The sequence below is a fragment of the Pseudomonas sp. IT-P74 genome (assembly GCF_949768175.1).
GTDB lineage: Bacteria > Pseudomonadota > Gammaproteobacteria > Pseudomonadales > Pseudomonadaceae > Aquipseudomonas.
The window spans coordinates 230,056-287,296 of record NZ_CATKQD010000077.1 but is presented as its reverse complement, the minus strand read 5'-3'; the positions used below and the strand labels follow the sequence as shown (position 1 = coordinate 287,296).

General features: G+C 60.6%; 50 protein-coding genes (2 of these 50 running past the window's edge). 21 read left to right on the top strand and 29 right to left on the bottom strand.

The window, feature by feature from the left end; all coding sequences use genetic code 11:
• A protein-coding gene (gene pqqE, locus ACM6J5_RS25530) for a pyrroloquinoline quinone biosynthesis protein PqqE (RefSeq protein WP_414929567.1) crosses the window boundary here: on the top strand, positions 1-492 show its 3' end. It extends 681 nt beyond the left edge of the window; only the last 492 of its 1,173 coding nucleotides appear in the window; its start codon lies off the left edge, out of view; it ends in the stop codon at positions 490-492.
• A complete protein-coding gene (locus tag ACM6J5_RS25525; protein WP_414929566.1) occupies positions 458-2,284 on the top strand; it encodes a prolyl oligopeptidase family serine peptidase in 1,827 nt (608 codons plus the stop codon). The genes pqqE and ACM6J5_RS25525 overlap by 35 nt, the downstream gene beginning before the upstream one ends.
• Positions 2,285-2,410: 126 nt before the next feature.
• Here the strand turns inward: ACM6J5_RS25525 and ACM6J5_RS25520 are convergent, their stop codons facing one another.
• The 4 genes from ACM6J5_RS25520 to ACM6J5_RS25505 all read right to left on the bottom strand — a co-directional run bounded on the left by ACM6J5_RS25520 (position 2,411) and on the right by ACM6J5_RS25505 (position 4,856).
• Positions 2,411-2,569, bottom strand: coding sequence for a YqaE/Pmp3 family membrane protein (locus tag ACM6J5_RS25520; protein WP_003228885.1), 159 nt, complete (start codon positions 2,567-2,569; stop codon positions 2,411-2,413).
• Positions 2,570-2,651: 82 nt separating this feature from the next.
• Positions 2,652-2,972 (bottom strand): helix-turn-helix domain-containing protein, encoded by a 321-nt coding sequence (locus ACM6J5_RS25515; protein ID WP_414929565.1) that lies wholly within the window; start codon positions 2,970-2,972, stop codon positions 2,652-2,654.
• Positions 2,965-3,321 carry a type II toxin-antitoxin system RelE/ParE family toxin gene (locus tag ACM6J5_RS25510; RefSeq protein WP_414929599.1) on the bottom strand — a complete coding sequence of 119 codons (357 nt, stop codon included), beginning with the start codon at positions 3,319-3,321 and terminating at the stop codon, positions 2,965-2,967. Before ACM6J5_RS25510 ends, ACM6J5_RS25515 begins: the two co-directional genes overlap by 8 nt.
• A gap of 251 nt (positions 3,322-3,572) precedes the next feature.
• Positions 3,573-4,856, bottom strand: coding sequence for an aspartate aminotransferase family protein (locus tag ACM6J5_RS25505; RefSeq protein WP_414929564.1), 1,284 nt, complete (start codon positions 4,854-4,856; stop codon positions 3,573-3,575).
• Between the two features lie 169 nt (positions 4,857-5,025).
• Here ACM6J5_RS25505 and ACM6J5_RS25500 point away from each other — a divergent pair, with 169 nt between their 5' ends.
• Positions 5,026-5,955, top strand: a complete 930-nt coding sequence (locus ACM6J5_RS25500; RefSeq protein WP_095944830.1) for a LysR family transcriptional regulator — start codon at positions 5,026-5,028, stop codon at positions 5,953-5,955.
• A 227-nt stretch (positions 5,956-6,182) separates the two neighbouring features.
• On the opposite strand, the gene ACM6J5_RS25495 is transcribed toward ACM6J5_RS25500, so the two are convergent.
• From ACM6J5_RS25495 to ACM6J5_RS25480, 4 genes are all read right to left on the bottom strand, one after another.
• The gene (locus tag ACM6J5_RS25495) at positions 6,183-7,961 is read right to left on the bottom strand and encodes an acyl-CoA dehydrogenase C-terminal domain-containing protein (protein ID WP_414929563.1); all 1,779 of its coding nucleotides are present in this window, start codon (positions 7,959-7,961) and stop codon (positions 6,183-6,185) included.
• 174 nt (positions 7,962-8,135) lie between these two features.
• On the bottom strand, positions 8,136-9,932 hold the full coding sequence (locus ACM6J5_RS25490) for an acyl-CoA dehydrogenase C-terminal domain-containing protein (RefSeq protein ID WP_095944828.1): 1,797 nt from the start codon (positions 9,930-9,932) through the stop codon (positions 8,136-8,138).
• Between the two features lie 85 nt (positions 9,933-10,017).
• The gene (locus ACM6J5_RS25485; RefSeq protein ID WP_095944827.1) at positions 10,018-11,310 is read right to left on the bottom strand and encodes a GGDEF domain-containing protein; all 1,293 of its coding nucleotides are present in this window, start codon (positions 11,308-11,310) and stop codon (positions 10,018-10,020) included.
• A 196-nt stretch (positions 11,311-11,506) separates the two neighbouring features.
• Positions 11,507-13,312, bottom strand: a complete 1,806-nt coding sequence (locus ACM6J5_RS25480; RefSeq protein WP_095944826.1) for a phenylacyl-CoA dehydrogenase — start codon at positions 13,310-13,312, stop codon at positions 11,507-11,509.
• Between the two features lie 317 nt (positions 13,313-13,629).
• On the opposite strand from ACM6J5_RS25480, the gene ACM6J5_RS25475 reads away from it, so the two are divergent.
• Positions 13,630-14,874, top strand: coding sequence for a hypothetical protein (locus tag ACM6J5_RS25475; RefSeq protein WP_414929562.1), 1,245 nt, complete (start codon positions 13,630-13,632; stop codon positions 14,872-14,874).
• A gap of 61 nt (positions 14,875-14,935) precedes the next feature.
• On the opposite strand, the gene ACM6J5_RS25470 is transcribed toward ACM6J5_RS25475, so the two are convergent.
• The 6 genes from ACM6J5_RS25470 to bioB form a co-directional block, all read right to left on the bottom strand.
• Positions 14,936-15,232: a pyrroloquinoline quinone biosynthesis protein PqqE gene (locus ACM6J5_RS25470; RefSeq protein WP_414929561.1), complete on the bottom strand. Its 297-nt coding sequence runs from the start codon at positions 15,230-15,232 to the stop codon at positions 14,936-14,938.
• 123 nt (positions 15,233-15,355) lie between these two features.
• Positions 15,356-16,036, bottom strand: coding sequence for a dethiobiotin synthase (bioD, locus tag ACM6J5_RS25465; protein ID WP_095944823.1), 681 nt, complete (start codon positions 16,034-16,036; stop codon positions 15,356-15,358).
• The gene (gene bioC / locus ACM6J5_RS25460; RefSeq protein WP_414929560.1) at positions 16,033-16,845 is read right to left on the bottom strand and encodes a malonyl-ACP O-methyltransferase BioC; all 813 of its coding nucleotides are present in this window, start codon (positions 16,843-16,845) and stop codon (positions 16,033-16,035) included. The genes bioD and bioC overlap by 4 nt, the downstream gene beginning before the upstream one ends.
• Entirely contained in the window at positions 16,838-17,569 is a 732-nt protein-coding gene (locus ACM6J5_RS25455; protein WP_095944821.1) for an alpha/beta fold hydrolase, read from the bottom strand. Before ACM6J5_RS25455 ends, bioC begins: the two co-directional genes overlap by 8 nt.
• On the bottom strand, positions 17,562-18,740 hold the full coding sequence (gene bioF, locus ACM6J5_RS25450) for an 8-amino-7-oxononanoate synthase (protein ID WP_414929559.1): 1,179 nt from the start codon (positions 18,738-18,740) through the stop codon (positions 17,562-17,564). The genes ACM6J5_RS25455 and bioF overlap by 8 nt, the downstream gene beginning before the upstream one ends.
• Before the next feature lie 159 nt (positions 18,741-18,899).
• On the bottom strand, positions 18,900-19,955 hold the full coding sequence (gene bioB, locus ACM6J5_RS25445) for a biotin synthase BioB (protein WP_095944924.1): 1,056 nt from the start codon (positions 19,953-19,955) through the stop codon (positions 18,900-18,902).
• Positions 19,956-20,048: 93 nt separating this feature from the next.
• Here bioB and ACM6J5_RS25440 point away from each other — a divergent pair, with 93 nt between their 5' ends.
• The 5 genes from ACM6J5_RS25440 to rarD all read left to right on the top strand — a co-directional run bounded on the left by ACM6J5_RS25440 (position 20,049) and on the right by rarD (position 25,842).
• Entirely contained in the window at positions 20,049-20,789 is a 741-nt protein-coding gene (locus ACM6J5_RS25440; RefSeq protein WP_414929558.1) for a ComF family protein, read from the top strand.
• Between the two features lie 63 nt (positions 20,790-20,852).
• Positions 20,853-21,617, top strand: a complete 765-nt coding sequence (locus tag ACM6J5_RS25435) for a TOBE domain-containing protein (protein ID WP_414929557.1) — start codon at positions 20,853-20,855, stop codon at positions 21,615-21,617.
• Positions 21,618-21,684: 67 nt separating this feature from the next.
• The gene (locus ACM6J5_RS25430; protein ID WP_095944921.1) at positions 21,685-23,586 is read left to right on the top strand and encodes a PhoX family protein; all 1,902 of its coding nucleotides are present in this window, start codon (positions 21,685-21,687) and stop codon (positions 23,584-23,586) included.
• Between the two features lie 177 nt (positions 23,587-23,763).
• Positions 23,764-24,738, top strand: coding sequence for a serine/threonine protein kinase (locus ACM6J5_RS25425; protein WP_095944920.1), 975 nt, complete (start codon positions 23,764-23,766; stop codon positions 24,736-24,738).
• Between the two features lie 216 nt (positions 24,739-24,954).
• The gene (gene rarD, locus ACM6J5_RS25420) at positions 24,955-25,842 is read left to right on the top strand and encodes an EamA family transporter RarD (RefSeq protein WP_414929556.1); all 888 of its coding nucleotides are present in this window, start codon (positions 24,955-24,957) and stop codon (positions 25,840-25,842) included.
• Between the two features lie 215 nt (positions 25,843-26,057).
• Here the strand turns inward: rarD and ACM6J5_RS25415 are convergent, their stop codons facing one another.
• Positions 26,058-26,576, bottom strand: coding sequence for a glycine cleavage system protein R (locus ACM6J5_RS25415; protein ID WP_414929555.1), 519 nt, complete (start codon positions 26,574-26,576; stop codon positions 26,058-26,060).
• A 546-nt stretch (positions 26,577-27,122) separates the two neighbouring features.
• Between ACM6J5_RS25415 and ACM6J5_RS25410 the strand changes: the two genes are divergently transcribed.
• Positions 27,123-29,300 carry a malate synthase G gene (locus ACM6J5_RS25410; protein ID WP_095944917.1) on the top strand — a complete coding sequence of 726 codons (2,178 nt, stop codon included), beginning with the start codon at positions 27,123-27,125 and terminating at the stop codon, positions 29,298-29,300.
• A gap of 108 nt (positions 29,301-29,408) precedes the next feature.
• Here the strand turns inward: ACM6J5_RS25410 and ACM6J5_RS25405 are convergent, their stop codons facing one another.
• Positions 29,409-29,870 (bottom strand): response regulator, encoded by a 462-nt coding sequence (locus ACM6J5_RS25405; protein ID WP_414929554.1) that lies wholly within the window; start codon positions 29,868-29,870, stop codon positions 29,409-29,411.
• A gap of 253 nt (positions 29,871-30,123) precedes the next feature.
• Here ACM6J5_RS25405 and ACM6J5_RS25400 point away from each other — a divergent pair, with 253 nt between their 5' ends.
• From ACM6J5_RS25400 to ACM6J5_RS25365, 8 genes are all read left to right on the top strand, one after another.
• A complete protein-coding gene (locus ACM6J5_RS25400; protein WP_414929553.1) occupies positions 30,124-32,064 on the top strand; it encodes a DUF294 nucleotidyltransferase-like domain-containing protein in 1,941 nt (646 codons plus the stop codon).
• Positions 32,061-32,768 (top strand): PolC-type DNA polymerase III, encoded by a 708-nt coding sequence (locus ACM6J5_RS25395; RefSeq protein ID WP_095944914.1) that lies wholly within the window; start codon positions 32,061-32,063, stop codon positions 32,766-32,768. Before ACM6J5_RS25400 ends, ACM6J5_RS25395 begins: the two co-directional genes overlap by 4 nt.
• A gap of 226 nt (positions 32,769-32,994) precedes the next feature.
• On the top strand, positions 32,995-33,513 hold the full coding sequence (locus ACM6J5_RS25390; RefSeq protein ID WP_008048225.1) for an RNA polymerase sigma factor: 519 nt from the start codon (positions 32,995-32,997) through the stop codon (positions 33,511-33,513).
• Positions 33,510-34,484: a FecR domain-containing protein gene (locus ACM6J5_RS25385; RefSeq protein WP_414929552.1), complete on the top strand. Its 975-nt coding sequence runs from the start codon at positions 33,510-33,512 to the stop codon at positions 34,482-34,484. The genes ACM6J5_RS25390 and ACM6J5_RS25385 overlap by 4 nt, the downstream gene beginning before the upstream one ends.
• A gap of 239 nt (positions 34,485-34,723) precedes the next feature.
• Positions 34,724-37,159, top strand: coding sequence for a TonB-dependent siderophore receptor (locus ACM6J5_RS25380; protein WP_414929551.1), 2,436 nt, complete (start codon positions 34,724-34,726; stop codon positions 37,157-37,159).
• A gap of 72 nt (positions 37,160-37,231) precedes the next feature.
• The gene (locus ACM6J5_RS25375; RefSeq protein ID WP_095944927.1) at positions 37,232-38,362 is read left to right on the top strand and encodes a PepSY-associated TM helix domain-containing protein; all 1,131 of its coding nucleotides are present in this window, start codon (positions 37,232-37,234) and stop codon (positions 38,360-38,362) included.
• The gene (locus tag ACM6J5_RS25370) at positions 38,359-38,547 is read left to right on the top strand and encodes a hypothetical protein (RefSeq protein ID WP_095944911.1); all 189 of its coding nucleotides are present in this window, start codon (positions 38,359-38,361) and stop codon (positions 38,545-38,547) included. The genes ACM6J5_RS25375 and ACM6J5_RS25370 overlap by 4 nt, the downstream gene beginning before the upstream one ends.
• A gap of 158 nt (positions 38,548-38,705) precedes the next feature.
• A complete protein-coding gene (locus tag ACM6J5_RS25365; RefSeq protein ID WP_172435377.1) occupies positions 38,706-39,335 on the top strand; it encodes a glutathione S-transferase family protein in 630 nt (209 codons plus the stop codon).
• Between the two features lie 181 nt (positions 39,336-39,516).
• On the opposite strand, the gene creD is transcribed toward ACM6J5_RS25365, so the two are convergent.
• From creD to ACM6J5_RS25345, 4 genes are all read right to left on the bottom strand, one after another.
• Positions 39,517-40,887 (bottom strand): cell envelope integrity protein CreD, encoded by a 1,371-nt coding sequence (gene creD / locus ACM6J5_RS25360; protein ID WP_414929550.1) that lies wholly within the window; start codon positions 40,885-40,887, stop codon positions 39,517-39,519.
• Positions 40,888-40,981: 94 nt separating this feature from the next.
• Entirely contained in the window at positions 40,982-42,400 is a 1,419-nt protein-coding gene (creC, locus tag ACM6J5_RS25355; protein ID WP_095944907.1) for a two-component system sensor histidine kinase CreC, read from the bottom strand.
• Positions 42,400-43,080 carry a two-component system response regulator CreB gene (creB, locus tag ACM6J5_RS25350; protein ID WP_095944906.1) on the bottom strand — a complete coding sequence of 227 codons (681 nt, stop codon included), beginning with the start codon at positions 43,078-43,080 and terminating at the stop codon, positions 42,400-42,402. The genes creC and creB overlap by 1 nt, the downstream gene beginning before the upstream one ends.
• Positions 43,081-43,139: 59 nt before the next feature.
• Positions 43,140-43,646, bottom strand: a complete 507-nt coding sequence (locus tag ACM6J5_RS25345; protein WP_150672033.1) for an ATP-dependent zinc protease — start codon at positions 43,644-43,646, stop codon at positions 43,140-43,142.
• Between the two features lie 164 nt (positions 43,647-43,810).
• Here ACM6J5_RS25345 and ACM6J5_RS25340 point away from each other — a divergent pair, with 164 nt between their 5' ends.
• The gene (locus ACM6J5_RS25340; protein WP_414929549.1) at positions 43,811-44,698 is read left to right on the top strand and encodes an acyltransferase; all 888 of its coding nucleotides are present in this window, start codon (positions 43,811-43,813) and stop codon (positions 44,696-44,698) included.
• 1 nt (position 44,699) lies between these two features.
• On the opposite strand, the gene ACM6J5_RS25335 is transcribed toward ACM6J5_RS25340, so the two are convergent.
• The 9 genes from ACM6J5_RS25335 to ACM6J5_RS25295 form a co-directional block, all read right to left on the bottom strand.
• A complete protein-coding gene (locus ACM6J5_RS25335; RefSeq protein ID WP_414929548.1) occupies positions 44,700-45,254 on the bottom strand; it encodes a DUF2780 domain-containing protein in 555 nt (184 codons plus the stop codon).
• A 234-nt stretch (positions 45,255-45,488) separates the two neighbouring features.
• On the bottom strand, positions 45,489-46,688 hold the full coding sequence (fdhA, locus tag ACM6J5_RS25330) for a formaldehyde dehydrogenase, glutathione-independent (protein ID WP_056726583.1): 1,200 nt from the start codon (positions 46,686-46,688) through the stop codon (positions 45,489-45,491).
• A 175-nt stretch (positions 46,689-46,863) separates the two neighbouring features.
• A complete protein-coding gene (purU, locus tag ACM6J5_RS25325) occupies positions 46,864-47,721 on the bottom strand; it encodes a formyltetrahydrofolate deformylase (protein WP_007981374.1) in 858 nt (285 codons plus the stop codon).
• A 150-nt stretch (positions 47,722-47,871) separates the two neighbouring features.
• The gene (locus ACM6J5_RS25320) at positions 47,872-48,504 is read right to left on the bottom strand and encodes a sarcosine oxidase subunit gamma (RefSeq protein ID WP_095944903.1); all 633 of its coding nucleotides are present in this window, start codon (positions 48,502-48,504) and stop codon (positions 47,872-47,874) included.
• A 158-nt stretch (positions 48,505-48,662) separates the two neighbouring features.
• Entirely contained in the window at positions 48,663-51,680 is a 3,018-nt protein-coding gene (locus ACM6J5_RS25315) for a sarcosine oxidase subunit alpha (RefSeq protein WP_414929547.1), read from the bottom strand.
• Entirely contained in the window at positions 51,677-52,006 is a 330-nt protein-coding gene (locus ACM6J5_RS25310; RefSeq protein ID WP_046039383.1) for a sarcosine oxidase subunit delta, read from the bottom strand. Before ACM6J5_RS25310 ends, ACM6J5_RS25315 begins: the two co-directional genes overlap by 4 nt.
• 14 nt (positions 52,007-52,020) lie before the next feature.
• The gene (locus tag ACM6J5_RS25305) at positions 52,021-53,271 is read right to left on the bottom strand and encodes a sarcosine oxidase subunit beta (protein WP_007947735.1); all 1,251 of its coding nucleotides are present in this window, start codon (positions 53,269-53,271) and stop codon (positions 52,021-52,023) included.
• 23 nt (positions 53,272-53,294) lie between these two features.
• Entirely contained in the window at positions 53,295-54,548 is a 1,254-nt protein-coding gene (gene glyA, locus ACM6J5_RS25300; protein ID WP_046039380.1) for a serine hydroxymethyltransferase, read from the bottom strand.
• A gap of 284 nt (positions 54,549-54,832) precedes the next feature.
• On the bottom strand, positions 54,833-55,585 hold the full coding sequence (locus tag ACM6J5_RS25295) for a TraX family protein (protein ID WP_414929546.1): 753 nt from the start codon (positions 55,583-55,585) through the stop codon (positions 54,833-54,835).
• A 131-nt stretch (positions 55,586-55,716) separates the two neighbouring features.
• On the opposite strand from ACM6J5_RS25295, the gene ACM6J5_RS25290 reads away from it, so the two are divergent.
• Positions 55,717-56,757 (top strand): low specificity L-threonine aldolase, encoded by a 1,041-nt coding sequence (locus tag ACM6J5_RS25290; protein ID WP_095944899.1) that lies wholly within the window; start codon positions 55,717-55,719, stop codon positions 56,755-56,757.
• A gap of 200 nt (positions 56,758-56,957) precedes the next feature.
• Positions 56,958-57,241, top strand: the 5' portion of a protein-coding gene (locus tag ACM6J5_RS25285; protein ID WP_414929545.1) for an SDR family oxidoreductase. Its footprint extends 541 nt past the window's final position; the window shows 284 of its 825 coding nt (coding positions 1-284); it begins with the start codon at positions 56,958-56,960; its stop codon lies off the right edge, out of view.

Sequence of the window (57,241 nt, the reverse complement as noted above, 5' to 3'; positions counted from 1 at the left end):
AATGAATACCGAGCCAAACTGGAAGCCGAAGGGCATCCGTGCAAGCTGATTTTCGTCACGCCGGACTATTACGAAGAACGCCCGAAAGCCTGCATGAACGGCTGGGGCAGTATTTTTCTGACGGTCACGCCAGACGGAACCGCCCTGCCCTGTCACGGTGCCCGACAGATGCCGGTGCAGTTTCCCAACGTGCGCGATCACAGCATGCAGCACATCTGGTATGACTCGTTCGGCTTCAACCGCTTTCGTGGCTACGACTGGATGCCCGAGCCGTGCCGCTCCTGTGACGAGAAAGAAAAAGACTTCGGTGGCTGCCGCTGCCAGGCGTTCATGCTCACCGGTGATGCCAGCAACGCCGACCCGGTGTGCAGCAAGTCGCCACAACACGGCGTGATCCTCAAGGCCCGCGAAGAAGCCGAGAACGCCACTCAGACCATCGACCAACTGGCCTTTCGCAATGAACGAAACTCACGCCTCATCGCCAAAAGCTGAACCTTTCAGCGCTGCCAAAGCCGTGGCCGCCGGTATCGACTTTGCCGAACTGCAGGTCGGTCGGCAGGGCCTGTTCTGGAACGAGTACCGCCCCGAAGACGCGGCGTGCCGGATCTGGCATTGGCGCGACGATGCAGCGAAATGCCTGACGCCACCGGGGTTCAGCGTGCGCAGTCGGGTGTACGAATATGGCGGCGGCGCGTTTTGTCTGACGGATGACGGCATCGTTTTCGTCAACGAGGCCGACCAGCAGTTGTATCGACAATCCTTGCAAGGCGAAGCGCCCGAAAGGCTGACGTCCGGGGCATGCCGTTTTGGCGATCTGCAGTTCGCCAACGGCCAGGTGCTGGCGGTCGAGGAACATCGCGATCAACACCGACTGGTGGCGATCGATCTGTTCGATGGCGCACGTCACCTGCTGGTCGAAGGTGCTGATTTCTACGCCGCACCAACGCTGAGCCCTGATGCCCGGCGTCTGGCCTGGATCGAATGGAGTCGCCCGGATCAGCCATGGACAGCGACCCGCTTGATGGTTGCCGAACGCCTCGCCAACGGCGGCTTTGCCGAGGCTCGTTGTGTGGCGGGCGACGGCGTTCAAGAGTCAGTGCAACAACCGCGGTTTGATGCCAGCGGGTGCTTGTATTGCCTGACGGATCGCGCGGGTTACTGGCAGCCATGGAAAGAATCTGAAAAAGGCTTGAGCCCATTGCCAAGTGCGACCGCCGACCATGGCCCCGCGCCCTGGCAACTCGGCGGCAGCACCTGGTTGCCGCTGAGCGACGACAATTATCTGGCCAGTTGGACCGAAGGCGGGTTTGGCCGATTGGGCATAGGCGGCGATTCCAGCGCCGACTTCACCGGCGACTACAGCCGCTTCCGCCATCTCGCCGTGGATGAGCGGTTCATCTATTGCATCGCGGTATCGCCCGTCAGTTCAACCGCCGTGATCGCCATCGACCGCCAGAGCCGGCAAGTACAAGTGCTGGCCGGCGGCATCGCGCCGCTTGCTCCCGAACAGATCAGCCGCCCGCAAACCTTGCGCTACCCAAGCGGCTCAGGCGAAGCCCACGGCTTCTTCTACCCGGCGATGACCGGCGAGGCGAAACCACCATTGGTGGTGTTCGTCCATGGTGGCCCGACTTCGGCGTGTTACCCGATGTTAGATCCGCGTATCCAGTACTGGGCACAGCGGGGCTTCGCCGTGGCCGACCTCAACTATCGCGGCAGCAGCGGTTATGGCCGGGCCTATCGTCAGGCATTGCATATGAGCTGGGGTGATGTGGATGTCGAAGACGCTTGTGCGGTGGTCAGCCATCTCGCCGAGCGTGGTTTGATCGATGGCACTAAAGCGTTCATCCGCGGCGGCAGCGCCGGCGGCTACACCACCCTCTGCGCCTTGGCCTTTCACAACGTGTTCCGCGCCGGCGCCAGTCTGTATGGGGTCAGCGACCCGGTGGCGCTGGGCCGCGCGACCCACAAATTCGAAAGCGACTATCTGGATTGGCTGATCGGCGATCCGCAGCTGGATGCCGAACGTTACGCCGCCCGCACACCACTGTTGCATGCCGGCAACATCCGCGTGCCGATGATCTTCTTTCAAGGAGAACTGGATGCCGTGGTCGTCCCGCAACAGACCCGCGACATGGTCACGGCATTGCAGGACAACGGCATCCTGGTCGAAGCGCATTACTACGCCGATGAACGCCATGGCTTTCGCAAGGCCGGCAATCAGGCCCATGCGCTGGAACAGGAGTGGTTGTTTTATCGGCGGGTGATGGATTCAATGGACTGAAGCCCGCGCTCATTGCCGAAACGGTGGCGCCTCAATCGCGAGCAGGCTCGCTCCCACAGGATTTGTGCACGCCACAGAACCTGTGCGAGCCTGCTCGCGAATGCGATTTACCTGCCGACGCTCAACTCAGCGCTTGGCGATGATGTATACCGCATGCACGATCCCCGGAATGTAACCGCACAACGTCAGCAGAATATTCAGCCAGAACGCCCCGCCGAATCCTACTTGCAGAAACACACCCAGTGGCGGCAACAGGATGGCGATGATGATGCGAATAAAGTCCATGGGGCAGCTCCTGATTGGGGTGAATTCGTTCGAGCCTACAGCTAATCGACCTGTGCCGTTTGTCAGGGTTCAGCCCGATTCCTCAGGCCAGTATCTCCAGGCCGTGTTTGCGCACGACACTCAGCAACTTCAACGCCATGCCACTGGGGTGCTTATCCCCGGCTTCCCATTGCTTGACCGTGGAAGCGCTGGTGTTCAGGTAGCGTGCGAACACCGGTTGGCTGACATTGTTGCGCTCACGCAATGCCTTGATCTCTTGCGCGGGAATTGCATCCGGTACCGTTGCAAGACAAGACTCATCGAACTCACGCATGGTCGCCTTGCTGATTGCACCGATGGCGTACAAGGCACTGGCCGATTCGTGGATCGATTCCGATAGCTCACTTTTGAATTTTTTACTCATTTGGTATCTCCACAAACTCCTTTGCATCCAGCAAGCGCTGAATTTCCATTTCGGTCAGTCCACCATATGTCTTGGCCAACTCTCGCAAGTCGAGCAAATGCCTGGGACTGATATTGCTCTGATCTTTCTTTGCGTACAGGAACTGATAGACCCAATGAGCACCGCCCTTCGCCAGAATAATCGAGCGATGGCGGTTGGCATTCAAACGCTTCTTCCAGACCCCACCGCCCAAATTGTCAGCCTGACCATTGAGCATTTCGGTGAATGCCTCCCAGAGTTCGTCATCACCGATCCAGGCCTTGGCAGCCTGCATTGCGAAGCGCTTTGTCTTGAACAGCCTTGGTGACATCGGCATCCCTTCCATAAAACATACCACTCAGTGGTACAGAAATCAAAACCAACGCGACAGCAATACCGTTTCGCTGGCACCGGCACTCCCTGCCGATGCACGCTAGAAAGCCATTGATGTGCTAACCGCTCAAGCCGAAATTGCCTTTGGAAAAGACCAGCCACAAAAAAACGCCCCACGCCAAAAGTGTCGGGCGTGAGGCGTGCGTATTACCGCGAGACGGTTCTGGAATGTGTGCAGGGCGCGTCTGATCAGACGGCAATCCCTTTGCGGCACTGCAACTGCGCGGTGCGTACTCGGGAGAAGGCCCGCGTCAGGCGCAGGAGCATTTCATCGATGTTGGCGTTGCTGACATTGAGCGCAGGGGTAAAGCGCAGGCAGTCGGGTTGTGGGGCATTTAGCAGCAAGCCTTCGTACAGCGCGGCCTTGACCACCGCGTCAGCGGAGTCGTCCGACAGCGTCAGCCCCCAAAGCAGCCCTTGTCCGCGCAACTCGCCGTGACCGTAACGATGGGCCAAACGCCCCAAGCCTTCACGCAGGTGTTGCCCGGCTTGTGCGACGTGTTTGAGGAAAGCCTTGTCCTGCACGGTATCGAGCACCGAAAGTCCCGCCGCGGTCATCAACGCATTACCGTGATGAGTGCCTGTCACCTCGCCAATATCGAAACAGCAAGCCTTGCCCCGCGCCAGCAGCGCGGCCAATGGCACGCCGCCGCCCAAGCCTTTGCCGAGCACGACGATATCCGCCGTGACGGCGCAGGACTGTTCCGCGAGCAAGGTGCCACAACGGCCAATGCCGGTTTGCACTTCGTCAAGGATCAGCAAAATGCCGAGTTCACGGCACAAGCGTTCGACGCCCTTGAGGTAGTGCGCGGTGGCCGGGATCACGCCGGCTTCGCTCTGGATCGGCTCGAGCATGATCGCCACGGTCCGTTCATCCACGGCCGCATGCAGCGCTGGCAGGTCATTGAACGGAACACGACTGAAGCCTGGCAATTGCGGCTCGAATCGGTTGGTCAATGTCGAACTGTCCGACGCCGAAATCGTCGCCAGGCTCCGGCCGTGACAACCGTTGTTGGCCACAATGATTCTCGACGCACCGCCGCGATGCCGTTGACCCCATTTGCGCGCCAGTTTGATCGCCGCCTCACAGGCTTCGCTGCCGGTATTGAGCAGGCAGGCCTGATCACTGCCGGTGCTGGCACACAGATGTTCGGCGAGGCTGAGCATGCCGCGGTTATGCAGGTCGAAACCCGGATTGATCAGCAATTGAGCCTGCGCAGTGATTGCATTGACCAATACCGAAGGGCTGTGACCAAGGCTGTTGGCCCCGCCGCCCTGGGAAAAATCCAGGTACGCACGGTCATCGCTGTCCCACAACCATGAACCCTGGCCACGCACAAACACCTGTTTCGGCCGTTCGACACTGGGCATCAAGTACCCGCTGGAAAGGTTAACGCCTTGGGATGGCCGGGAGGCGTCCATGACCAGATCATCAAGACTGGGAGGACTGCGGCGCAGACTGAACAGACTCATCTGACAAAACCTCTGATGAGGTTTTTTGCCTTACCTATGTAAATACCATCGAAGCAAAGGGTATTCATCGCGCTCTGTGGCCCTGTAAGCCCTGTGAATGCAGTTAGACTAGGCTCAGGCGAGGCGTTCAGCCATTTCGATTTCCCAGCAATTTCGATAAGTAATACTTATGGATTTCAAGCAACTGCGTTATTTCGTCGCGGTCTATGAAGAAGGTCACGTGGGCCGGGCCGCCGAGCGCCTGTCCATCTCCCAGCCGGCGCTGTCCCAGCAAATCCGCCACCTCGAACAAAACCTCGATGTGCGCCTGTTCGAGCGCAGCAGCAAACGCCTGTTGCCGACCCTCGCGGCTCATACGCTGTACAACCACGCTCTGCCATTGCTCGATGGCCTGCAGCGGGCACGGGAAGCGCTCGGCAACTTCAAGGGTCAGGCGCTGCGCACCCTGGCCATCGGTGTATTGCAGACCGTGCACACCAGCCTCGTCCCGCAGATGCTCGAACGAGTGCGCAAGGCGCAGCCGCATCTGGTGGTGCAGATCTACGAACTGACCGGGCTGGAAATCGAGCGGCGACTGCTCAACGGTTCTCTGGATATCGGCATCGGCTACCTGCCGCCCCGCCAGCCTGGCTTGCATGGTGTGATGCTGTACGAAGATGAACTGACCCTGGTCATCCCCGCAGAGCATCCGCTGCGTGAATTCAAGAAAGTGTCCATGAGTCAGGCCGCCGAACTGCCGATGTTGCTGCTGGGCGAGGAATTTCAGATCAGGCAGATCTGGCAGGCACAGCTGACAAGCCTGGGACGTCGCCCACAGGTGCAAGCCGAAGTGAACAACATGGCCGGCATCCTCGACAGCCTGCCCCACACGCGCCTGGCAACGGTATTGCCCGGTCGCTCGCAAAAGACCCATGGCAACCACGAACTGCTGTGGAAACCCCTGAGCGAACCCCGAGTGCCGCTGAAAGTCGGTTTGGTGTGTCGGGATGTGCAGCGGCAGCAGGCCTCGCTGGCATTGCTGCGGACATTGCTGGAGGAAGTGATAAACGGCCCGGATGAACGCTTGAACAGCGCGCAGACTTTGGATGGGCTGGGCTAGCAACTTTTCTTTGGGCAAAAGAAAACCCCGCCGAAGCGGGGCTTTGCAGACTGTTTCCCTGACATCCATTTCACTCCGCCGTCCTGGCAGAATCCTACGTGTCCCTGTTGTTGCTTTGCGCTTCCTGCGCTACGTCCATGTAAAGTAGATTAGCTGTGGATCCAATTTGCATCTATGGGAGAACAGCAGCACGTTATGTAAGAGAATGCTTACAAAATGCTACTTCATCAGAATTGTCCCGCATCCAGCAGGAACAACGATTCGCTACCGGCCTTCACTGACGCGCTCAACGAGTGAATGCGCGGCAGCAGACGGGCAAAATAGAACCGCGCCGTGCCCAGTTTGCTGGCGTAGAAATCGTCTTGCGCTTCCTTGCCAAAAGCCGCCTTGGCCATCAGGGCCCACATGTAGGCGTAGGCCACATAGCCGAATACTTGCAGATACTCGACCGACGCCGCGCCGATTTCGTTCGGATTGCTCTTCGCACGGTCCAGCAACCACGCGGTCAATTCATCGAGGGTGGTCACTGCGTCGTTCAGTGGCTTGGTGAATTCGGCGAGGTCCGCGCTGGCAGTCGCCGTGAAGTGGCGAATCTCGTCGGCGAACAGGTTGTAGAACGCCCCGCCGCTACCCACGATCTTGCGCCCGACCAGGTCCAGCGCCTGAATGCCGTTGGTGCCTTCGTAGATCTGGGTGATGCGCACGTCACGCACCAGTTGCTCCTGGCCCCACTCACGGATGTAACCGTGGCCGCCGAAAACCTGTTGGCCGTGTACGGTGGTTTCCAGGCCGAGGTCGGTCAGGAACGCCTTGGCCACCGGGGTCAGCAACGCCACCAGGTCTTCCGCGCGCTTGCGGGTGACGGCGTCTTCGCTGAACTTGGCGGTGTCCAGTTGCATCGCCACGTAGGTGGAGAACGCACGACCACCTTCGTTCGAGGCTTTCATGGTCAGCAGCATGCGACGCACGTCCGGGTGGACGATGATCGGGTCAGCCACTTTGTCCTTGTTCTGCGCGCCGGTCGGCGAACGGCTTTGCAGACGGTCACGGGCGTATTCCACAGCGTTCTGGTACGAGCGCTCGCCCGTGGCCAGGCCCTGGATACCAACACCCAGGCGCTCGTAGTTCATCATGGTGAACATGGCCGCCAGGCCTTTGTTCGGCTCACCGACCAGGTAACCCACGGCTTCATCGAAGTTCATCACGCAGGTCGCGGACGCCTGGATGCCCATCTTGTGTTCGATCGAGCCGCAGTTGGCCGGGTTGCGTGCGCCCAGGCTGCCATCGGCATTGACCATGAACTTCGGCACCAGGAACAGCGAAATGCCTTTCGGCCCCGCCGGTGCATCTGGCAGCTTGGCCAGCACCAGGTGGATGATGTTTTCGGTCAGGTCGTGTTCGCCACCGGTGATGAAGATCTTGGTGCCACTGACCTTGTAGGAACCGTCGGCCTGAGGCTCGGCCTTGGTGCGGATGATCCCCAGGTCTGTACCGGCGTGTGGCTCGGTCAGGCACATGGAACCGGCCCAGATGCCGGCATACATGTTCGGCAGGTACGCGGCTTTCAGCTCTTCGCTGGCGTGGGCGTTGATCGACAGGCAAGCACCGGCGGTCAGCATCGGGTACAGGCCGAACGACAGGCTGGCGGAGTTGACCATTTCTTCGACCTGGGCCGAAACGGCTTTGGGCATGCCCATGCCGCCGTAGGACGGATCGCCACCGACACCGACCCAACCGCCTTCAGCGTAGGTCTGATAAGCCTGTGGGAAACCTGCCGGAGTAGTGACGGCACCGTCGGCCCAATGGCAACCTTCTTCGTCAGCGGCACGGCTCAGCGGTGCGATGCTTTTGCTGGTGACTTTGCCGGCTTCTTCCAGGATGGCTTCGACCGTTTCTGCATCCACAGTCTCGGCCAGTGCAGGCAGTTCGGCCCAGAGTTTGGCGACCTCGAAAACTTCATTGAGGACGAAGCGCATATCGCGCAGGGGCGCTTTGTAGTCAGCCATGGCAAACCTCGCAAGATCTATACAGGTGATTCACAGGAAGAGTGTTTTCGTTGGGTCGGAGTGTACCCCAACAACTTTTGCGACACATAGGGTCAGCTCATGACCATTTTGTTATTTTTAGTCACCGACAAAAAGCCCGCACAAGGCGAGCTTCTTTGTAACGGACTTTTATGACTAAAGCGCAAACAACTCCGCCGGCAGTTGCATCAGGCAATCGCTACCCGCTTCAATGGCCGCCCGATGAGCGGCAGTGCGTGGCAACAGACGCTTGAAGTAAAACTCGTTGGTCGCCAGCTTGCCCCGGCAGAAGTCGCCTTCGCCGCTGCCGGCATCGAGCTGCGCCTGAGCCACCAGCGCCATGCGCAACCACAGGTAGCCGAGGATGATGTAACCGCTGTACATCAGGTAATCCACCGACGCGGCACCGACTTCATCCGGATTTTTCATCGCGGCCATGCCGACCCTGGTGGTCAATTCACCCCACTGCTGGTTCAGTTGATTGAGCTGTGCCACATACCCGGCCAGTTGTGGATGCTCGGCGTTCGCCGCGCAGAACTTGTGGACGATTTTGGTGAAGCCGCGCAGCAGCTTGCCCTGGCTGCCGAGTACCTTGCGCCCGAGCAAGTCCAGCGCCTGAATGCCGTTGGTGCCCTCATAGATCGGCGCGATCCGGCAGTCACGGACCAGCTGCTCCATGCCCCACTCGCGAATGAAGCCGTGACCGCCAAACACCTGCATGCCGTGGTTGGTCACCTCCAGCCCGGTGTCGGTCATGAAGGCTTTGCAGATCGGCGTGAGGAACGCCAACAAGTCTTCGGCGTCCTGGCGCGCCGTTTCATCCGGGCTCAGGTGGGCAACGTCGAGCAACTGCGCGGTGAAGTAGGTCAGCGCGCGGTTGCCTTCGTTGAAGGCTTTCATGGTCAGCAACATCCGCCGCACATCAGGGTGCACGATGATCGGGTCGGCGGCTTTTTCCGGCGCTTTCGGGCCGGTCAGCGAGCGCATCTGCAAACGGTCGTTGGCGTATTTGATCGCGCCCTGGAAGCTCGCCTCCCCCAGACACAGCCCTTGCATGCCGGTGCCCAGCCGCGCGTGGTTCATCATGGTGAACATGCAGTTGAGGCCCTTGTTCGGCTCGCCGATCAGAAAACCCTTGGCCTCGTCGAAGTTCAGCACGCAGGTGGCCGAGGCCTTGATGCCCATTTTGTGTTCGATCGAGCCGCAGGACACGCCATTGCGCTCGCCCGCTTCGCCCGTCGCATCGGGCAGGAACTTGGGCACGATGAACAGCGAAATGCCCTTGGTCCCGGCCGGTGCGTCCGGCAATTTGGCCAGCACCAGGTGAATGATGTTGGCGCTCATGTCGTGCTCGCCGGCGGAGATGAAGATCTTGCTGCCGGAGATCGCGTAGCTGCCATCGGCCGCAGGGACGGCTCGGGTCTTGATGATGCCCAGGTCGGTGCCGCAATGAGCTTCGGTCAGGCACATGGTGCCGGTCCATTGGCCGGCGGTGAGTTTCTTCAAATAGGTCTGCTTTTGCGCCTCGGTGCCATGGGCGTGGATCGCCGACATCGCACCGTGGGTCAGCCCGGGGTACATGCCCCATGAGGTGTTGCTGGAACCCACCATCTCGCTGATCACAAGGCCCAGAGAGATCGGCAACCCTTGACCGCCGTAAACCGGATCCGCCGCCAGGCCATGCCAGCCGCCCTCGACATATTGGGCGAATGCCTGCTTGAAGCCCGCGGGCGTGGTGACCACGCCATTGTCGAAATGACAGCCTTCTTCATCGCCGCTGCGATTGAGCGGCGACAGTACGTTTTCGCAGAACTTCGCGCCCTCCTCGAGGATCGCATTGACCATATCCGGGCTGGCATCGGTGGCCCCCAGCGCGGCGTAGTTGCGGTGAAAGTCGAAGACGTGGTCGATCAGAAAGCGCATGTCGCGCAAGGGAGCTTTGTACTCGGGCATGGTCATTCTCCGTCGGCAGATTTCTCCAACCTACTGCTGCCGACCACGCCTCACAATCACTTTGCGCTCGCTGAATGCGCCATCATCACTCAACCGTAGCGGCGTCCATGCGCACGGCGCCACGGCGGTTCTGCCCGAACGCCATCACGCAGTTGCGCCCCGCGCCCTTGGCGCTGTAGAGCGCCTGGTCGGCGGACTTGAGCACTTCTTCCGGGGTGCGTTGATCGACCCGTTCGGCAACGCCGATACTGACCGTCACCGACACACTCGACGCTGCGGAACCGGCACGCCGCTGGCGCCCCTGACTATCGTCCTGCGGGCGGTTTTCCTGATTGCGCAATTGAATATTGTAAGTGGCGATGGACTCGCGGATGACTTCCAGGTGCGGCATGCATTCCTCGAGGGTCTTGCCTGCAAACACCAGGGCAAATTCCTCGCCGCCATAGCGATACGCCTTACCGCCACCGCCGATTTTCGACAGCTTGCTGGCCACCAGCCGCAGCACCTGGTCGCCGACGTCGTGGCCGTGGGTGTCGTTGAATTTCTTGAAGTGATCGACGTCGCTCATGGCCAACACATAGTTGCGTCCCAAGCGCTGCATGCGTTCATTCAGCGCACGACGCCCCGGCAGCCCGGTCAGCTCGTCGCGGAAGGCCATTTGATAGGCTTCGTGGGCAACGGCAGCGGCGATCATCAGCATCGCCTGGCTGCACATGATGTTCAGCGTGAACGGCAGGATGAAGGTTTTCGGCAACATCCAGAACAACCCGAGCAGCCCCACCAGTTGCGCGGCATGCAGCGGTCGCGGGTTGCGCCAGTACTGCCAGGCCAGCAGCAAAAACGCGGCAATGAACACCGGATAGGACAACTGGATCAGGCTCATCCAGGCGCCATGCAAGGCAGGCCACCGAATCTCCGACAGCCAGATCAGCAGCGCATGTGGATAACTTTGCTCAAGCCCCAGCGCCACGCTGCCGACTGCGAGCAAGACCGCGAAACGCGCCACCATGTCCTGGAACAGATGGGTACGTTCCTGCCACGCCGCGAACACGCCAAACAGCAGCGGCAGCAGCAGGCAACACAAATGAAAGACCACGGCGGCATCGTCACGCACCTTACCGTTGTCGCGGTAATAGTCGGTCTGGGTGTCGAGCAGGAAATAGGCGATGTACACCGTGACCATCAGAAACAGTTCACGCTGGCGTCGGTACACCGCGCAATAGGCGCCACCGAGCAACAACACCAGGGTGGGCAGCACGTTGAACAGCGACGTGAAAAAGACGTTCAGATCCTTGATGTAAGCAGCCGCAAGCCCCGCCACCAACAGCACTAATGACGGCAGGAAATGACTGAAACGTACAGCAGATGAGCGCGGCAAGGGTAAAGCTCCGACCCGTCAGATCAATAGATGGCAATGTGCCCACTACTGTAACGGCAGGAAGCCCGAGTTACTGAGTGAATTACTGAGGTATTTTTCAAAGGGCGTTACAGACATTTTTCCGCCGGTAATCTTCAAAGCAAAAAAGCCGCTGGTCCCGAAGGAGCAGCGGCTTTTTCAAGTGCTTCGTTAAGGCTTAGTAGCCCAGGTCGAAGTTCTCTTCTTTCATGTCCATCAGGTTGTTGGCGCCCGACAGCATGGTTACGACGTGAGTGCGGGTACGCGGCAGGATACGCTGGAAGTAGAAGCGCGCAGTCTGCAGCTTGGCGGTGTAGAACGCCTCTTCGGAAGTGCCGGCAGCCAGTTTCTCGGCAGCCAGGCGCGCCATGTCAGCCCAGAAGTAGGCCAGGCAGGCGTAACCGGAATACATCAGGTAGTCCACGGAGGCCGCGCCGACTTCTTCGCGATCTTTCATGGCAGCCATACCGACCTTCATGGTCAGCTCGCCCCATTCCTTGTTCAGTGCAGCCAGCGGAGCGACGAACTCTTGAACCGCTTCGTTGCCTTCGTTGGTCTGGCAGAACTTGTGGACGATCTTGGTGAAGCCTTTCAGAGCCTCGCCTTGGGTCATCAACACTTTACGGCCCAGCAGGTCGAGCGCCTGGATACCGGTGGTGCCTTCGTACAGCATCGAGATGCGGCTGTCGCGGACGTTCTGCTCCATGCCCCACTCAGCGATGAAGCCGTGGCCGCCGTAGATCTGCACGCCGTGGTTGGCCGATTCGAAACCGACTTCGGTCATGAAGGCTTTGGCGATCGGAGTCATGAAGGCCAGCAGTGCGTCGGCTTTCTTCTTCTCCTCTTCGTCCACGCCGTATTTGACGATGTCGACTTGCTTGGCAGTGAAGTAAACCATCGCACGGTTGCCTTCGGCGAATGCCTTCATGGTCAACAGCATGCGGCGTACGTCAGGGTGCACGATGATCGGGTCAGCGGCTTTGTCCGGCGCTTTCGGGCCAGTCAACGAACGCATTTGCAGACGGTCACGAGCGTATTTCAGGCCGCCCTGGAAACCGACCTCGGCGTGGGCCAGGCCTTGCAGCGCGGTACCCAGGCGTGCGGTGTTCATGAAGGTGAACATGCAGTTCAGGCCTTTGTTCGCCGGGCCGATCAGGAAACCGGTGGCACCGTCGAAGTTCATCACGCAGGTGGCGTTGCCGTGGATGCCCATCTTGTGTTCCAGGGAACCGCAAGACACAGCGTTACGCGCGCCAACCGAGCCATCGGCGTTCGGCATGAACTTCGGCACGATGAACAGGGAGATGCCTTTGGTGCCAGCCGGTGCATCCGGCAGGCGGGCCAGTACGATGTGGACGATGTTGTCGGCCATGTCGTGTTCACCGGCCGAGATGAAGATCTTGGTGCCGGAAACCTTGTAGGAACCGTCGGCCTGAGGCTCGGCCTTGGTGCGCAGCATGCCAAGGTCAGTGCCGCAGTGCGGTTCGGTCAGGCACATGGTGCCGGTCCACTCGCCGGAAACCAGCTTGGTCAGGTAAGCCTCTTGCTGCTCAGGGGTGCCGTGCTCGGAGATGGTGTTCATCGCACCGTGCGACAGGCCTGGGTACATGCCCCACGACCAGTTGGACTCGCCAACCATTTCGCTGATGGCCAGACCCAGGGACTCCGGCAGGCCTTGGCCGCCGTGCTCTACGTCGTGAGCCAGACTCGGCCAGCCACCTTCAACGAATTGCTTGTAGGCTTCCTTGAAGCCGGTCGGGGTCTTAACGCCAGACTCGCTCCAGGTGCAGCCTTCGAGATCGCCCACGCGGTTCAGCGGAGCCAGTACCTGCTCACAAAACTTGGCGCCTTCCTCAAGAATGGCGTCAACCATGTCCGGAGTTGCGTCGGCACAAGCCGGAAGGCTCTGATAGTGCGCTTCGTAGCCGAGCAGCTCGTCACGAACGAAGCGAATATCACGCAAGGGGGCCTTGTAGTCAGGCATAGCGATAAACCTCTGCTGATGTAACCGGGAATGAACGACCGCATGGATTCGTTGTTGCGATCAAACAGTTGTTTGAAACATACGTTTACGCCCAAATCTTGTCAAGCGTCGATCTTTTGCCGTTCGTCATCGCTAAAACCGGCAATGAACAGGGCCACAGGAAACTGGCCTGATTGACACTGAAAATGGCCAATAAAGCCTATCGTTCTGGTAGTTCTTACAGGTTCACGAAACAGCGAAAAGACGCCTACTGACTATAGGCTCTCGTGGGGTCAATGGTGACCTTCCCCGAGGATCGTCTATGGAGGGGATTTGAGATGGACAATCAACCAGATACTGACTTGCGACTACCCGGTAATCTTGACCCGAATTTTGGCAGCAATGGCGTGGTACGCCCCAGTGAAGCACCTGGAGTGACACATACCATCGTCTCTGATGAGCATGGACGCTTGACCCACGCATCAAGAATCGGGAAAGAGTTTCTTCTCGCTCGTCTGCTGATGGATGGTCAGGTAGACGAGGGGTTCACGCCCACCAAGAGTCAGTTCGACGCAGGCGACCAATCCATTCCGATGAGACTGCTAATGCAAAAAGACGGAAAAACCGTCCTGATCGGTGAATCGCAAAAAGACAACGTTCGCCGACCTGGCGTACGACGCTTTAACGCCAATGGCAGCCCTGACCTTGTTTTTGGCAACCGGATCGTCACGGGACCGGATAATTCATATGCGCCAGCGGTTCCCCACAAGTTCGTTGACGGCTGCCTGCAAGACGATCAAAAGATACTCATCGTCGCTTACTATCACGTCAACTACCCCATCGGAACGCTCGTGAGTCGCCTGTCCCGCCTGCAAAGCAACGGAGAACCGGATACCGGGTTCGGCAATGGCCAAGGCTTCATTGATATCAAGTTCAAGCAAATGGACAGCTTTGCCCAAATGGTTCACGTACAGAGCGACGGCAAGATTATCGTCACAGGCCTCTACTTTGATGCGCAAAGAAAAAGAACCGGGGCGGTCGCGCGTTACGACGAACAAGGAGAACTGGATGAAACTTTCGGAACAGATGGCTTCAGCGATATTCCGCTGGAGGTGGCAGGTTCGTCCATCGCCAGCGACTTTATCTTTAGCGATGCACTCAGTCGCCTGCAGTCGGACGACAAGATCATTTTCGCAACGTGGACGAAAGGGGCTGACGACAGGGTTCGGGGTCTACTGACCAGACTCAATGCTGACGGCAGCAACGACAAACAATTCAATACAGGCTCGCCAGTAATCACCTCTCGCGATGATGGCGATGTGCACTGGCGTGCAGCGGCAGTGCAAGCGGACGGAAAAGTTGTCCTCGTGGGCTACGTACGCTGGGCGACTCCAGGCAGCGAATTTTTCATAGCCAAACAACGATTTTCTCCAGAGGGACAACCGGAGGATTTCGCCTGGGATAACAGCCCCGGCGACTACTGGGATGTGGTAATCCAATCAAGTCAACGGATCGTCGTGTCGGGTAGTAGCGGGGGATATTCGACAGGAGAGCCCAGGGTAATCGGATTATTGGCCGAATGAGCGCGTTTTTCATTTCCAGCAAAGGATGTTTGCCCGACTTTTTTCAGTCAGGCAAACAGAATCAGGCGTAGGTATCGATCAACGTCCCGAGCACTTCGTCGGCTGCCTTGGCGACTTTCACGCCCAGCTCCGCCTGAATCTTGCCTTGGGCCATTTCGACCACGTTGCTGGCCAGGTCCGATTGCCGGCTGCGGTCGACCGAACGCAAGCGATCGACCTGCGCCTCGGAGGACTGGCTGGTAACCGAACGCTCAATAGTGGTGTTGGCGATCTGCCCGGCGGCTTGATCGACACGGCTCTGCCCTGTCTGAAGAGTGCTCCAACCTGCATAAAAAGCGGTGCTTCCTGAGATTTCCATGGGAGAACTCGTCCTTTCAAAGGATCAACAGCGGCCATTGAAGCAGAGTGACCGGCAAAACACTCGACAAAAACACTAATGGCACAGTGCCTTGTCATAGGCAAAGCCCGCATGCGACAAACCTCAGTCCAACAGGTCCAGTTGCAAGTGCTCCGCCACTGCCTCGGCCGTAACGGCCTTGAGTTTAGGCACACGCCCCAGGCACGGTGCCGGGATGCGCTCGGCAAGAGTGGCCAGGTTTTCTTCCAGCCGCGAGGTCTTGGGGTCGATGATGTTGGCCACCCAGCCCGCCAGTTGCAAACCGTCCCGGGCAATCGCCTCAGCGGTCAGCAAGGCATGGCTGATACACCCCAGGCGTACACCGACCACCAGGATCACCGGCAGCTTCAATGCGATGGCCAGGTCCGACAGATTGTCCTGATCCGCCAAGGGTACGCGCCAGCCGCCAGCGCCCTCGATCAGGGTGAAGTCCGCCTGCATGCCCAGAATCTGCCGCATCGGCGTCAGCAACGACTGCACCGTCAGCGCCACGCCCGCCTCTCGCGCCGCCAGATGCGGGGCAATGGCCGGTTCAAACGCCATCGGATTGACCTGTGTATAGGTCAGCGGCAGTGAACACTCCGCCAGCAAGGCCAGCGCATCGGCATTACGCAAGCCTTTGGGCGTCACGTCGCAACCTGACGCGACCGGCTTACCCGCCGCCGTACTCAAACCCGCCGAACGCGCCGCATGCAGCAACCCGGCAGCGACCGTGGTTTTACCGACATCGGTATCCGTGCCGGCGATGAAATAGGCTGCGCTCATAAGGTTTTCTCCAAAACGGCGTACACCACTTGATAAGTCGCCGGCAGTCCCTGGGCCTGACGAAACTGTTCGTAAGCCTCGATCAGCCCCAGAATCCGCGCCCGGCCGGTCAAGCCACCCGGCCGCCCGGGATTGAGATTGTGCGCACCCAACGCCTTGAGTTCATGGGTCAGGCTGCGCACATCCGGGTAATGCAGCACGTGCGCAAGGTTTTGCAGACTGACCGTTCTCAAGCCGCTCGCCGCACACAACTGCTGATAAACACCAAACTCCCGGAAACGATTGACGTGCACCATGCCGTCAACTTCGCGCCAGCTGTCACGCAATTCAAACAACGTTCCTACACACAGACTAGCAAACGCGAAGATGCCGCCCGGTTTCAGCACCCGAAAGGCTTCACTGAGCACCGAGTCGAAGTCTGCGCACCACTGCACCGCCAGGCTGGAGAAGATCAGGTCGCAGGTCGAATCCTGCAGTGGCAAACGCTCGGCATCGCCGGCCACGAAGTGTGTGGCACCGCCCAATGGCCGGGCGTGGTTGAGCATGCCTTCGGCGATGTCCAGCGCCACCCCGTGACTGCCCGGAAACTGCTCATCCAGGGCGCGACTGAAATGCCCGGTGCCACAGCCCAGGTCTAGCCAACGCTGCGGTACGAAGTCCTGCGGCAGACGCCCGAGCAATTGGCTGCCGACATCGCGCTGCAACTCGGCCACGCTGTCATAGCTGGCCGCCGCGCGGGAGAATGAAGCGGCTACCTGGCGCTTGTCGGGCAAGGTGCCGGGCAGGTTGGGAAGGGATAAATCAGTCATCGCCGGACTCATGCAAAAAGGCCTGGATCGCCCCCGCCACACCATGGGGATCCTCCAGGAGAAACCCGTGGCTGGCCTGTTCAATCAGACCGATTTCGACATCCGGCAGCAATGCCAGCAACTCGCCCGCCGCTTGCGCCGGCACCAGCCCGTCGAGGCCGGCGAACAGATGCAGTTGCGGACCGCGGAACGATTGCAGCGCCTGTCGTGTATCCAGTTGCGCGAGCACTTGCAGACCACTGAGCAGCACTGGCGCGGAGGTATTCGGGGCGCCACCGAGCAACAACCGCGACAATCCGCGTGGGTCTTCGGCGCCTTGGGCGCAGAGCAGTGAAAAGCGTTTCAAGGTCGCGCGCGGATCGGCTTCACAGCCCGCCAGAAACGCATCGAAGGTTTCCCCAGGCATGGCGCTTGACCATTGATCATGGGCGACAAAAGAAGCGTTGCTGGCCAAGGTGAACACGCCACAGCAGCGATCGCCACGCCGGGCCGCCAACTCGCAGGCGAGCATGCCGCCCAATGACCAACCGCCTAGCCAGACGTCTTGCGGCAAGGTCGAATCAAGCTCTTCGAGCCACTCTTCAAGATCGCTCGACTCCAGCTCCGGCAACGGTTCGATCTCGACGTGCAGGTGCTCATCCAGGCCTCGCAAGGCCGCCGCCAGAGGCTCCAGCGGTGAAACGCCAAGACCCCAGCCAGGCAGCAGAATCAGACGATCACGCATGGCTTGGCTCCGGCTTCAGTTGTTGAAAACAATCGGCCAGTCCGTTTAACAATAGCTGTACCTGGGCTTCGCTGTGGGCAGCCGTCAGTGTGACTCGCAGTCGGGCGCTGCCGGCGGGTACGGTCGGCGGGCGAATCGCGGTCACCATCAACCCGCGATCACGCAGCATCTGCGAAAGACGCACCGCGCGCCCCGCGTCACCGATCATGATCGGCTGGATTGGCGTGAAGCTGTCCATGAGCTCCAGGCCAATCTGTTCGGCACCCTGGCGAAACTGGCGGATCAGCACCTGCAAATGCTCGCGGCGCCAGTGTTCGCTGCGCAGCAGTTCCAGGCTTTTCAACGTGGCGCAGGCCAGCGCAGGCGGCTGGCTGGTGGTGTAGATATAGGGGCGGGCGAACTGGATCAGGCTTTCGATCAGCTCTTCGCTGCCAGCCACAAAGGCACCCGCCGTGCCAAACGCCTTGCCGAGGGTGCCGACCAGCACCGGAACGTCATCCTGGCTCAAGCCGAAGTGTTCGACGATGCCGCCACCGTTGGCACCCAGCGGTCCGAAACCATGGGCATCGTCGACCATCAACCAGGCACCTTTGGCCTTGGCTTCCCGGGCCAGCGCCGGCAGGTCGGCGATATCACCGTCCATGCTGAACACGCCATCGGTGACCACCAGCGTATTGCCGGTGGCTTTTTCCAGGCGTTTGGCGAGGCTCGCCGGGTCGTTGTGCAGGTAGCGATTGAACCGCGCGCCGGACAGCAGCCCCGCGTCGAGCAGCGACGCATGATTGAGACGGTCTTCGAGCACCGTATCACCCTGCCCCACCAGCGCCGTGACCGCGCCGAGGTTGGCCATATAACCGGTGGTGAACAGCAACGCGCGCGGACGACCGGTCAGGTCGGCCAACGCTTCTTCCAGGGCATGGTGCGGGGAACTATGACCGATGACCAGATGGGATGCCCCTCCGCCCACCCCCCACTTCGACGCGCCGGCACGCCAGGCTTCGATCACTTGCGGATGATTGGCCAGGCCCAGGTAGTCGTTGTTACAGAACGCCAGCAACGGCTGGCCATCGACCACCACTTGCGGCCCCTGCGGGCTTTCGAGCAGCGGGCGCTGGCGGTAGAGGTTTTCGGCACGACGGGCGGCAAGGCGTGCGGCGAGATCGAAAGACATGCAGGCCTCGACTATCAAATGACACATGTCCCCTGTGGGAGCGAGCCTGCTCGCGAAGGCGTCGTGTCAGCCAACATCAATGTTGAATGTCAGTCCGCATTCGCGAGCAGGCTCGCTCCCACAGGGTTTTGCATTCCTTCAGAGGAATAAATGTTGGATTTAAACCGCCGCGTTGTAGAACTGCTCGCTGCTCTTCTGCTCCACCAGCGCCTGCTCGATCGCCGCCTGATGCACTTCATCGGCGTGCTCTTCGCGGGCTTCCGGCAGGATGCCCAGGCGCGAGAACAGTTGCATGTCCTTGTCGGCCTGCGGGTTGGCGGTGGTCAGCAGTTTTTCGCCGTAGAAAATCGAGTTGGCGCCGGCGAAGAACGCCAGGGCCTGCATCTGCTCGTTCATGGCTTCGCGGCCGGCAGAGAGGCGCACGTGGGATTGCGGCATCAGGATGCGCGCGACGGCGAGCATGCGGATGAAGTCGAACGGATCGACGTCGTCGGCGTTTTCCAGCGGCGTACCGGCGACTTTCACCAGCATGTTGATCGGCACCGACTCCGGATGCTCCGGCAGGTTGGCCAACTGGATCAGCAGGTTGGCGCGGTCGTCCAGCGACTCGCCCATGCCGAGGATGCCACCGGAACAGATCTTCATTCCCGACTCACGCACATAGGCCAGGGTTTGCAGGCGCTCGCTGTAGGTGCGGGTGGTGATGATGCTGCCGTAGAACTCCGGCGATGTATCGAGGTTGTGGTTGTAGTAGTCGAGGCCGGCCTTGGCCAGCGCTTCGGTCTGATCCTGATCCAGACGACCGAGGGTCATGCAGGTTTCCAGGCCAAGAGCTTTCACGCCTTCAACCATCTTCAGGACATAAGGCATGTCCTTGGCCGACGGGTGCTTCCACGCCGCGCCCATGCAGAAGCGGGTCGAACCGATGGCTTTGGCGCGAGCGGCTTCTTCTAGGACCTTCTGCACTTCCATCAGCTTTTCTTTTTCCAGGCCGGTGTTGTAGTGACCGGACTGCGGACAATATTTGCAATCTTCCGGGCAGGCGCCGGTTTTGATCGACAGCAGGGTCGACACCTGGACGCGGTTGGCGTCGAAATGCGCACGGTGCACCGTCTGCGCCTGGAACAACAGGTCATTGAATGGCTGAACGAAGAGTGCTTTGACTTCGGCCAAAGTCCAGTCATGACGCAGGGTTGCAGTGGTGCTGGCGCTCATGGGCGTTTCCTTTGAATTATGCTTTGGCAGGCGGCTGGCTAATGGAATGTCACAGTCGCTTCACAGATGTTTCGGCATATTTAAGGAAGAGCGATGCGCTGTCAACCACGATACGAAGGACAGGTTTACATCTGGTTAAAAAACAAACAATCATGCCTTTTGTGCGATGAACCGGCCGAAGGCGTCCCTCCTGTCTGCACGGCTTGCGAATTCGAGCTGCCCTGGCTCGGCGATCACTGCCTGACCTGCGCCCTGCCGCTCCCGGCCGCGGGCCTGACCTGCGGCCATTGCCTGAAGCAGCCACCAGCCTTCGAACAGGTGATTGCGCCCTGGACCTACAGCTTTCCGGTAGACAGCCTGATCACTCGCTTCAAACACAACGCCAAGTGGCCGTTTGGCCGCCTGCTCGCCGAACTTCTTGCTCAATACCTGCAACATCGCTTCGAAGACGACCTACCGCGCCCCCATGCCCTGATCCCGGTACCGTTGGCCACCCGACGCCTGCGCCAGCGCGGGTTCAATCAGGCGGCGATGCTGGCTCGCTGGTTGAGTGCGAGTCTCGATATCCCTTGCGACGAACGGTTGCTGCTGCGCACCCAGGACACCGACGCCCAACAGGCCTTGAACGCCGAAGCCCGCCGAAAGAACCTGCGCAACGCTTTCGCCCTGACACCCGGCGCCATCGTCAAAGGCCAGCACCTGGCTCTGGTCGACGATGTATTGACCACCGGCGCCACGGCCCAGGCCCTGGCTCGCCTGCTGATGGACGCCGGGGCGGCCAGGGTCGATGTCTATTGCCTGACCCGCACGCCTAAACCCGGCGAGACACCCTGACTTGACTCACGCGACCCAAGCGGCCAACGTCCTGACCATCGTCACCACCCAAAGCGACTTGCCATGTCTTTGCCCACCTTGCTGTCCCAGCACATCGTCCGCCGTCCGCAACGCATCGCCCTGCTGCAGCACATCGCCGAACAAGGCTCGATCACCCGCGCGGCCAAAAGCGCGGGCATGAGCTACAAGGCCGCCTGGGATGCGATCGATGAGCTGAACAATCTGGCGCAGAAACCGCTGGTGGAGCGGATTGTCGGAGGCAAGGGCGGCGGCGGTGCGCGCCTGTCCAACGAAGGTGAGCGGGTGCTGCGCCTGTACCAGAAGCTGCAAGCCTTGCAGGCCCAGGTGCTCGAAGCCGCTGAAGACGCCAGCGACCTGGACCTGCTCGGGCGTCTGATGCTGCGCACCAGCGCGCGCAACCAGTTGCACGGCAAGGTGATGGCGATCGAACCTCAGGGGCGCAACGACCTGATTCGTCTCGAAGTCGCCGAAGGCCTGATCGTCGCCGCGCAAATCACCCACGACAGCACCGAGCGCCTGGAGCTGCAAATCGGCACCGAAGTCGTGGCATTGATCAAGGCCGGCTGGCTCGACGTGCTGCAAATCGACTCTGTCGAAACACCTGGAAATAATTGCCTCAGCGGCATCATCGAAAAAATTCTCGATGCCGACGACGGCCCCAGCGAAGTGCGCATCACCCTGCCCAACGGTCTGACCCTATGCGCCTTGGCCGAACCGAGTCATCTGCAAGCATCGGGGCTGACTTACGGCAAACCGGTGCGCGTCGAGTTCTCGCCGTCCCGGGTTCTGCTGGGCACACCACTGTAAGCAGAACTGCAACAAAAGGTTCATTACTCATCTTTAAGGTGTCTGCAAAATCCGCAGGGAGCCTGAAATGAGCCTATTAGAAGAAAACCAGTCCACTGACCTCGAAAACATGGTCGGCCTCAGCCGTCGCGGCTTCATCAGCGCAGGTGCCTTGTGCGGCGCTGCGATGTTCCTCGGCGGCAATCTGCTGAGCCGCAGCGTGATGGCCGCCAGTGTCAGCGCCGGCAACAGCCAGTTGTTGGGCTTCGACAGCATTGCCGCCGCCACCAGCGATGCCATCACCCTGCCACCGGGCTACAAGTCCTCGGTGCTGATCAGCTGGGGCCAGCCGCTGCACAAAGACGGCCCGGCGTTCGACCCGAGCGGCAACGGCAGCGCCGAACATCAGGAAGTCCAGTTCGGCGACAACAACGACGGCATGAGCCTGTTCGAGTTTCCGGGCGAAAAAGACCGGGCGCTGATGGCGATCAACAACGAATACACCAATTACCGCTACCTCTACGCCCACGGCGGCATGCCGCAATCGGCGCAAGAAGTGCGCAAGGCACTGGCCTGCGAAGGTGTGTCGGTGATTGAAGTGCAGCGCAAGAACGGCCAATGGCAATTCGTCCAGGGCTCGCGCTACAACCGCCGCATTCACGGCAACGCCCCCATCACCCTGAGCGGCCCGGCCGCCGGACATGCCCTGCTCAAAACCAGCGCCGATCCGCTGGGCAAGAACGTCCTGGGCACGTTCCAGAACTGCGCCAACGGCAAGACGCCGTGGGGCACCTATCTGACCTGTGAAGAGAACTTCACCGACTGCTTCGGCAGCAGCAACGCCGAGCAGAAATTCGACCCGGCGCAAAAACGCTACGGTGTGGTGGCCACCAGCAAAGAAATCAACTGGCACCCGCACGACGAGCGCTTCGACATGGCGAAGAACCCCAACGAGCTCAACCGTCACGGCTGGGTGGTGGAGATCGATCCGTTCGATCCGAAATCGACGCCGGTCAAACGCACGGCCCTGGGCCGCTTCAAACACGAAAACGCCGCCCTGGCCGAAACCGGCGACGGTCATGCCGTGGTGTACATGGGCGACGATGAACGCGGTGAGTTCATCTACAAATTCGTCAGCCGCGACAAGATCGACCACAAGAACCCCAAGGCCAACCGCGATATTCTCGATCACGGCACCCTGTACGTGGCGCGTTTCGATGCCGGGGACGGCAACGTCGATCACCCGAAAGGCCAGGGTGAATGGATCGAACTGACCCACGGTAAAAACGGCATCGACGCCAGCAGCGGTTTTGCCGATCAGGCCGAAGTGCTGATCCACGCCCGTCTCGCCGCCAGTGTGGTGAAAGCCACGCGCATGGACCGCCCGGAATGGATCGTGGTCAGTCCCAAGGACGGTCAGGTCTACTGCACGCTGACCAACAACGCCAAACGAGGCGAAGACGGGCAACCGGTGGGCGGTCCGAACCCGCGCGAGAAGAACGTCTACGGCCAGATCCTGCGCTGGCGCACCGAGCGTGACGATCACGGTTCGAAAACCTTTGCCTGGGACCTGTTCGTCGTCGCCGGTAATCCGGGGGTTCACGCAGGCACACCAAAAGGCGGATCGTCGAACATCACGCCGCAGAACATGTTCAACAGCCCGGACGGCCTGGGCTTCGACAAGGCCGGACGCTTGTGGATTCTCACCGACGGCGATTCGAGCAACGCCGGCGACTTTGCCGGCATGGGCAACAACCAGATGCTCTGTGCCGACCCGGTAACCGGCGAGATTCGCCGCTTCATGGTTGGCCCAGTCGGTTGTGAAGTGACGGGGATCAGCTTCTCCCCGGATCAGAAAACCCTGTTTGTCGGGATTCAGCATCCGGGTGAAAACGGCGGTTCGACCTTCCCCGAGCACTTGCCCAATGGCAAGCCGCGGTCTTCGGTGATGGCGATTTCGCGGGAGGATGGCGGGATCGTCGGCGCCTGACAGCCCCTCATCGCGAGCAGGCTCACTCCCACAGGATTGGCGCGATTTCAAATCTGGCGCATGACCTGTGGGAGTGAGCCTGCTCGCGATGGCGTCAGCACAGTCACCACCTATCCGCGCCCGTCTGCGCTACCATGCCTGGCCGGACGCAGCAGCCTGCTGCGCGCAGGAGTCAGCATGGCCCACCCGTTTGAAACCCTCACACCAGACCTCGTGCTCGATGCCGTCGAAAGCATCGGCTTTCTAAGCGACGCGCGCATCCTGGCGCTCAACAGCTACGAGAACCGCGTCTATCAGGTCGGCATTGAAGACGCCGAGCCGCTGATCGCCAAGTTCTACCGGCCGCAACGCTGGAGCAACGAAGCGATTCTGGAAGAGCACCAGTTCACCGCCGAACTCGCCGACTGCGAGGTGCCGGTCGTGGCGCCGTTGATCCACAACGGTGAAACCCTGCACGAACACAATGGTTTCCGTTTCACCCTGTTCCCCCGCCGTGGTGGCCGCGCGCCGGAGCCGGGCAACCTCGATCAACTGTATCGCCTGGGCCAGTTGCTCGGCCGCCTGCATGCGGTCGGCTCGACCCGGCCGTTCGAGCACCGTGAAGCGCTGGCGGTGAAAAATTTCGGCCATGATTCGCTGGCCACCTTGCTCGACGGCAATTTCATCCCCCGCAGCCTGCTGCCGGCCTACGAATCGGTGGCCCGCGATCTGCTCAAGCGTGTGGAAGATGCCTACAGCAACACGCCGCACCAGAACATCCGCATGCACGGTGACTGCCACCCCGGCAACATGATGTGCCGTGACGAGATGTTCCATATCGTCGACCTCGACGACTGCCGCATGGGTCCGGCGGTGCAGGACATCTGGATGATGCTCGCCGGCGATCGTCAGGATTGCCTGAGCCAGTTGTCGGAACTGATGGACGGCTACAACGAATTCCACGACTTCGACCCCCGTGAACTGGCCTTGATCGAACCGCTGCGCGCCTTGCGCCTGATGCACTACAGCGCCTGGCTCGCCCGCCGCTGGGAAGACCCGGCCTTCCCTCGCAGTTTCCCGTGGTTCGGCACCGAGCGTTATTGGGGTGATCAAGTGTTGGCGTTGCGCGAGCAACTGGCGGCGCTCAACGAAGAGCCACTGAAGCTCTTCTGACCCACCCGCCCCCCCTGTAGGAGCGAGCCTGCTCGCGATGGACGTCAACGATAACGCGTGCTGTCTGGATAAACGCGTTGCCCTTGCGTTCTTCGCGAGCAAGCTCGCTCCTACAGAGACCGATGTTCACAAATGACCTACCTATTCAGTCAGGACATCCACAGACAATTCTCCTTACAATCCCCCCTTTGTTAGCTGCCTAAGCAAGGATTCTGCATGCAAGCCGCCAACCCGCGCCACGGGTACATTCTAGGCCTGAGTGCCTACATCATCTGGGGACTTTTCCCCCTCTACTTCAAAGCCATCGCCAGCGTGCCCGCCGTGGAAATCATCATCCACCGGGTGCTTTGGTCGGCGCTGTTCGGCGCCTTGTTGCTGATGGTCTGGAAACATCCCGGCTGGTGGCGCGAACTGCGAGAAAATCCGCGACGGCTGGCGATCCTGGCCCTGAGCGGTGCGCTGATCGCGGCCAACTGGCTGACCTACGTCTGGTCGGTGAACAACGGACGCATGCTGGAGGCCAGTCTTGGTTACTACATCAACCCCTTGGTGAACGTATTGCTGGGCATGCTGATCCTCGGCGAACGGCTGCGGCGCATGCAATGGATTGCCGTCGGTCTGGCGGCTGTGGGTGTGGCGCAACAGGTCTGGCAGGTCGGCAGCCTGCCATGGGTGTCGCTGGTGTTGGCACTGACCTTCGGTTTCTATGGCCTGATTCGCAAGCAGGCGCCGGTCAAGGCGCTGCCGGGACTGGTGGTGGAAACCTGGATGCTGGTGCCGATTGCCCTCGGCTGGTTGCTGCTCAATCCGACGGCCAGCAGCGCCCAGGCCGAATTCTGGACCACGTCCCAGGCCTGGTGGCTGGTCGCCGCCGGCCCGATCACGCTCGTGCCGCTGGTCTGTTTCAACGCTGCTGCACGGCATTTGCCCTACACGACACTGGGCTTTCTCCAGTATCTGGCGCCAACTCTGGTACTGCTGCAAGCGGTCCTGCTGTTTGACGAGCACCTGTCGTCCAGCACCCTGGTAGCGTTCATGTTTATCTGGGCCGGCCTGGCGGTTTACAGCATCGATGCGTGGATAAGTTTGCGCCGCCGCAGCTGATCAAAAAACGCACAAAACCCTGCCGGCCACGTCTCCCGTGGCCTGCACCATTCCTTCCCAAGGTTATCCACAACGTGATCCCCGCCGTTTGTGCGCAAGTGGCTGAAACTGCTGGTTTTTTGATCAGAAGCTGGAGAGCCCCGGTCGGCGTGGCCTGGCGGGGTGTCTCTACAGGTTATCCACAGGCGGGTGCACGTTTAACTTGGATAACCTGATCAGGGTTCACTGCGCAGCACCAATTCGACCATCAGGTCGTCAGCCAGGGTTTCCAGGCGCGATTGCAGTACGTCCAGCGACAGCGTCAGCGGTACCGCGAGAATCGCTTCGGCATGGAACAACGGCTCACTGCTCATCGGGGCAGGGCGCACTTCAGTGATCAGCCGTTCCAGGTTCACCCCCTGCTCGCTCAGCAAGCGCGTGATGTCACGCACGATCCCCGGGCGATCATTGCCCACCAGTTCCATGGCGATCGGTTTCCAGGTGCAGGATTGTTCGATACCGCTTTCAGCGATCAACACGCGAATGCCCTGGGCGGACAAGCCCTGCAAGGCATCGACCAGTTCGTCGTAGGCCTCTGCCGGCACCCCCACTCGAAGAATCCCGGCGAATTGTCCCGCCATGCGCGACATGCGGCTTTCCAGCCAATTGCCGCCGTGTTCGGCAATGCATTGGGCAATGCGCTCGACTTGCCCGGGTTTGTCCGGAGCAAAAACAGTGAGTACGAGGTGGTCCATGGCGCAGCCCTCTTGTCATGACTTTTGTTATGGAGAACCAAGTATAGGCAAGGGTTGGACCTGCGCCGACAGGTCAGGCGCCTTCGCGAGCAGGCTCGCTCCCACAACGGTTGCGCGGGCCTTTGTGGGAGCGAGCCTGCTCGCGAATGAAGGCACCGCCGATCTGACTGACCCAACAAATCGTGTACAACTTTTGATATTTAACTGGAACAATCCACTGGTTTTTTGAGAACATCCTGCTCCGCGCCGTGACCGCAATGCGTCATGGGGTCGCAGAACGACGTAATTAGTCTAATTTTCACAACCGCAATTCATCATGTAGTATGCCGCAGCGCGCACTACATAACGTTGGATCGATGTCTGCCACAGGCACGTTCGCAACCCTGAAAGCCCTGTCAGCAAGGCCCCAAGCCGTTGATTGGTCCCAACCCAGCCGCCTGTCATGGGCATGTACTGGTAGACGGGTTTGTGGTTTAAATGGCCAAAGGCTTCATTGTTAAATTGAAGAGCTGAAAAGCGAAATAGCTGAGCAGAGTGAGGCAAGCAATGACTGAACACGTTCAAGTCGGTGGCCTGCAGGTCGCCAAAGTCCTGTTCGACTTCGTGAACAACGAAGCCATTCCCGGTACCGGCCTCACCGCCGATAAGTTCTGGGCCGGTGCCGACAAGGTCATTCATGACCTGGCGCCGAAGAACAAAGCCCTACTCGCCAAACGCGATGATTTCCAGGCTCGCATCGATGGCTGGCACCAATCCCGTGCCGGTCAAGCGCATGACGCCGTGGCCTATAAAGCCTTCCTGCAAGAGATCGGTTATCTGCTGCCAGAAGCGGCCGATTTCCAGGCAACGACGCAAAACGTCGACGAAGAAATCGCCCGCATGGCCGGCCCGCAGCTCGTGGTGCCGGTGATGAATGCCCGTTTCGCCCTCAATGCCTCAAACGCCCGCTGGGGTTCGCTGTATGACGCGCTCTACGGCACCGACGCCATCAGCGAAGCCGACGGCGCGGAAAAAGGCAAAGGCTACAACAAGGTTCGCGGCGACAAGGTCATCGCCTTCGCCCGTGCCTTCCTCGACGAAGCGGCGCCATTGGCGGCCGGCTCCCACGTCGATTCCACCGGCTACAAGATCGTTGACGGCAAACTGGTGGTCGCCCTTAAAGGCGGCAGCAACACCGGCCTGCGCAACGACGCACAACTGATCGGTTTCCAGGGCGATGCCCCTGCACCGACCGCGATCCTGCTGAAAAACAACGGCCTGCATTTCGAAATCCAGATCGACGCCAGCACCCCGGTCGGCCAGACCGACGCGGCCGGCGTCAAAGACATCCTGATGGAAGCCGCACTGACCACCATCATGGACTGCGAAGACTCCGTTGCCGCCGTCGACGCCGATGACAAAGTGGTGATCTACCGCAACTGGCTCGGCCTGATGAAGGGCGATCTGTCGGAAAACGTCGCCAAAGGCGGTCAGACCTTTACCCGCACCATGAACGCCGACCGCACCTACACCGCTGTCGATGGCAGTGAACTGAGCCTGCACGGTCGTTCGTTGCTGTTCGTGCGTAACGTCGGTCACCTGATGACCATCGATGCGATCCTCGACAAAGATGGTAACGAAGTGCCGGAAGGCATTCTCGATGGCCTGGTGACTTGCCTGGCATCGATGCACAACCTGAACGGCAACACCTCGCGCAAAAACACCCGCACAGGCTCCATCTATATCGTCAAGCCGAAGATGCACGGCCCGGAAGAAGCGGCGTTCACCAACGAGCTGTTCGGTCGCATCGAAGACGTGCTGGGCCTGCCACGCAACACCCTCAAAGTCGGGATCATGGACGAGGAGCGTCGTACCACCATCAACCTCAAGGCCTGCATCAAGGCGGCGAGCGAGCGTGTGGTGTTCATCAACACCGGCTTCCTCGACCGCACGGGCGATGAAATCCACACCTCCATGGAAGCCGGCCCGATGGTGCGCAAGGCGGACATGAAGGCGGAAAAATGGATCGGCGCCTACGAGAACTCCAACGTCGATATCGGCCTGAGCACCGGCCTGCAAGGTCGCGCACAAATCGGTAAAGGCATGTGGGCCATGCCTGACCTGATGGCGGCGATGCTCGAACAGAAAATCGCTCACCCGATGGCCGGTGCCAACACCGCCTGGGTACCATCGCCGACCGCTGCCGCGTTGCACGCGCTGCACTACCACAAGGTTGACGTGTTCGCCCGTCAGGCCGAACTGGCCAAACGTGCCCACGCTTCGGTGGACGACATCCTGACCATCCCGCTGGCGGTAAACCCGCAGTGGACCGCCGAGCAGATCAAGAACGAACTGGACAACAACAGCCAGGGCATTCTCGGTTACGTGGTGCGCTGGATCGACCAGGGCGTCGGCTGTTCGAAAGTGCCGGACATCAACGATGTCGGCCTGATGGAAGACCGTGCCACGCTGCGTATTTCCAGCCAGCACATCGCCAACTGGCTACGTCACGGCGTCGTCACCGAAGAGCAAGTGATGGAAAGCCTCAAGCGCATGGCGCCGGTGGTTGACCGTCAGAACGCCGGCGACGCGCTGTACCGTCCGCTGGCCCCGAACTTCGACAGCAACATCGCCTTCCAGGCGGCGGTCGAACTGGTGGTCGAAGGCACGAAACAGCCGAACGGCTACACCGAGCCGGTCCTGCACCGTCGTCGTCGCGAGTTCAAGGCTGCCAATGGCCTGTAACTGAGCGTCTGCGCCGGACATGAAAAAGCCCTGATCGACAGATCAGGGCTTTTTCTTTGTGGGCTGTCCGCGATCCCACAGAGTTAGTTCAGGACTGACAGGCTTGGGCTAAGGCTTCATCCCAAGCTCACGTTTGACCAACTCCAGCAGATTGCCGGTATCAATCGGCTTGAGCAGAAAATCCACCACGCTCATATGCATCGCAGCGATCGCATCCTTCACGTCGGCGTCACCCGAGACAATGATGATCGGCAATGCCGCCCTTACCGATTCGCGCACCTGACGGATCAGTTCCAGGCCATCAACGTGTCCCATCCGCAGGTCGGTGATCAGTAAACCGATCATCGGCTTTTTGACCTCTGCCTCGGCCACCAGCATCTTGAGTGCCGCTTCGCCACTGGCCGCGGTCAGGCAGCGAATACCGTCCAGTGCCAGGATCTCTGACAGCAGGTCCCGGGCGTCCTTATCGTCATCGACGATCAGCACCCGTTGCGGTGGCAGGTCAGGCTCCAGCATGACGGCACTCAGCGCTTCGCGCTCGGCGTCGCTCAAAATATCGTGGTCGGACATGGCTTTCTCTACATGTTCAATTCATTTCCCTAGCACACTGACGAGACATCGCTAAGCAGATCATCAATGTGCACTCCGGCAGATAATTTTCCAATAGGGGGGCCGAGAGGTTTTTCGCACGTTTGCGTAGGCTTCTTCCGACATTTCAGAACACCAACCGCCTACCTAGACTTACGTCCAATGGGCACCCCGACCGCAGGGGTCGACCATGTCCATGTCATCCGACTACAACAATTCAAAAAAGACTGCGGTAATGGTTATGAGTAAAGCGGACGCCTTCACACAGGCAGGGAAAACCGCGGTGTTGCAGAACATCCAGGGTACGTTGCAATTCCTTCAGCGCTTCCCGCCCTTCAACCAGATGGAACACGCTCACCTGGCGTATCTGGTCGAGCAATGTCAACTGCGTTTTTACGCCCCCGGCGAGAGCATCATCAAACCCGCCGACGGGCCGGTCGAGCACTTCTATATCGTCAAGCAAGGCCGGGTCGTGGGCGAGCGTCCGCATACGGCAAAAGGTGGCACCGAAACGGTCTTCGAGATCACCACCGGCGAATGTTTCCCCCTCGCGGCGTTGCTGGGTGAGCGGGCGACCCGCACCGAGCACCTGGCCGGCGAAGACACCTTCTGCCTGCAACTGAACAAACCGGCGTTCATCCGCCTGTTTTCGCTGTCGGACACCTTCCGCAACTTCGCCTTGCGCTGCGTCAGCAGCCTGCTGGATCAGGTCAACCAGCAAGTGCAGCAAAAAGCCGTGGAAACCCTGGGCACCCAATATTCGCTCAATACCCGACTGGGCGAATTGGCCATGCGCCACCCCGTAACGTGCGGCCCGCAGACGCCATTGCGCGAAGCCGTGACGTTGATGCACGAACAACAGGTCGGCAGCATCGTGGTGGTCGATGAGTGCAAGGCGCCATTGGGGATTTTCACCCTGCGCGACCTGCGCCAGACCGTGGCCAACGGCAGCAGTGACTTCAACGAAGCCATCGAAGGCTACATGACCCGGGCGCCGTTCTTCCTGTCGCCGGATCACAGTGCATTCGACGCGGCGATTGCCATGACCGAGCGTCACATCGCCCATGTCTGCCTGGTCAAGGACCAACGCTTGTGCGGCGTGGTTTCCGAGCGCGATCTGTTTTCCCTGCAACGGGTCGACCTGGTGCACCTGGCGCGCACTATCCGCAATGCCCAGAAAGTGGAAAACCTGGTGGCGCTACGGGGCGAAATCGGTCAACTGGTCGAGCGCATGCTGGCCCATGGCGCGTCTTCGACGCAGATCACCCACATCATCACCTTGCTCAACGACCACACCGTGTGCCGGGTTATCGAACTGATCCTCGCCGAAAAAGGCGACCCCGGCGTGCCGTTCAGCTGGCTGTGCTTCGGCAGCGAAGGCCGTCGCGAGCAGACCCTGCACACCGACCAGGACAACGGCATTCTGTTCGAAGCCAGGGATGCGGCCCATGCCGCCGAGATTCGCGGCAAGCTGCTGCCCATTGCCCAGCAGATCAACCAGAGCCTGGCGCTGTGTGGTTTCACCCTGTGCAAGGGCAATATCATGGCCGGCAACCCCGAGCTGTGCCTGTCCCGGGCCGAATGGGCGCGGCGCTTCGCGGCGTTTATCCGTGAGGCAACCCCGGAGAACCTGCTGGGTTCGAGCATCTATTTCGACTTGCGCGTGGTCTGGGGCAACGAACAAGGCTGTGAGCAGTTGCGTCGGGGCATTCTCGATCAGGTCGGCGACAACCGTTTGTTCCAGCGCATGATGGCCGAGAATGCGCTACGCAATCGCCCGCCCGTAGGACGTTTCCGCGAGTTCGTGCTGGCGCGTAAAAATGGCGAGAAAGCCACCCTGGACCTGAAGATCCAGGGTCTGGCGCCCTTTGTCGACGGCGCCCGGTTGCTGGCCCTGGTCCACGGTATCGAAGCGAACAACACGCTGGAGCGTTTTCGCCAGTTGGTCGAAAAGGAGATCATCGCTCCCCTGGACGGCGCCGCGTACGAAGAGGCCTATCACTTCATCCAGCAAACCCGCATGCAGCAACATCAACTACAGACCCGGGAGAATTTTCCTTACTCGAACCGGGTCGATCCCGACAGCCTCAATCATCTGGACCGGCGCATCCTGCGTGAGTCCCTGCGCCAGGCACAGCGCCTGCAAAGCAGCCTGGCCTTGCGGTATCAGTTATGAGCCTGTTTTCATGGCTGCGCCCGGCCGGCCCGAGCTTGTCCGCCGACCTGCAGCAACGCCTTCAACGCCTGCCGACGGTCACCGGTTTGAGTGATTGCAGCCTGCGCGAGCAGCGCTGGGTAGTGCTCGACCTGGAAACCACCGGGCTGAATATGAACAAGGACCGGGTACTGTCCATCGGCGCCGTGGTGATCGAGGATGGCGCGATCGATTTCAGCCGACAGTTCGAGCGAACCTTGCAATGCGAGGAACTCAAACTCGGCCCCAGCGTGCTGATCCACGGCTTGGGCCCTAGTGCAATTGCTGCCGGCAGTGATCCAGCCGAGGCGCTGCTCGAATTCATGGAGTTTGTCGGAGACAGCCCGGTTTTGGCCTTTCATGCGCCGTTCGACCAGCATATGTTGGGGCGCGCACTGAAGGATCATCTGGGTTACAAGTTGCAGCATGCCTTTCTGGACGTGGCAGACATTGCGCCGCTGCTATGCCCCCAGGCGCACATTCGCGAGGCCGGGCTGGACGACTGGATCGACTGGTTCAAGCTCGAAGTCTTCGAGCGCCACCACGCCAGCGCCGACGCCCTGGCCACCGCTGAATTGATGTTGATCCTGTTCAGCCGTGCGCAACAGCAGCAAATCCACAGCCCGTTGAATTTGCAACAGCGCTTGAATCAGTGGAAGCGACGGCAACAGGCGCCGTCTTTCTGACCCACATGCCATCCTTGTAGGAGCGAGCTTGCTCGCGAAAATCGTCAACGGTGACACGTTTTTCCGGTAAGACCGAGGTGTCAGATAATTTTTTGCGAGCAAGCTCGCTCCTACAAAAGCCGTCACCAGATTCCCACCCGACCAACGCCAATTGCTTACCTCCCTCGCCTCTGCCACAATCGCGAACAATTCTCGTTAGTTAATACTTCCCAATCGGTGATGCGGCGTGTCGTCAGTTCCAAGCCCTCAAAGTGAGCTCGTCGGTGCGTTATATCGCGACCATCGCGGCTGGCTATTGGCCTGGCTTCGGCGCAACGTCGCCTGCCCACAGCGGGCCGAAGACCTGAGCCAGGACACTTTCGTGCGCTTGCTGGGCCGCGAGGAACTGAAGGTCCCGCGCGAGCCCCGGGCGTTCCTGGTGGCGATCGCCAAGGGCCTGCTGTTCGATTACTTCCGTCGCGCCGCACTCGAACAGGCCTACCTCACCGAGCTGATGCTGATTCCCGAAGCCGAACAACCGTCGGTGGAAGAACAGCAAATGATCCTCGAAGACCTGAAAAACATCGACCGCCTGCTCGGCAAGCTTTCCAGCAAGGCCCGGGCAGCGTTCCTCTACAACCGCCTCGACGGCCTCGGCCACGCAGAAATCGCCGAGCGCCTCGGTGTGTCGGTGCCCCGGGTGCGCCAGTACCTGGCCCAAGGCATTCGCCAGTGCTACATCGCGCTGTATGGTGAGCCGACATGAACCCGCTCAACTCCAAACCGGTATCGGCCAGCGTGCTGGACGCGGCAATTGCCTGGCAGTTGTCCATGGACTCCGCCAACCCGGTAGAGCGCGAAGAGTTCGCCAAGTGGCACGCGGCCCACGAAGAGCACGCCCGCGCCTGGCGCCAGCTGGGGATGCTCGACCAGCGTTTCAGCGTGGCCAGCGGCCCGGCCCGCACGGCCTTGCTGCAGTCGCGCACAGGCATTCGTCGGCGAGTGCGCAAGCTTGGCAATGGTGTCGCCAGTATCGTTGCCGTGATCGGCCTGGCCCTGTTCGCCGGGGATCGTTACCTGCCGATCGACTATTGGCTGGCCGACCAGCGCACCGCCGTTGGCGAGCAGCGCACCCTGCGTCTGGCTGACGGCACGCTGATCAATCTCAATACCCACAGCGCGCTGGATCTGCGTTTCGATGAAAAGCAGCGGCGCATCGTGCTTCAGGAAGGCGAAATCCTGGTTGAAACCGGTCATGGCGATCCCCGGCCGTTCATCGTCGAAACCCGCGAAGGCAGCATGCGTGCGCTGGGTACTCGGTTTCTGGTCAAGCGCGAGGAAGATGGAACGCGCTTGAGCGTTTTGCAGTCGGCAGTGGCGGTTCACCCTGAGTCCAACCCTGACGAACTGATTCTGCGTGAAGGCCAGCAGGTGCTGATCCGCAACAACGGCCTGGGTCCGGTTCTGGCGGTCAACCTTGGCGCGGATGCCTGGACCCGCGGCATGCTGGTGGTGGACAACACGCGGCTGGAAGATCTGGTGCATGAAATCGGCCGCTATCGAAACGGTTACGTCGGCGTCGCGCCGGAAGTGGCCGACCTGCGCATCACCGGCAGCTTCCCGCTGCGCGACACCGACCTGGCACTCAATGCCCTGCTGCCGACCCTGCCGGTGCAGATCGAACAGCACACGCAATGGTGGGTGAAGGTCGTGGCCAAGGCCGATACCAAACCCTGAAATGCTTTGTGTCTGATTAACCGTCATCGCGAGCAAGCTCCCACATTGGAATGCATTTCAAAATGTGAGAACGAGCTTGCTCGCGATGACGGCGTTCGACTCCCCGCAAAAACCGGTTTGACCCAATACCAGCCGCAACCGACTTCTGAATCGAAATTATTTTCATCCAGCCCTATCACTTTTTGATTTTCGTTCGGCACACAGGCAATTGAGAAATGTTTCCATTCAGGAGCCGCTGTATGCCTCGTTCGCTAGACTCCCTGTTGCGCCGCAGTTTGCTGGCGGTCGCCATTGCCCTTTGCACCCCGTTGACCTGCAGCCAACTGGTCGCCGCTGAACAGGCGTCCAGCGTCCGCGCCTACAACCTGCCGGCCGCGCCGCTGGCCAGCATCCTGAACCAGATCGCCAGCCAGGCCGGTTTGGCCCTGTCGTTGAATCCATCCCTGGCGGCGGGCAAGACCTCGGCGCCGGTCAAAGGCCAGTTCGACGCTGCCGGCGCCCTGCGCGAAGCCCTGCGCGGCACCGGGCTGCAACTGGTACAGAGCAGTGCGGGCACCTACAGCCTGGAGGCCGTGCCCGAGGGTGTGATGGATTTGCCGGCAACCAGCGTGATCGGCGTGCAAGATTCTGAAAGCGCATGGGGTCCGGTACAGGGCTACCTGGCCAAGCGCACCGCCGCCGGCACCAAGACCGACACCGCGCTGGTCGAGGCGCCGCGTTCGATTTCGGTCGTCACTCGTGAGCAGATGGACGACCGCAACGCCCACACCCTCGACGATGCCGTGCGCTACTTGCCGGGCATCACCTCCAGCAGCTTCGGCAGCGACACTCGCGCCGACTGGTTGCGCGTGCGGGGTTTCGAGCCGACTCAATTCCTCGACGGCCTGCCACTGCCAAAAGGTGTGTACTCCAACCCGAAACAGGAAACCTGGAACCTCGACCGCCTGGCGCTGCTGCGCGGCCCGGCCTCCTCGGTGTACGGCCAGACCCCGCCGGGCGGCCTGCTGGACATGGTCAGCCGTCGCCCGAGCGCTGAAGCCAGCAGCGAGATCCAGTTGCAATACGGCAGCGACAATCATCGCCAGATCAACTTCGCCAGCACCGGCAAGATCGATGACGAAGGCCAGTTCCTGTACAGCCTCAGCGGCGTACTGCGCGACGGCGGCACACCCATCGACCACATCGATGACAAGCGCTACAACATTGCGCCGAGCCTGACCTGGAACATCGACGAAGACACCAAACTCACCCTGCTCACGCAGTTCACCCGTGACGATACCGGTATCACCAGCCAGTTCTATCCGATCCAGGGCACCAAGATCGACATGCCGTTCGGCGATATCTCCCACCACAAGAACCTGGGTGACCCGAACTACGACTTCTACGACCGCACCTACTACGCGCTGGGTTATGCCTTCGAACACCGCCTGAACGATGTCTGGCAGTTCCGGCAGAACCTGCGCTACACCAAGTCGGAGCTGTCGTTCCAGGCCGTGACCGTCAACAGCTACGGCCCCTCTTACGGGTCTATTGTCGACGATCAAGGCAACACCGGCCGTGGCACTACCAATGTCGACGAAGACATCGCCCAATTCGCCGTGGACAACAATTTCCAGGGCGACTTCGTCACCGGCGACGTCAGTCACACCTTGCTGATCGGCCTGGATCACCAGCGCAACACCACCAACTACCTCTCGATCTTCGGCACCGCACCTGACATCAACGTCAACGACCCGGTCTATGGCTTGCCGATCACCCGTCCGCCACGCTCCACTGCCTTCTATGACTACGAACAGAAGACTCAGCAGACCGGCCTGTACATCCAGGACCAGATGGCCCTCGGCCAATGGCGCCTGACCCTCGGCGGTCGTGAAGACTGGGTCCACACCGGTACCACGTTCTTCAACAAGGGCGATGCCACCAACACCGAACGCGACAAGAACTTCAGCGGCAACGCGGCGATCAGCTACGTGTTCGACTCGGGCTTCGTGCCCTACCTGTCCTACGCCGAATCGTTCCAGCCGACCAGCAATGCCGTCGCCTCGCCGACCGAGTCGTTCAAGCCGACCGAAGGCAAGCAATGGGAACTGGGAATCAAGTACCAGCCACCGGGCAGCAACACCCTGCTGACGGCAGCTGTGTATGACCTGACCCAGAAAAACGTTTCCGTCACCAACAACGTGGGCAACGTGACAGTCACCAGCCAGACCGGCGAAGTGAAAGTCAAAGGCCTGGAGCTGGAAGCCGTTTCCGACGTGACCGAAAACCTCAAGGTCACCGCTGCCTACACCCTGGCAAAATCCGAAGTGCAAGAGGGCATCTACAAGGGCAATCGCCTGCAACTGATGCCTAACCAGCAAGCGTCGGTATGGGGCGACTACACCTGGCACAACGGCGTGCTGGACGGCTTCGGCATTGGTGCCGGCGCGCGCTATACCGGCAATACCTATGGCGACCAGGCCAACACCTGGCTGGGCAAGGCCGATGCCTACACGGTGTTCGACGCGGTGGTTCACTACGACCTCGGTCGCCTGGACAACAGCCTCAAAGGCGCTTCGCTGGCCGTTAACGCGACCAACCTGTTCGACAAGGACTACATCTCGACTTGCGACAGCTACTACTGCTACTACGGCGACCAGCGCAGTGTCGTCGCAAGTGCAACCTACAAGTGGTAACGCGTTGAGCTGACACGCCCAATGACCAGGCCGTCCTTCGTGGACGGCTTTGGTTTTTCTGAAGGCTATGAAATGAAAAGTAAAACAATTCGCCGCTGGTCCGCTGTTCATACCTGGGCCAGCCTGATTTGTACGGTGTTCCTGTTGCTGCTGGCACTGACCGGCCTGCCGCTGATCTTTCACCACGAGATCGACCACTTGCTGGGCGATGCGCCTGACGTGAAGGAAATGCCGGCGGACACCCCGCACCTGAATTTGCAGCAGTTGGTGGAAGCGGCCGAGAAGCATCGCCCCGGTGAAGTCATGCAGTATTTCGGCTTCGAGGACGATGAACCCAACGCGGTGCTGACCATCATGGCCGCGACCGCGGGCACCGAGCCGAACGCGTCCCACACTTTCATGCTGGACGCCCGTACCGGCGAAGCACTGGAAACGCCATCGGCCAACGGCGGTTTCATGATGACCATGCTGCGCCTGCACGTGGACATGTTTGCCGGGCTGCCGGGCAAGTTGCTGCTGGCGTTCATGGGCATTCTGTTCGTGGTGGCGATTGTCTCCGGCACGGTGCTGTACCTGCCGTTCATGCGCCGCTTGAAATTCGCCACCGTGCGCCAGGAAAAATCCACCCGCCTGCGCTGGCTCGACCTGCATAACCTGATCGGCGTCGTGACGCTGACCTGGGCTCTGGTGGTCGGCGTGACGGGCGTGATCAGCGCCTGCGCCGACCTGATCATTGCCGCCTGGCGCAACGACAGCCTGAGCGCGATGGTCGCGCCGTACCGCGATGCGCCACCGCTGACGCAACTCGCGCCCGCGACCCGTTTGCTCGACATCGCCAAGGAAGTCGCACCGGGCATGCAGCCGGACTTCATCGCCTTTCCTGGCACGCGGTTTTCCAGCGAACACCATTACGCGGTGTTCATGAAAGGCCGCACGCACCTGACCTCACACCTGCTGACGCCGGTACTGATCGATGCCAGCACCCTGCAAGTCACCGCCGTGGCCGAACGACCGTGGTACATGGACGCCATGGGCATGTCGCAACCGCTGCACTTCGGTGACTACGGTGGCATGCCGATGCAGATACTCTGGGCGACCCTGGATGTGCTGACCATCATCGTGCTCGGCAGCGGGGTCTACCTGTGGGTGGTGCGGCGCAAGGCGGTCAGGCCGGTGCCGGAAAAAGCGGAGAACGTGGCATGAAGCCCCGGCAGTCGAACTTCTGGAAGGTATTTGCCATTCCGACCGTCATCGCAGTGCTCAGCGCGGCCGGGTTGTTTGCCGCGTTGCTCGGTGATGGTGTGTGGGATTCACTTAGCTGGCTGGGCTTGGGCATCCCCGCAGCCCTGGCCCTTCGCGGTCTATTCCAACGCTGCTGCCCCCTGTAGGAGCGAGCCTGCTCGCGATGGGGCCGTATCAGTCGACATTGAATTGCCTCACACATCGCCATCGCGAGCAGGCTCACTCCTACAAGGGTGTTTGCCATCTTGAGCTATCGCTCCAACACGCTATGCTGCCCGTCACTGCCACCGACCGAGACGCTGCCATGTCCGCCCCGAGCATGACCCTGTACCACAACCCGCTCTCTCCCTTCGTTCGCAAAGTCATGGTGCTGCTGCACGAAACCGGCCAGCAGAATCGTGTGGCGTTGCAGACCAGCGTGCTCACCCCGGTCAACCCGGACCTGACCCTGATCGAAGATAACCCGCTGAGCAAAATCCCGGCCCTGCGCCTGGCCGACGGCAACATCATCCACGACAGCCGGGTCATCCTCGACTACCTCGACCACCAGCACGTCGGCAACCCGCTGATCCCCCGCGAAGGCTCGGCCCGCTGGCGGCGCCTGACCCTCGCGTCGCTGGCCGACGGGATCATGGACGCGGCCGTGCTGGTACGCTACGAAACCGCCCTGCGCGCCCCGGAAAAGCACTGGGACGAATGGCTCGACGGCCAGCGCAACAAGATCCGTCGCGCCCTGGCATTGCTGGAAAAGGACGCGATTGCCGAGCTGACCTGCCACTTCGACGTGGCCGCGATCAGCGTGGCCTGTGCACTGGGTTACCTGGACCTGCGCCATCCGGATCTGGATTGGCGCACGGCGAATCCGCAGTTGGCGGCGTGGTATTTCGAGGTGAGCCAGCGGCCTTCGATGATTGCGACGATGCCGAAGGTTTAGATCTTCGCTGACTGCTCCACCCCCTTCGCGAGCAGGCTCGCTCCCACCTTTGACTGCGGTCCCATGTGGGAGCGAGCCTGCTCGCGATGGCAGCACAACGAATCCAGCTCAAACAACCCGGCAATCAGCGTCGCCAACACCCTCCCCTCTCGCTGGTCCTCCCGCAACCCCACCGACCGGCTCATTGCACCGCTCCAATATCGAAGTCCAAAGGTTTCGGCGTTTTTTGCCCAACCCCGTACCAGTCCAGCTTGCGGGTCAGCACCATGAACACGCCCAGCAAGCCGAACAGCAGCAACGAGCCCATCAACAACGCGTAATCCTCTGCACTCAACAACCCGTAGAGCAGCCCATACAACGCCGCCAATCCCGCGGAAAAGCTCAGCCCGTGTCGCACGCTGCGCAACACGTGGCAAACGTAGAACCCGATCAACAACACACAACCGCTGGCTGACAACAGGTACGCCAGGGCAAAGCCGATGTGCTCGGACAACGACAGCAACAACAGGTAGAAGAACGCCAGTGCCACCCCCACCAACGCGTATTGCACCGGGTGCACCGCGAGGCATTTCAGCACTTCGAACAGGAAGAACCCGGCGAAGGTCAGGACAATGAACAGCAACGCGTATTTGATCGCCCGATCGCTTTTCAGGTACTGGTCCACCGGGTCGATGAAGCTCACCCCGAAGCTGCGACCGGACAACGCCTCACAACCGCCGCGGGACACGCAGCTGTTCAAGGTTTCTTGCAGGTTGGTGGAGAAAAACGAGGTCTGCCAATGGGCGGTAAAACCTAGATCAGTGATCTCGCGCTGGGCAGGCAGGTAGTTGCCGATGAAGCTTGGATGAGGCCAGTTGGCATTCAGCGAAACTTTGCTGGTCTTGCCCACCGGCAGGATCTGTAACTGACCGGTGCCTTGCAGTTTCAGGTCAAAACCGAAGGCCAACTCCGTGACCTGTTTTGTCTCCAACGCTGGCAGGGTCACGTGGACGCCTTCACCCAGCCAGCCCACCTGGCTGCCCGGAATGAAATCCAGTTTCTGGCCATTGAGTTCAAGCTTCAAAGCGTTTTCGATACCCCGAATGTCGCTGATACCAACGGCGAGGAACGGCTGGTCGAATCGGTAATCGGCGAACTCTTCCTTGATGCCCAGTTGAACCGGCAGGGAAAAGTGGCCGCTGATGCGGTTGTCGGCATGGAACAGCCGCGCCTGGTAGATACCTCGGGAACGCAGTTCGGTCTGAACGTCTGCGTCGACTTCGAAGCGCTCCGGCAGAAAATACAACCGACCGCGCTCCTCACCGATCTCCTGATAACGCTTGTTGGTTTTTTCGTGGATCTTCCAGGTGCGCACGACTTTACGATATGGCACCACCATCAGCGGCCCGCTCAATTGCTGGCTGTAACTGGAACTGCGGGCAATGTCTTCGAGCACGCCGTCGCGCAATTGCTGGCGGTCCTGGATCACGCCGTTGATCATCAGCAGTGGAACCAGCAATAACAGAATCAACAGGGCAATCGCCCCGAATTTTAGGGCCAGGCTACGGTTCATGGGACTCTCCCTGTTTTTGATGGGGAAAGTCTGGGTGGGCTGTGTGAGGAATGAATGGAGGGAGTGTGGAGACTTTGTGGAGACTGGGCCGGTCCTAAGGTAAGTGCAATGTCACTTCCACACCGCCATCGACATTCCCGATGCTCATCGTACCGCCATGCAGCTTGACCACTTCCTCGACAAAATTGAGCCCAAGCCCGGTGCTTTTGCGCCCGCTGTCCGGTCTCGGCAACGAATAGAAACGCTCGCTCAACCGTGGCAACGCATAGTCGGGAATCGGCTCTGCCTGATTGAAAAGCTTGAACTCGACCTGCTCGCCTGCCCGTTCGGCGGTGAATCGCAGCCCCCCCTCAACAGGGGTGAAATCCAGCGCATTGTCCAGCAGATTGCCCAGTGCCTGACGCAGCAAAAACGGCTCGCCGATCAGCGCCAGGTCCGATGGAATCGTTTGCTCTACGCGCAACTGTTTGCCTTCGATCCGCGCCGCTTGCGCGTTCAGCAGGCCATTCACCAACGCCGCCAATGGCACCGCCACCCGCTCCTCCAGCCCCTGGCGCTGCTCGACCTGAGCCAGATTCAGCAAGCGCTCGATCAACTGCTGCATGCGCGCACTTTCGCTGTCGATGTTGCCGACAAACCGCTGCCGTTGGGCCAACGGCATCTCGCCTTGCAGCAACTCCGCCGCACCACGAATCGCCGCCAGCGGACTCTTCAGCTCATGGGTCAAGGTGTGTACGTAGCGCTCGACGTAGGCCTTGCCTTCAAGCTGCGTGCGCATCTGCTCCACCGCTGTAGCCAATTGCTCCAGCTCACCGCCGTGATAATGCGGCACTTCAACCCGCCGGCCTTCACTGACGCCTTGGGCGTACGCCGTCAATCTTCGCAGGGCGCGGCTCAGCCACCAGGACAACAACGCGCCGAACAGCAGACCGAGCCCGATCAGCCCGGCGCCATAAGCCAGCAACCGGCGCTCGGTGCGATCCACATAAGGCTGCAACGAGCTATTGGGCTTGGCCACGGTGACCACGCCGATGATCTGGCCGTTGTCGCGAATCGGCGCGCCGACATGCATCACCGAAGACCCCGGATCGTTCGCATCATTGCGCGTGGAGCGAGCGCCGTATTCGCCGCGCAGGGTCAGGTAGACGTCATTCCAGCGCGAGTAATCCTGCCCCACCGCCGCCCCGCTGGAGTCCAGCATGACAATGCCCTTGGCGTCGGTGACGTAAATGCGATGGTTGACCTGATTCTTTGGCAAGCCCCAGATTTTCGCTCCGGGCTGCCGTTCACCATAGGCCTTGAGCAGTTCCGGCCAGCGGTTCTGGTTGAGGCTGCCGGCCTTGAAGTCGTCGTGCAGGATCTCGGCCATCAGGTTGGCGGTATCGACCAGGGTTTCTTCGGTGGACTGACGAACGCCGGGCCGGATCTCTTGCATGACCGTGTTGAGCACAAAGTAGCCAGTCAGGCCGATGAACAATGCGTAGACCAGGAAAATCCGGATTCCCAGCGGCATCAGCTTTGTCCCGGGCTGTAGCTGTAGCCAAGACCGCGATGGGTCTGGATCGGCTCGGCGTCAGCCTTCACCAATCGCAGCTTGGCGCGCACGCTCTTGATGTGGCTGTCGATGCTGCGCTCGTAACCGGCGTCGGCGGCCACGCCCAGGGCATCGAGCAACTGTTCTCGACTGAAGACGCGCTCGGGCTGCTCCAGCAGGCATTGCAGCAGGCGGAATTCATGGCGGGTCAGGGTCAGCAGTTGACCGCGATAACTGATTTGCACACGTTCTCTATCGATGCGAAACAGTGCCGTCGACGGTTCGTTCACCGTGCGGGGCGCCATGCGCTTGAGAATCGCCCGGACTCGCGCCGCCACCTCCCGAGGGCTGAACGGCTTGACCACGTAATCGTCGGCACCGATTTCCAGGCCCACAACGCGATCGATCTCGCCATCCCGGGCACTGAGAAACATCACCGGCACTTCGCTGAAGCGCCGCAGTTGCTTGCAGGTTTCGAAGCCGCTGATGTCCGGCAGGCCGATATCGAGAATGATCAGATCCGCCGGGGTCTGGCGCTGATGTTCCAGCGCCGCCGCGCCGAGGCTCAACCATGTGGTGGTGAAGCCCTCGCCTTGCAGGGCGAAAACCAGGGTGTCGGCAATGGCCGCTTCGTCTTCGACAATCAGGATATGAGGCATGGCGTCCGAGCCCGGCAGGGATATGGGCGAACGGTGCCCCAAGCCTCACACCCCGTCAATCAGCAATCGGGCTTGTCCGCCGTAAAACGCCGCGCCGGGTTCACCGCCGCCCCGAACTCGCGCAATGCCTTGGCGCCGATCAGCAACGGATAGTTAAAGCTGCTGCGGTCCGTCAAATTCACCTCGACCGTGCGCTTGACGTTGCCCAGGCACAGTTCCAGATCGACCACCGGACGCTTGGTGGGTGCGATCACTTCGCTGTCATCCTCTTCCTCTTCGGAACGGGTCTTGATCTTGCTGATGCGCGCGATCTTGTGCTCGTAGACCTTGTTGCCGGCATCTTTGGTGGCGAGGCGGAATCGCACCCATTCTTCGCCATTGCGGGTAAAGGTTTCGATGTCCTTGGCCGACAGCGAGGCGGTCAGGGCGCCGGTATCCATTTTCGCCTTGAGGACCTGCCCGCCGATTTCCGGCAGGGCGATGTATTCATAACGCCCGTACAGAGTCGGTTCGGCGGCCATTACCGGCAGGGCGATGAGGGAGAGCACTGCAAGGAGGGATTTCACGTAATGGGTTTCCATGAGAGTGAGCAGTCGGATTTTAGACCGTCGTTCGCTTGATCGTTCCCACAAGGTTACCGACCCAAAAGTGAAACATTCGTCACCGCCGATTTGGCCTGCTGCCCGAAGCTGCTTATCATGGCGCGCCCAACCGCTTCCACGAGTGACTTATGCGCCGCCTGCTCACCGGCTGTTTCGTGACCCTGCTGCTTGTGCTCAACACCCTGGTTCTGATCGGGCCGTTAATGGTGTTTGCCCTGCTCAAGCTGGTCCTGCCCGGCCGTTTTCGCGATTACGCCTCATGGTCGGTGATGTGGATCGCCGAGACCTGGTCCGAGATCGACAAGCTGATCTTCCGCCTGTGTATCCCCACCCAATGGGACATCCGCGGCGGTGACGATCTGCGTCGCGATACCTCGTATCTGGTGATCAGCAACCATCAATCCTGGGTCGACATCCCGGCACTGATCCAGACGCTGAATCGGCGTACGCCGTTCTTCAAGTTCTTCCTCAAGAAAGAGCTGATCTGGGTGCCCTTCCTGGGTCTGGCCTGGTGGGCGCTGGATTACCCGTTCATGAAGCGCTACGGCAAAGCCTTCCTGGCCAAACACCCGGAACTGGCGGGCAAGGATCTGGAAATCACCAGACAGGCCTGCGAGCTGTTCAAGCGCCAACCGGTGACGGTGGTCAATTATCTGGAGGGCACCCGCTTCACGGCGGCTAAAAGTGCCCGGCAACAGTCACCGTTCAATCACCTGCTCAAGCCCAAAGCCGGCGGCGTGGCCTTTGTGCTGGCGGCGATGGGTGAACAGCTGGACGCGATTCTCGATGTGACGGTGGTTTACCCGCAGCAGCAGATTCCGGGGTTCTGGGACTTGATCAGCGGCAATGTGCCGAAGGTCATCATCGATATCCAGACCCGCGAACTCGACCCGGCGCTGTGGCAGGGCGATTACGAAAACGATCCTGTATTTCGCGAGAAGGTCCAGAACTGGGTCAACCAGCTCTGGATCGAGAAGGACCGGCGCATCGACGCCTTGCGCGCCGGGTGCCGCTGAATCAGCTACCGGCGCCAGCGCCCCAGATGCTGCCCAGACTGCTCAGCAGCGTACCGCCGACGCCCTGCTGACCGAAGTATTGCAGGAGCACCGGGGCAAACTGGCCAATCATCCCGCTGTCCATGCCCAGGGCGCTGAAAGCGTTGTTGAGGTCGTTGGTGTCCTTAACGTTGCCCAGGGCGTTATCCAGCCCTGCCGCTTTGCCGCTGGAGCCAAGCAGACTGGCCAGCGCACCCAACTCACCGCCGCCCGAGAGCATGTCGATGCCCGGCACGCTTTTGGCCAGTTCCGAGTAGTCGGTTGAGCTCAACTGGTTCTTCGCCAGCCCCAGCATCGCCCCGGCACCGCCGATGGCTTGCTGCGGGGTGATGTCCAGTTCACTGAGGGTGCTCAGCAGGTCGGCTGTCTGCGGCGTCGGTGCGGCAGTCGCGGCCGCGTCACTGCCCTTCATGCCCGAAATCGCATTGGCCGCATCGCTCAGGTTGAACTGTGCAAAGGCCGGGCTGGCGGACAGCGCCAACAGCGAAGCCAGTGCAATACCGCGTGAAATCTTCATCCAGACATCCTCTTGTGCCACGAAACCATCCGAAAACCGGCGGTAAAACTCCCGGTTTGACCGGGCATCTTCAATCATGTTCCTTGCCGCGCATCCGTTTTTACACAGGTCACGCATAAGAAACGTGAATCCCTGGATGCCGTGCGATGAATGGCATGACCGGGCAACCGTTTGAAAAAGATATCCAAACAAAAACGGCGACCCGAAGGTCGCCGTTTTGTATTACGCAAAGACTTACGCCGCGCTGAACATCTTGTGCGGATCGATCACAAACTTCTTCGGCACGCCCGCGTCAAACTCGCCATACCCCTGTGGAGCCTGGTCCAGGCTGATCACCTGAACGCCTACCACTTCGGCGATGTTGATACGGTCCCACATGATCGCTTGCATGAGCGCGCGGTTGTACTTCATCACCGGGGTCTGGCCGGTGTGGAAGCTGTGGGATTTGGCCCAGCCCAGGCCGAAGCGGATGCTCAGGCTGCCCATTTTCGCCGCAGCGTCGACGGCACCCGGGTCTTCGGTCACGTAGAGGCCGGGGATACCGATCTTGCCTGCCACACGCACCACGCCCATCAGCGAGTTGAGTACGGTGGCCGGGGCTTCGTGTTTCACGCCGTCATGGCCGTGGCCACGGGCTTCGAAGCCAACGGCGTCGATGGCGCAATCCACTTCCGGTTCGCCCAGCAGTGCGGCGATCTGTTCGTGCAGCGGCGTGTCCAGTGACAGGTCGGCGATTTCGAAACCCTGGGCCTTGGCGTGGGCCAGGCGGACGGTGTTGACGTCACCGACGATCACCACCGCCGCACCCAGCAGGCGAGCGGATGCGGCCGCCGCCAGGCCGACCGGACCGGCACCGGCGATGTACACGGTGCTGCCCGGGCCGACGCCAGCGGTCACGGCACCGTGATAGCCGGTCGGCAGAATGTCGGAGAGGCAGGTCAGGTCGCGGATTTTTTCCATCGCCCGGTCGCGATCCGGCAGTTTCAGCAGGTTGAAGTCGGCATACGGCACCATGGCGTATTCGGCCTGGCCGCCGGTCCAGTCGCCCATGTCGACGTAACCATAAGCACCGCCCGGACGCGCCGGGTTGACGCTCAGGCAGACGCCGGTGTGCATTTCTTTGCAGGAACGGCAGCGCCCGCAAGCCACGTTGAACGGTACGGACACCAGGTCGCCGATTTGCAGGTTCTCGACGTCGCTGCCCTTCTCGATCACTTCACCGGTGATCTCATGACCCAGCACCAGGCCGGTTTGCGCCGTGGTACGACCGCGCACCATGTGCTGGTCGGAACCACAGATGTTGGTGGAAACCACACGCAGGATGACGGCGTGGTTAATCTTCCTGCCGCGCGGGTCCTGCATTTTCGGATAGTCAATACTCTGTACTTCGACCTTGCCAGCGCCGAGATACACCACACCACGATTACCAGACATGCTTTCACCTCGCTGTTGTTTTTATGGAACCGCGTTGCCCAGGCAGGCAGCGCGTTAAGTGCTTGGGTTATTGCCTGTGTGTCTTGTGTTGTCTGTTATGCCGCTATCGCGAGCAGGCTCGCTCCTACAGGGGTATGCATTCCAATGTAGGAGTGAGCCTGCTCGCGATGGCAATCTAAAGAACGACTGTTCTGTTCGCGTTTAAAAACACGCGTCTCTCAATGTGATACCCGACGGCTCGGGCCAGGGTCAGCCCTTCGATATCCCGCCCCTTGGCAATCAGGTCTTCCGGGTAATGGCTGTGATCCACCGCCTCGACGCCCTGGGCAATGATCGGGCCTTCATCCAGGTCGTTGTTGATGTAATGCGCGGTGGCGCCCACCAGTTTCACGCCCTTGTTGTAGGCCTGGTGATAGGGCTTGGCGCCCTTGAAACCGGGCAGCAGGGAGTGGTGGATATTGATCGCCTTGCCATCGAGCTTGCGACACAGTTCCGGCGACAGCACTTGCATGTAGCGCGCAAGGATCACCAGTTCCGCACCGGACTCTTCAATCACCTGCCACACCTGACGCTCTTGCGACGGCTTGTCGTTCGGGTCCAGCGGGAAGTGGTAGTACGGAATCTGGTGCCAGTCAGCCAGTGGCTTGAGGTCCGGGTGGTTGGAGACCACGGCGGCGACGTCCATCGACAACTGGCCGATGCGCTGGCGATAGAGCAAGTCGTTGAGGCAGTGATCGGCCTTGGAGACCATGATCACCACTTTCGGCCGATAGTTCGGCGCGGTCAGTTCGAAGATCATGCCGAAGGCTTCACCGCGCTCGGCCAGGCCCGCGCGGAAGGACTGCTCGTCGAAACCGTCAGGCTGGCGGAACTCCACACGAATGAAGAAACGGCCCGAGAGCCGGTCATCGAAGGAATGGTGCTCGGTGACGTAGCAGCCCTGCTCGAACAGAAAGCGGGTCACCGCATCCACCGTGCCGAGTACGCTGGGGCAGTCGGCGGTCAGAATCCATGTGTCTGGGGCGCGGCTCATAGTACGGTGACTCCTGAGAAATCGGTGGATGCCTACTGTAGGAGTGAGCCTGCTCGCGATGGTCGTCAACGATGACGCGTACTTCCTGACTTAACGCGTCGCTCTCAAGTCCATCGCGAGCAAGCTCGCTCCTACAGGGTCAGGTGGTGATCAAGCCTGAACGCTCAGCCCGAACTCGGCAGAAGCATCCTGCAACCACAACCACCAGTACTCCGAGAAGCTGCGACGAATCAGCAGTTCCCAGGTGTCTTCGGCGGTGTGACGGATCATCAGTTGCGACTTGGCGAACACCGTGCCGACGGCTTTACCTACCGGGAAGTTGTTCGGATGCACGTCGTAGCTGGTGGATTTCATCAGCACCTGGCGCACGTTCGGGCCGCTCAGTTCGAGGAGTTGCTGGCCACCGCTGACGTTGACGATTGCAATGTGCAGATCGCCCAGTGCTTCGCGCAGTTTTTGCTCGGCGGCCAGTTCTTCACCGGTCGGCACGATCAGCAGCCATTCATCCGGCCCCATCCATTGCAGGCTGGTTTCACCTTTGACGATGACGCTCAGCGCACCCGGCAATTCGATGCCCAGGGCCTTGTGCACGCCCGCGGCGAATGCGGCATCGTGGCCATCGCCACGGATGGTCAGGTGGCCGAGGAGTTTTTTCTCACGCACGGTCACACCGGCGTTCTTGCGACCCTTGCCCACCAGGCTGGCGAGGTCGGCGTGATGCAGCGACGACTCGGCCTTGGCCCCGGTGGTTGGGCGTTGTTGGTAAACATTGGCTGCGGTCATAAAGCACCTGTTCTGAATTCTGTTGGTTCCTGTGGTGGCTGCACTGCCGCCATCGCGAGCAGGCTCACTCCTACAAGGGTTACGCGGTCACCTGTAGGAGTGAGCCTGCTCGCGATGAATTCACCACGGTGCAGCTGCACCCCACAGGATCCGAACCATCAAACGTTCTGGCGTTCGCCTTTCGGATCGAAGAACACCGAAGAAACGATTTCCGCCTCGATCACGCTGCCGTCGGCCAGCGGTGCGAACACGCGCTCGCCCATGCGGTTCAGACCGCCCTTGACCACGCCCATGGCAAACGAATAGCCCAGGGAGTTGTGCAGGTAACTGGAGGTCACGTGACCGACCATGGTCATCGGGATCGCCTGCTTGGTGTTGAACACCAGTTGCGCGCCTTCCGGCAGCCATTTGTTCGGATCGATCGGCTTCAGGCCAACCAGTTGCTTGCGCTGATCACGCACGCAGTCTTCACGGTTCATGCCACGCCAGCCGATCCACGAGAACGGTTTGGTGCGACCGACACACCAGCCCATGTTCAGGTCGTCCGGGGTCATCGAGCTGTCAGTGTCCTGACCGACGATGATGAAGCCCTTCTCGGCCCGCAGTACGTGCATGGTTTCGGTGCCGTACGGGGTCAGGTTGTACTTCTTGCCGGCATCGACGATTTTTTCCAGCACGCCCATGGCGTAGTCGGCTTGCACGTTGACTTCGTACGACAGCTCACCGGTAAACGAAATCCGGAATACCCGCGCCGGCACACCACCGACCAGACCTTCTTTCCAGGTCATGAACGGGAACGCTTCGCTGCTCAGGTCGATGTCGGTGACTTCAGCGAGCAGCTTGCGGCTGTTCGGCCCGGACAGGGTCATGGTCGCCCAGTGGTCGGTGACGGAGGTGAAGAACACCTTCATGTCCGGCCATTCGGTCTGGTGGTACAGCTCCAGCCACTGCAGTACGCGAGCCGCGCCGCCGGTGGTGGTGGTCATGACGAAATGGTTGTCGGCCAGGCAAGCCGTCACGCCGTCGTCGAAGACCATGCCGTCTTCTTTGCACATCAGGCCATAACGGGCCTTGCCCACATCGAGCTTGGTCCAGGCGTTGGTGTAGACGCGGTTGAGGAACTCACGCGCATCCGGGCCCTGGATGTCGATCTTGCCCAGGGTCGAAGCATCCAGCAGGCCGACGCTGTCGCGCACGGCTTTGCATTCGCGCTTAACGGCGGCATGCAGGTCTTCACCGGATTTCGGGAAGTACCAAGGACGCTTCCACTGACCGACGTCTTCGAACTCGGCGCCGTTTTTCAGGTGCCATTGATGCAGTGCGGTGTAGCGCACCGGCTCGAAGATGTGCCCACAGTGACGACCGGCCACGGCGCCGAAAGTCACCGGCGTGTAGTTCGGACGGAACATGGTGGTGCCCATCTGCGGGATGGTCACGTTCAACGAGCGGGCAGCGATGGCCAGGCCGTTGACGTTGCCGAGCTTGCCCTGATCGGTACCGAAGCCCAGCGCCGTGTAGCGCTTGACGTGCTCGACCGACTCGAAGCCCTCGCGGGTCGCCAGTTCGATGGCGGCGGCGGTGACGTCGTTTTGCAGGTCGACGAATTGCTTCGGCGCCCGTGCGGTGTTCTTTTCATGCGGCACCTGGAACAGCGCCAGGGTCGGTTCTTCGAGACGGCTCAGGGCTTTCGGCAGTACGCCTTCGACCGATTGGAAGCCGGCTTCGGCAGCAGCGCGAACGCCACCTTCAAAACCGTCGGCCAGGGAATCGCCAAGGCCGTAGACGCCGTTGATACCACCGACGCACACGCGTTTCTGCGGTGCTTCGCCCGGTACGAAACCGAGGATATCTTCACGCCAGGTCGGCTTGCCGCCCAAGTGCGAAGCCAGGTGAACCACCGGGCTGTAGCCGCCGGAGCTGGCGACCACGTCGCAGTCGAGCCATTCACCCGGGCTGGTCACGGTGTGGGCCTTGACATCGATCGCGGCCACACGGGCAGCGGTCACGCGCTTGCTGCCACGGGCTTCGATCACGGCGCTACCGGTGAGAATGCGGATGCCTTTGGCGCGGGCTTCTTCCACCAGCGCACCACGGGGATTGCTGCGGGCGTCGGCGATCGCCACCACTTGCAGGCTGGCATCGAGCCAATCCAGGGCAACGCGGTAGGCGTGGTCGTTGTTGGTCGACAGCACCAGCTTCTTGCCCGGTGCCACGCCGTAACGACGCACGTAGGTCGAGATGGCGCCGGCGAGCATGTTGCCCGGTACGTCGTTGTTGCCATAGACCAGTGGACGCTCGTGAGCGCCGGTCGCCAGTACCACGCGATTGGCGCGGACCCGGTGGATGCGCTGACGCACCTGGCCAATCGGTGCGCGGTCGCCGAGGTGATCGGTCAGACGCTCGTGAATGGTCAGGAAGTTATGGTCGTGGTAGCCGTTGACGGTAGCGCGCGGCAACAGCAGCACGTCCGGGGTGTTCTTCAGCTCGTCAATGACGCTGGCCACCCACTCCATCGCAGGCTTGCCGTCGAGGCTTTCGCGGGAGTCGAGCAGGCTGCCGCCGAACTCTTCCTGTTCGTCCGCCAGGATCACACGGGCACCGCTGCGCGCAGCGGCCAGTGCTGCGGCCAGACCGGCAGGGCCGGCACCGACGATCAGCACGTCGCAGTGCTGGTTCATGTAGTCGTAGGTGTCCGGATCGTTCTCGGTCGGCGAGCGACCCAGGCCGGCGGCCTTGCGGATGTACTTCTCGTAAGTCATCCAGAACGATTGCGGGTACATGAAGGTTTTGTAGTAGAAGCCCGGTGGCATCAGCTTGCCGCCGACCTTGCCGAGAATCCCCATCATGTCGTTGTTCACGCTCGGCCAGCCGTTGGTGCTGGTGGCGACCAGGCCTTGATACAGCGCCTGTTGCGTGGCGCGCACGTTCGGGATCTGCGTGGCTTCGGTGGCGCCGATCTGCAGCACCGCGTTCGGCTCTTCGGCACCGGCGGCGAAAATGCCGCGCGGACGGGAATACTTGAAGCTGCGACCGATGATGTCGACGCCGTTGGCCAGCAGTGCAGCGGCCAGGGAATCGCCTTCGAAGCCTTTGTAGTTCTGGCCGTTGAAGGTGAAGGTCAAGACTTTGTTGCGGTCGATCCGTCCGCCGTTGGACAGGCGATTGATCTGGCTCATACCTTCTCTCCCAGAGCCGTGCTGGCCGCTTTCGGGCTATCGGTCTTGTCGGTGAATTGTGGCTTGGTGCCGATCTTGTAGGTTTCGAGAATCTCGTAGGTCACGGTGTCGCGGGTGACGTTGAAGTACTGACGGCAACCGGCGACGTGATCCCACAGTTCGTGGTGCAGACCGCGCGGGTTATCGCGGAAGAACATGTAGTCGCCCCACTCCTCGTCGGTGCAGGTGTTCGGATCCAGTGGACGCGGGATGTGCGCCTGGCCGGATGCATGGAATTCCTCTTCGGAGCGCAGTTCGCCGCAGTGAGGACAGAAGATATGCAACATGGGGATTTCTCCTGTTAGTGGGCAACCGCAGCAGCGCCGTGTTCATCGATCAACGCACCGTTGTGGAAACGGTCGATGGAGAAAGGTGCGGCCAATGGGTGCATTTCACCCTTGGCCAGGCTCGCGGCAAACACGTTGCCCGAGCCAGGTGTGGCCTTGAAGCCACCGGTACCCCAACCGCAGTTGAAGAACATGTTCGGTACCGGGGTTTTCGAAATGATCGGGCAGGCATCCGGCGTGGTGTCGACGATGCCGCCCCACTGGCGGTTCATGCGTACGCGCGACAGCACCGGGAACATCTCGACGATGGCCTGGATGGTGTGCTCGATCACCGGGTACGAACCACGCTGGCCGTAGCCGTTGTAGCCGTCGATACCGGCACCGATCACCAGGTCGCCCTTGTCGGACTGGCTGATGTAGCCGTGTACGGCGTTGGACATGATCACGCTGTCGATAATCGGCTTGATCGGCTCGGACACCAGCGCTTGCAGCGGGTGGGATTCGATCGGCAGGCGGAAACCGGCAAGTTTGGCCATGTGCCCGGAGTTACCGGCGGTCACTACGCCGACGCGCTTGGCGCCGATGAAGCCCTTGTTGGTTTCAACGCCGATGCACACGCCGTTTTCCTTGCGGAAACCGATCACTTCGGTCTGCTGGATCAGGTCCACGCCCAGGGCGTCGGCGGCCCGGGCAAAGCCCCAGGCCACGGCATCGTGACGGGCCACACCGCCGCGACGCTGGACGGTAGCGCCCATCACCGGGTAGCGAGTGTTTTTCGAGCAGTCGAGGTACGGAATCTCATCGGCAACCTGCTTGGCATCGAGCAGTTCACCGTCCACGCCGTTGAGGCGGTTGGCGCTGACCCGACGCTCGGAATCACGGATGTCCTGCAGGGTGTGGCACAGGTTGTAGACGCCGCGCTGGGAGAACATCACGTTGTAGTTCAGGTCCTGGGACAGGCCTTCCCACAGTTTCATCGCGTGTTCGTACAGGTGCGCCGACTCGTCCCACAGGTAGTTGGAGCGAACGATGGTGGTGTTGCGCGCGGTGTTACCGCCGCCCAGCCAGCCTTTCTCGACCACGGCCACGTTGGTGATGCCGTGTTCCTTGGCCAGGTAGTAGGCCGTGGCGAGACCATGCCCGCCACCGCCGACGATGACCACGTCGTAGACCTTTTTAGGGGTCGGCGTGCGCCACATTTTCTGCCAGTTTTCATGATGGCTGAGAGAGTGTTTGAAGAGGCCGAAGCCCGAGTAGCGTTGCATAGTCATTTACTCCAAAACCGCACTCAGCGATAAACCGGGAAGTCCGCGCACAGGGCTGCCACTTGCTCGGCGACATTGGCCTCGACATCGGCGTCGCCGAGGTTGTCGAGGATGTCGCAGATCCAGCCGGCCAGCGTGACGCACTGGGTCACCTTGAAGCCGCGAGTGGTGACCGCCGGGGTGCCGATGCGCAGGCCGGAGGTCACGAACGGCGACTGTGGATCGTTCGGGACAGCGTTCTTGTTCACAGTGATGTGGGCGCGACCGAGTGCTGCATCCGCCTCTTTGCCGGTGAGGCCCTGACGGATCAGGCTGACCAGGAACAGGTGGTTGTCGGTACCGCCGGACACTACATCGTAGCCGCGTTTGATAAACACGCCGGCCATGGCCTGGGCGTTGTCGATCACTTGTTGTTGGTAAACCTTGAAGCCAGGCTCCAGCGCTTCCTTGAAGCACACGGCCTTACCGGCGATCACGTGCATCAGCGGGCCGCCCTGGGCACCCGGGAAAACTGCCGCGTTGAGCTTCTTCTCGATTTCTTCGTTGGACTTGGCCAGGATCAGGCCACCACGCGGACCGCGCAGGGTCTTGTGGGTGGTGGTGGTGACCACGTCAGCGTAAGGCAGCGGGTTCGGATACAGACCAGCTGCGACCAGACCGGCAACGTGGGCCATGTCGACGAACAGCAGCGCACCGACCTTGTCGGCGATCTGGCGGAAGCGCGGGAAGTCCAGGGTCTTGGAGTAGGCCGAGAAGCCGGCAACGATCATCTTCGGCTTGCACTCGACGGCCAGGCGCTCGACTTCGTCGTAATCGATCAGACCGGTCTTGGTGTCGATGCCGTACTGCACGGCGTTGTACAGCTTGCCCGAGGACGACACTTTGGCGCCGTGGGTCAGGTGACCGCCGTGGGCCAGGCTCATGCCGAGGATGGTGTCGCCGGCTTGCAGCAGGGCCAGGTACACGGCGCTGTTGGCCGAGGAACCGGAGTGCGGCTGCACGTTGGCGTAATCGGCGCCGAACAGCTGCTTGGCGCGCTCGATGGCCAGCGCCTCAACCTTATCAACGTGCTCGCAGCCACCGTAGTAGCGCTTGCCCGGATAGCCTTCGGCATATTTGTTGGTCAGGCCGCTGCCTTGCGCTTCCATCACGCGCTTGCTGGTGTAGTTCTCCGACGCGATCAGCTCGATATGATCTTCCTGACGTTGCTCCTCGGCATTCATCGCCGCCAGCAGTGCATCGTCGTAACCCTGGATCTGGTCTTGCTTGCTGAACATCGCGTCTCTCCCAGCGGCGGTGGTGCGCCATTCGTCTCGGTGAGGCACTGGCGTTTCGGCAGTGCCCTTTGGTAGCGATGGTATGACTGGCTTGGAGTCGTCAAATGCCTACGGGCGCCACGCAAAGGTGCGTTTACGACATGACGGTAAATGGCATGCCGGACACGACCGTCGATCCGGCGCAGATCCTCTGTAGGAGCGAGCCTGCTCGCGATAGCGGTGGGTCAGCCACCATCATTACCGAATGTGGCGCCGCCATCGCGAGCAGGCTCACTCCTACAGGGTCAGGCGATGACCTGTCGCACTGCGAGCAATAACAGGAAATGCGCGGGATAGAGCGCATACGCCCAGCGCCGCATCGGCGGTGGTTTTACGCCCTTTGCATGTCGCAACAAGAACAGCCCGAGCCATGGCGCAATCAGGCACGTGACGATGGCCGGAATCGCCGCGACATTGCCCAGACGAGTGGCGTAATACAGTACCTGCCACTGATTGGCCGCCAGGCATACCACCCCCGCCAACAGCGCGAAATACCAGGGCCGCTGCAGTAACAGCAGCATCGCCAGCGGCAACAGCACGCCAAAAAACCCGAACATCAATCGCTGGGAGAAAACCCCTACCAGCAGCAACGCGCCAACGGCCAGCAGGCGCGAGGCAAACACCGGCTGCTGCCAGCCACGAATCACCAGCAAACCCAGGGCAAGGGTGGGCAGTACGTTCAAGGTGTCGGGATTGGGAATATACATCCGGTAAGGAATTTCACTCACCGCGCTAAACAGCAACAACCAGCCCAGATAGCGCCACTGGCCACCGGTCGTCGTAGTTCGCGCGCGCGCCAGATTGGCCGCCATTGCCAGGCAGAACCACGGAAACGCCAGGCGCCCCGGCACATACAGCCAATCGGCGGAATAACCGACATATCGCAGGTGATCGAGCACCATGCTCAAAAGCGCCAGCCACTTGAGCAGATCCAGTGCACCGTCGCGCTGTTTTAAGTGCATGGCCTTGTGCATGCTCTTGTGAATAGTCACGTGCATAATTGCCCTTCGACTGTGTATGTTCCCGACAGCGACATCCTGTGCGCTCTACCTGACGATCTTGGGTACAGTGCGCACCCTCATTACCACGGGACGCTTCACCATAGGCATCTCGACCACGGAAGCAGGCCATGACCGACAAGAGCCAACAATTCGCCAGCGACAACTATTCCGGCATCTGCCCTGAAGCATGGGCTGCCATGGAACAGGCCAACCACGGCCACCAGCGCGCATACGGCGACGACGAGTGGACCGCCCGCGCGTCCGATGATTTCCGCAAACTGTTTGCGACCGACTGCGAAGTGTTTTTCGCCTTCAACGGCACCGCCGCCAACTCGCTGGCGCTGTCGTCGCTATGCCAGAGTTACCACAGCGTGATCTGCTCGGAAACCGCCCACGTCGAAACCGACGAATGCGGCGCCCCGGAGTTCTTCTCCAACGGTTCCAAACTGCTGATCGCCCGCACTGAAAACGGCAAGCTGACCCCGGAATCGATCCGCGAAGTCGCGCTCAAGCGCCAGGACATCCACTACCCGAAACCCCGCGTTGTGACCCTGACCCAGGCCACTGAAGTCGGCAGCGTCTACACCCCGGACGAAATTCGCGCCATCAGCGCCACCTGCAAGGAACTGGGCCTGAACCTGCACATGGACGGCGCACGGTTCTCCAACGCCTGCGCATTCCTCGGCTGCACTCCGGCTGATCTGACCTGGAAGGCCGGCGTCGACGTGCTGTGCTTTGGCGGCACGAAAAACGGCATGGCGGTGGGCGAGGCGATTCTGTTCTTCAACCATAAACTGGCTGAAGACTTCGATTACCGCTGCAAGCAAGCCGGGCAGCTGGCTTCAAAAATGCGCTTCCTGTCGGCGCCGTGGGTCGGGATCCTGGAAAACGACGCCTGGCTCAAATACGCCAACCACGCCAACCACTGCGCGCAATTGCTGGCCGAACTGGTCAGCGACATCCCTGGCGTGGAACTGATGTTCCCGGTACAGGCCAACGGCGTGTTCCTGCAACTGTCGGAACCGGCCATCGCCGCACTGACCGCCAAGGGCTGGCGCTTCTACACCTTCATCGGCAACGGCGGCGCACGCTTCATGTGCTCGTGGGATACCGAGGAAGAGCGCGTGCGTGAATTGGCGCGGGATATCCGTGAAGTGATGTCTCACTAACGCCACAAACCCTGTGGGAGCGAGCCTGCTCGCGATGAGGCCCGATCATTCACCAGATCTGCTGGATGAAAGACCGCTATCGCGAGCAGGCTCACTCCTACAAAAGCCCTCCGCATCCCCTGACAGTCCGCACCTGAAGACTTCGTCTACATTGTCTGTCGAGCCACCCCGCTCACATAACAACAATCAGGAGCGTCAGCATGTCATTGCAAGGCAAAACCCTGTTCATCACCGGCGCCAGCCGCGGCATCGGTCGCGAGATCGCGCTGCGGGCCGCACGCGATGGGGCCAACATCGTGATCGCCGCCAAAAGTGCCGAACCCCACGCCAAGCTGCCAGGCACGATTTTCAGTGTGGCCAAGGAAGTGGAAGCCGCGGGCGGCAAGGCGCTGGCCTTGCAGGTGGATGTGCGTGAAGAGGATGCCGTACGTGCGGCCCTGGCCCAGGCCAACGAACATTTCGGCAGCATCGATGCACTGATCAA

What these genes read in the sequence shown, in the direction of transcription:
- ACM6J5_RS25515 (WP_414929565.1), bottom strand. Translation starts at nt 2,972, where the DNA reads ATGAGTAAAAAATTCAAAAGTGAGCTATCGGAATCGATCCACGAATCG.
- ACM6J5_RS25395 (WP_095944914.1), top strand. Translation starts at nt 32,061, where the DNA reads ATGAGCCTGTTTTCATGGCTGCGCCCGGCCGGCCCGAGCTTGTCCGCC.
- ACM6J5_RS25315 (WP_414929547.1), bottom strand. Translation starts at nt 51,680, where the DNA reads ATGAGCCAGATCAATCGCCTGTCCAACGGCGGACGGATCGACCGCAAC.
- ACM6J5_RS25335 (WP_414929548.1), bottom strand. Translation starts at nt 45,254, where the DNA reads ATGAAGATTTCACGCGGTATTGCACTGGCTTCGCTGTTGGCGCTGTCC.
- glyA (WP_046039380.1), bottom strand. Translation starts at nt 54,548, where the DNA reads ATGTTCAGCAAGCAAGACCAGATCCAGGGTTACGACGATGCACTGCTG.
- bioC (WP_414929560.1), bottom strand. Translation starts at nt 16,845, where the DNA reads ATGACTGATTTATCCCTTCCCAACCTGCCCGGCACCTTGCCCGACAAG.
- bioD (WP_095944823.1), bottom strand. Translation starts at nt 16,036, where the DNA reads ATGAGCGCAGCCTATTTCATCGCCGGCACGGATACCGATGTCGGTAAA.
- ACM6J5_RS25295 (WP_414929546.1), bottom strand. Translation starts at nt 55,585, where the DNA reads ATGCACGTGACTATTCACAAGAGCATGCACAAGGCCATGCACTTAAAA.
- ACM6J5_RS25510 (WP_414929599.1), bottom strand. Translation starts at nt 3,321, where the DNA reads ATGTCACCAAGGCTGTTCAAGACAAAGCGCTTCGCAATGCAGGCTGCC.
- purU (WP_007981374.1), bottom strand. Translation starts at nt 47,721, where the DNA reads ATGAGCCGCGCCCCAGACACATGGATTCTGACCGCCGACTGCCCCAGC.
- rarD (WP_414929556.1), top strand. Translation starts at nt 24,955, where the DNA reads ATGCAAGCCGCCAACCCGCGCCACGGGTACATTCTAGGCCTGAGTGCC.
- ACM6J5_RS25400 (WP_414929553.1), top strand. Translation starts at nt 30,124, where the DNA reads ATGGTTATGAGTAAAGCGGACGCCTTCACACAGGCAGGGAAAACCGCG.
- ACM6J5_RS25380 (WP_414929551.1), top strand. Translation starts at nt 34,724, where the DNA reads ATGCCTCGTTCGCTAGACTCCCTGTTGCGCCGCAGTTTGCTGGCGGTC.
- ACM6J5_RS25320 (WP_095944903.1), bottom strand. Translation starts at nt 48,504, where the DNA reads ATGACCGCAGCCAATGTTTACCAACAACGCCCAACCACCGGGGCCAAG.
- ACM6J5_RS25305 (WP_007947735.1), bottom strand. Translation starts at nt 53,271, where the DNA reads ATGCAACGCTACTCGGGCTTCGGCCTCTTCAAACACTCTCTCAGCCAT.
- ACM6J5_RS25365 (WP_172435377.1), top strand. Translation starts at nt 38,706, where the DNA reads ATGTCCGCCCCGAGCATGACCCTGTACCACAACCCGCTCTCTCCCTTC.
- ACM6J5_RS25370 (WP_095944911.1), top strand. Translation starts at nt 38,359, where the DNA reads ATGAAGCCCCGGCAGTCGAACTTCTGGAAGGTATTTGCCATTCCGACC.
- ACM6J5_RS25520 (WP_003228885.1), bottom strand. Translation starts at nt 2,569, where the DNA reads ATGGACTTTATTCGCATCATCATCGCCATCCTGTTGCCGCCACTGGGT.
- ACM6J5_RS25375 (WP_095944927.1), top strand. Translation starts at nt 37,232, where the DNA reads ATGAAAAGTAAAACAATTCGCCGCTGGTCCGCTGTTCATACCTGGGCC.
- creD (WP_414929550.1), bottom strand. Translation starts at nt 40,887, where the DNA reads ATGAACCGTAGCCTGGCCCTAAAATTCGGGGCGATTGCCCTGTTGATT.
- fdhA (WP_056726583.1), bottom strand. Translation starts at nt 46,688, where the DNA reads ATGTCTGGTAATCGTGGTGTGGTGTATCTCGGCGCTGGCAAGGTCGAA.
- ACM6J5_RS25435 (WP_414929557.1), top strand. Translation starts at nt 20,853, where the DNA reads ATGTCTTTGCCCACCTTGCTGTCCCAGCACATCGTCCGCCGTCCGCAA.
- ACM6J5_RS25470 (WP_414929561.1), bottom strand. Translation starts at nt 15,232, where the DNA reads ATGGAAATCTCAGGAAGCACCGCTTTTTATGCAGGTTGGAGCACTCTT.
- ACM6J5_RS25385 (WP_414929552.1), top strand. Translation starts at nt 33,510, where the DNA reads ATGAACCCGCTCAACTCCAAACCGGTATCGGCCAGCGTGCTGGACGCG.
- ACM6J5_RS25425 (WP_095944920.1), top strand. Translation starts at nt 23,764, where the DNA reads ATGGCCCACCCGTTTGAAACCCTCACACCAGACCTCGTGCTCGATGCC.
- bioF (WP_414929559.1), bottom strand. Translation starts at nt 18,740, where the DNA reads ATGTCTTTCGATCTCGCCGCACGCCTTGCCGCCCGTCGTGCCGAAAAC.
- creC (WP_095944907.1), bottom strand. Translation starts at nt 42,400, where the DNA reads ATGCCGCTGGGAATCCGGATTTTCCTGGTCTACGCATTGTTCATCGGC.
- ACM6J5_RS25290 (WP_095944899.1), top strand. Translation starts at nt 55,717, where the DNA reads ATGACCGACAAGAGCCAACAATTCGCCAGCGACAACTATTCCGGCATC.
- ACM6J5_RS25340 (WP_414929549.1), top strand. Translation starts at nt 43,811, where the DNA reads ATGCGCCGCCTGCTCACCGGCTGTTTCGTGACCCTGCTGCTTGTGCTC.
- ACM6J5_RS25505 (WP_414929564.1), bottom strand. Translation starts at nt 4,856, where the DNA reads ATGAGTCTGTTCAGTCTGCGCCGCAGTCCTCCCAGTCTTGATGATCTG.
- creB (WP_095944906.1), bottom strand. Translation starts at nt 43,080, where the DNA reads ATGCCTCATATCCTGATTGTCGAAGACGAAGCGGCCATTGCCGACACC.
- ACM6J5_RS25490 (WP_095944828.1), bottom strand. Translation starts at nt 9,932, where the DNA reads ATGCCCGAGTACAAAGCTCCCTTGCGCGACATGCGCTTTCTGATCGAC.
- ACM6J5_RS25495 (WP_414929563.1), bottom strand. Translation starts at nt 7,961, where the DNA reads ATGGCTGACTACAAAGCGCCCCTGCGCGATATGCGCTTCGTCCTCAAT.
- ACM6J5_RS25405 (WP_414929554.1), bottom strand. Translation starts at nt 29,870, where the DNA reads ATGTCCGACCACGATATTTTGAGCGACGCCGAGCGCGAAGCGCTGAGT.
- ACM6J5_RS25500 (WP_095944830.1), top strand. Translation starts at nt 5,026, where the DNA reads ATGGATTTCAAGCAACTGCGTTATTTCGTCGCGGTCTATGAAGAAGGT.
- ACM6J5_RS25475 (WP_414929562.1), top strand. Translation starts at nt 13,630, where the DNA reads ATGGACAATCAACCAGATACTGACTTGCGACTACCCGGTAATCTTGAC.
- ACM6J5_RS25410 (WP_095944917.1), top strand. Translation starts at nt 27,123, where the DNA reads ATGACTGAACACGTTCAAGTCGGTGGCCTGCAGGTCGCCAAAGTCCTG.
- bioB (WP_095944924.1), bottom strand. Translation starts at nt 19,955, where the DNA reads ATGAGCGCCAGCACCACTGCAACCCTGCGTCATGACTGGACTTTGGCC.
- ACM6J5_RS25455 (WP_095944821.1), bottom strand. Translation starts at nt 17,569, where the DNA reads ATGCGTGATCGTCTGATTCTGCTGCCTGGCTGGGGTCTTGGCGTTTCA.
- ACM6J5_RS25525 (WP_414929566.1), top strand. Translation starts at nt 458, where the DNA reads ATGAACGAAACTCACGCCTCATCGCCAAAAGCTGAACCTTTCAGCGCT.
- ACM6J5_RS25310 (WP_046039383.1), bottom strand. Translation starts at nt 52,006, where the DNA reads ATGTTGCATATCTTCTGTCCTCACTGCGGCGAACTGCGCTCCGAAGAG.
- ACM6J5_RS25440 (WP_414929558.1), top strand. Translation starts at nt 20,049, where the DNA reads ATGCGCTGTCAACCACGATACGAAGGACAGGTTTACATCTGGTTAAAA.
- ACM6J5_RS25430 (WP_095944921.1), top strand. Translation starts at nt 21,685, where the DNA reads ATGAGCCTATTAGAAGAAAACCAGTCCACTGACCTCGAAAACATGGTC.
- ACM6J5_RS25480 (WP_095944826.1), bottom strand. Translation starts at nt 13,312, where the DNA reads ATGCCTGACTACAAGGCCCCCTTGCGTGATATTCGCTTCGTTCGTGAC.
- ACM6J5_RS25415 (WP_414929555.1), bottom strand. Translation starts at nt 26,576, where the DNA reads ATGGACCACCTCGTACTCACTGTTTTTGCTCCGGACAAACCCGGGCAA.